This is a genomic window from Erwinia sp. INIA01, assembly GCF_025947915.1.
GTDB lineage: Bacteria > Pseudomonadota > Gammaproteobacteria > Enterobacterales > Enterobacteriaceae > Erwinia > Erwinia coffeiphila.
The window spans coordinates 345849-403519 of record NZ_JAPDNC010000005.1 but is presented as its reverse complement, the minus strand read 5'-3'; the positions used below and the strand labels follow the sequence as shown (position 1 = coordinate 403519).

Sequence of the window (57671 nt, the reverse complement as noted above, 5' to 3'; positions counted from 1 at the left end):
ATGCTGCTTTCCTGCCACCAGTGCGATGCTGGTGGGTTGCCGAATTGCCCACTGGCGTAACTGTTCACCCAGTGGCTGATCGACCCAATAGCCATTTTGTCGATAGTGTTCACGTTCACTGTCACTCCAGGCGCTGTAACGTTGACGTTCTTTCATGATCTTTCTCCTTGCCGAAAAGGATTGCCGACCACTGGCCGGCAATCACATCAAAAGTCCCAGCTAAATTTGGCTATCACCTGACGGCCTGCTCCCCAGAAACAGCCGGTGTTGGTGGAATAGCAGCCTGCGACAACTTTGCGGTCCAGCAGGTTTTGTGCCGTCAGTTGCACTTTGCCACCGCGTAACGAAGGATCGAGCTTGCCGAGTTCATAGCGGATTGAAGCATCCATCAGGCCATAACCCCCGGTGTTAAACTGATCGTTCATGGTGCCGCCCTTGGTGCCGCCGCTGAAACGCCCCCCCACAGCAACGCCTAATCCCTCAACCTCTGTGCCTGCTGGCGCCTGCCAGTCCAGCCATAGCGCACCAAATGTCCGTGGTACGCGCAGTGGGGTTTTGCCTTCGCGGCCTTGAGTGTCCTGGGTGTACTTCACCTGCTGCAGTGTGTAGCTACCGATCACACTTAACTGTTCGGTTAAGGCGCCCCGCGCCTCCAGCTCAAGCCCGCGTGCACGAATTTTTCCGCCCTGAGTCTGGAAAGCGGAATTCGCCGGATCAGTGCTCAGGCTCTTGTCCTGTGTAAGGTTGTACACAGCGGCAGAAAGCAGGGTCGTGGTACCCGGTGGCTGATACTTCACACCAAACTCATAGAGTTCGCCGCGACTGGGTTTAAAGGGTTGTTGATCGCGAGAAAGACCGGCAACCGGCTGGAAAGATTGCGCCCAGGTGAAATAAGGCGAGATGCCATTGTTAAACAGATAATTCAGGCCAACACGTCCCGTGGTGGCCTGATCGTGTTGCTCGTAATTCTGGCCGTAGAGAAAATCTTCATTGATGATTTTGCTCCAGTCGTGGCGGATACCCACTGTGGTACGCCACTGCTGCCAGGCAATCTGGTCCTGCAGATAGACGCCCGTTTGCGTGGATGAAACGCGGCTATCCTGCCATAGCGCGGTTGGGCCAAATTCGGCGACACCATAGTCAGGATGATAAATATCAAGAGATGACACGCTGCCACTACCGTAGTAAGTATGGCCGCGCATATGGTCAACGCCCACACCCGTCAGTAACTCATGACTCAATGCACCCGTATCGAAAAAACCGTGGATCTGATTATCAAAATTGAGTGTGTTGTAATGCTCGTCAGAGACTGCGGTGTTGCGGCTAATGGTGCGCATATCGTCGTTCAGACCTGACATGATCACTGCATCATAATTGGACGTTTCGCCGAAATAGCGACCTTTTAAGACCGTGGACCAGTCTTCGCTGAAATTATGGGTGTAGTTGTAGCCCACGGTTGATTGTTTACGACTAAAGGTGTTGTGGTTTGGCTCACCCGGGTAAGCATCCCGCGGCAGTTTGCCATTTGGGTTGCTGAACACCGTGCCATAGGCAGGCAAAGAAGTGATCACCCCCAAATCCGGGTCGTACTGAAAGCGTGAGTAAAGCGTCAGACTGTTGTTGTCATCAGGATTAAAGGTGATGGAGGGGGCCAGCGCATAGCCTTTGAGTTTCGTGCCCTGCTGCATGCCGTCGGCGAGATGGCCGGTGGCGACGAAGCGATAGAGTACGCTTCCGCTGTCATTCACTGCCCCACCAAAGTCAAAGCCGACCCGTCCGTAATTCTTCGTACCACCTTCAACTTCTACATGACGAATCGTTTCACGCGTCGGCAATTTGCTGGTGAGTGCAATGACACCGCCGGGATTTGATAACCCATACAGCACGGAAGCGGGTCCGCGTAAGACATCGATCTGTTCCAGAAGGAAAGGGTCGACCTGCTGCACACCAAACAGCAGGCCATTGGTATTGCGTAAACCATCCTGAAACACATCAGAATAGCCAGTGTCGCTGTAATTAAACCCACGAATAGTGAACTGATCAAATGCGGTTACGCCGCCCCATTGCTCGGCCGCCACGCCTGGCGTGTAGCGCAGTGCTTCGTTCAGGCTGCGTGAGTTTTGGTCATTCATCTGCTGACGGGTGATCACTGACACTGATTGCGGTGTTTCCACCAGCGGTGTCGTGGTTTTAGTTGCGCTGCTGCTTTCCTTTGCCGAAAGCCTGCTTCCGTGTGACACCTCATCCTGTGCTATCACTGTTATGGTCGAATTATTTTGCTGCGCCCAGGCACTTTGCAGCGCGAGGGTGAGTAATGAAAGTGAAAGGCCCGTTACTGCGCGTTGTGTGATTTTTTTTCCTGCCAAATACGAAGCGGTGCGTTCCATAACAATCCTCTGCCTGAAAATAATAAAAGGTTTTCTTAATGTTTATCTTGAGAATGATTATCAATAGCGTTGATAGCTGTGTAATGATATAACATATGATATGGTCATTAATGAAGCGGAAATTTAATGATTTCGTTAAGGGAGAGGCGGGGATATGAACCAGAGTTTAACCAGAAGAACACTGATAAAAACAATGGGTATTGGCGCGGGTATCGCGCTCAGCAATGGGTTTTTACCGCTGGCATGGGCAGATGAACCCAAGCCGCGGAGAGGTGGAATACTGCGTGCCGCGTTCGCAGGTTCCAGCAGTGATTCAACCGACGTGTTGCGATCCACCAACAGTAATATCGACTATGTACGCGCACGCTTAGTGTGGGATTCATTAGCGGAAGTAGACAATCAACGTATCGTATGGCGCCTGATGGAATCTGCAGATCCTAATCACGATGCGACACGCTGGACCGTAAAACTTCGGCAGGGCGTCACATTCAGTGATGGTCGTCAACTCACCAGCAAAGATGTGATGTTCAGCCTGCGTACCTGGATGAGCCAGCCGGGTAGCCAAAGTGGCTGGCTGAAGCCGCTCGATCTGACGGCATCACGTCTTGAGGATGATCGCACACTGACATTGCAGTTGCACAAACCGGTGGGTTCATTTGATTTATTACTGGCGCAGTCAATCTTTATTTTTCCAGAAAATACGCAGGACTTTACTGCGGCAGTGGGGAGTGGACCTTACACACTCAAATCCTGGTCACAGGATAAAAGTGTGCTGCAGGCGCGTTCAGACTATTGGGATGCGGCAAACGGTGGTCCGTGGCTGGATGAGATTCACCTCTACAGCGTCGGTGACACCACTGCACGCCTCAACGGTTTGAAAGCGGGGCAGTTTGATTATGTGGGGGGGATGGCGCTACTCACCGCGCGATCAGAGCAAGCTAATCCGGCAGTGAAACTGTGGCACTCTCCGAAATCGGAGATGAGCAATCTGGCATTTAGTATGAATCTCAGTAAGGCACCCTTTAATCACGCCGCGGTTGTCGAAGCGCTGAAATATGCGATTGACCGGGAAACGATGGTACGCGCAGTGACCATGGGATTAGGCGAAGTCGCGAATGATGCCCTGGGCGCGGGGCAACCGTGGTTCAATGGGGAATTGCCGACCCGCCATTACGATCCTGAACGTGCCCGTGCGCTGTTGCAGAAGGCAGGCATAGCCTCTGTTGCCGCAAAGATACGCACCAGCGACTACGAATACGGTACGGCCGAAAGCGCTACATTACTGCTACGACAGGTAAAAGGGACGGGATTTGATCTGCAACTGGACCGCGTTCCCGCTGCCGATTACTACAGCGATTTTAATCTGCTGCTGAATACACCATTACAAACCAATCTTTATCGCCCGATGCCGCTGCCCGTTGCGTTGCCATTCTATTATGGCCATGCGGCTCCCTGGTCATTCACCGGCCCGGCTACGCCGCAACTTGACGATCTGATGAATGCGATGCAGGCAGCACGCGGTGATGCGTTGCGCCAGCGTGTTGCTGATGTTCAGTACTACCTGTGGCAGCAGGGCGGTGACGCGATCTTTGCGCGAATTCCGTCTATTGCCGCTTCTGCACCAGGTGTGTTTGGCGTCAAAGCGGCTGGCTTCTTTGACTATCCGCTGCTGCGTGATGCCTGGCTGCGTTCAGCATGAAGTGTCAGGTTTTAATTAAACACCTGCTATGGCGTGCATCGCAGGCGGTTTTCACCTTGTGGCTTCTTTCGGTGATGATCTTTTGTGCCATGTCGCTGGTTAAAGGTGATGCCGCCAGCCAGCGTCTGGCAGGGACGGGGAGTCGCGAGCAGGTGACGGCGTTACGCGCGCAGCTGGGTCTTGATCAGCCTTTAGCTGCACGCTATCTGCAGTGGGCCAGGGGTGTCATGCACGGTGACTGGGGGACCAGCTACTTAAACGGGCGATCCGTAAGTACGCTCATTCGCGAGCGTGGGGGGGGCTCACTGGCATTAGGGGCCAGCGCCAGCGTGTTGCTGGTGGTGATCGCCCTGGGCTTAGGCATCTATTGTGGGCTGCATCCAGGCAGTGTCATCGACAGGGGCATCAGTCTTCTTTCCCTGGGATTCGCGGCGTTACCGGAATTTGTGACGGGCACACTGTTGGTGATGGTGTTTTCGTTAACGCTTCACTGGTTGCCTGCGCTTTCGCTTCTCTCACCGGGCCAGTCGTTGTGGTCGCAGTGGCCACTGTTTATTTTGCCAATAATGACACTGCTCAGTGTCGCGTTAGCGCAGAACATCAAACTGGTCCGCCTTGGTGTTATGCGTGCTTCTCAGTCTCCAGCCTGTGAATGCGCCCGGTTGAATGGAATAGCGGAATACCGCGTGGTATTGCACTGGATCCTGCCCGAAGCATTAGGCCACTGTTTACCGGTCCTGGCACGTTACATCACTTATCTGTTTGCTGGCGCACTGGTTGCAGAAACACTGTTTGGCTGGCCAGGCCTGGCAGCGGCACTTCTTAATGCCACGCTATCGCGCGATACGCCGGTGGTGATGGGCATCTCGATGGTGATGTGTACACTGACGGTGCTACTGAATCTCCTCGCGGATAGTTTGACCGCGCTGCTTAACCCTGCTGCGTTCCGGGGAGGGCGCGATGAGTAAACGGCCATATGCAGGATTCGTCTTCTTCAGCCTGATGGCATTCATCGGTCTTATCGGCCCCTGGCTGGCACCTTATGCGATCGATGAGATACGTGATATGCCCTTTGCTGCGCCAAATTCAGCGGCGTGGATGGGGACAGATTATCTCGGCGCAGACGTCTTCAGCCGCCTGCTCAGCGGTGGTCAACTACTCTTATTGCTGGCCTGCCTGAGCGTATTACTGGCCTGGCTGATTGGCGGACTGATGGGGATGCTTGCTGCGCTGAAAGGACGCTGGATTGAACGGATGTTGTTGGTGCTGGCTGACATCCTGCTCAGTATTCCGGGGCTGCTGTTACTGACACTGGTGGTTACCGTTAGCGGGCGCGGTTATACGGCCGCAGTGGTTGCGGCGATATTGGTGATGGTGCCCGATATTTTCCGTCTGGTTCGTGCCGCGACGTTGCAACAATTACAGCAAGATTACGTCGACATGGCGCGCTGTCGGGGAGAATCACTGGCAGCGATTCTCTGTCGGGAGATCATGCCTAACCTGTTACCCCTGCTCAGTGCAGATATTGGCCTTCGCCTGCTGGCAGCCATTTTTATTTTGGCCACCGCCAGTTTTCTTGGGCTGGCGGCGCAACAACCCTTGGCTGACTGGGGGCTGATGATCATGGAGAACCGTCAGGGGTTATCGTTTCAACCCTGGGCAACCCTCGCGCCGATCTTTGCCATCCTGTTGCTGCTTATTCCTCTGAACCTGAGTCTGGATGGATTGTTTGTTTCTGCGCGTAGAAGATATGCGCCTCCGGTGGCCTCGTTTTCGCACGCACAAAGCATTGCCGATAGTAGGCTAAATATTCAACAGCTTAGCGTTGAACTTCCTGAACAGACGTTGATCAACACCGTTTCGCTGCAGATAAAAAGGGGTGAAATTGCGGCGCTGGTCGGTACTTCAGGCAGTGGTAAAAGCACTTTACTGCGTGCGGCACTGGGGCTCTTTCCCGACACTACAACTGCCATTCGCGGTGAGGTATGGCTCGCAGGGCAGTCGCTCTTTTCAATCAATGCCCGAGCATTGCGAAAGCTTCGTGCCCGGCACGTTGGCTTTGTGCCGCAAGATCCCCGTCTGAGTATGGTACCTTCGCAAACGCTGGGCGCGTATTTACGTTGGATGGCTGCCCGTCGCGGACTCACAGATGCTCAACGCGTTCAGCAGGTGACGTCTCATTTCCGTCAACTGGGGCTGCCCGATGATGCGGCTTTTTTGCGGCGCTATCCACATCAAATCTCTGGCGGACAACTGCAACGCGTGATGGCAGTGGCCGCCATGCTTGGCTATCCTGGCTTGCTACTGATGGATGAGCCGACCAGCGCGCTGGATGGATTGAGTACCCAGGCGGTGATGCACTGGATCGCCTCAACTGCGCGCGCACATCAGATGAGCGTGCTGTTTGTCGCACACGATTTACCACAGGCGAGTCAGATAGCCGACCGGATTCTGGTGATGTCAGAGGGGGAAGTGGTTGAACAACAATCCACTCAGGCATTTTTGCGCACGCCTGATACCCTGGCCGGTCAGCGCCTGCTCAATGCCTGGTTGCCTTGTCCCTCCCCTGAGCAGGAAGCCTCCTCTGCTCAGGTCGTCCTGCGTGCTGAGGCCGTAGAGGCCGCTTATGGCGGACGCACCGCACTGACCTCACTTCAGTTTTCTCTGAGACGCGGTGAGACACTGACCATTGCGGGCCGATCCGGCGGCGGTAAAACCACTCTTATGCGCATTCTGGCTGGTTTACAACCTGATGCCAGCGGCACCTTAAGCCTGCATAACATGCCGCTGCCTCTCAGTATCCATCAACGCAGCCCGTCGCAAAAATGGCAACTGCAATATGTCGCGCAGAATCCCGCCAGCTCCCTGAATGCTTTCTATAGCGTGCGCGCGCTGCTGCGCCGTCCTCTGCGTCTTAGCGATCCCACATTAAGCGCTGAACAGTGTGAACAGAGGGTCATCAGCGTGATGGAGCAGGTCGGGCTTGAGGCCCATTTGCTTGCTCGAAAACCGTCGCAACTCTCCGGCGGTCAGCAGCAGCGTGTGGCACTGGCAAGAGCATTAATTACCCGCCCTGACGTGTTGTTGTGTGATGAGGTGACCAGTGCTTTAGATGGGCCGACGCGTATGGGGCTGGTCCTGCTGTTGCAACAGTTGCAACAGCAGCAGGGTATCGCTCTGTTAATGGTGACTCATGATTTAACCCTTCCTGTACAGTTGGGCGGTTTGCTCATGGTGATCGAGCACGGGCGGGTTGTCGAACAGGGGCGCGTTTCCGAATTGCTTGCACGGCCCACGCATTCAGTGACGTCCCGGCTCATTTCAGCAGCGCAACTCACAGAGGAGACTACGCGTTGACTTCCCCCTGGATACGAACATTAAGCGGATACATTAAGCCTGAGTTACAACTGTTTTGTCTGCCGCATGCGGGCGGCAACGCTGGGCTCTATCGCGGCTGGCGTGAACATCTTCCGCCGGAAATTGAATTGAATGTGATCTGCTATCCCGGTCGTCTGGAGCGTTGGCAGCATCCCATCCCCGCGACGATGCCGGAGCTGGTGGGGGAAGTCTCGCGGGCTATTGCTCCGCATCTTGGCGAGAACTGGGCTATTTTCGGCCACAGTATGGGAGCCGTTGTCGCGCATGAAACGATTCTGGCATTAAAATGCGATGATTTACCTCCACCGCAACTGTTGGCGGTCTCCGCCCGTGAGGCGCCGCAGTTTCATCAGCCCGGCCTTTTACATCAACAGGATGATGAAGCACTGTGCCAAGAGCTACTGCGCCTGGACGGCACCGATCCCGTGTTGTTGACCCTACCCGAGATGCGCGAACTCATTCTGCCCACGATGCGGGCGGATTATGCGTTGATTGAGCAGTGGCAGCTGAGTTCCAGACAGCTGCTGTCATGCCCCATCGCTGCCTTCATGGGCAGCGAAGATCCGGAACTTGATCAAATGCAGGCGGAAGGATGGGCAAGCTGGACAACAGCCAGTTTCACCCTGGACTGTTTTTGCGGTGGACATTTTTACTTCAGGGAACACCCACAGCCACTTCTTTCACGATTACTGGCACGATTAAGTGCGGTTCAGGCACTGTCCTGAGTCTGTTCCGGCTGTGGTTGTACCGGACGAATCAACCACAGTGCCGCCAGACCGGCGAGGGCACTTGCAACGGCGGCAACGCGGAATAAGAGGTTTAATCCATCTACCCATGCCTGCAAGGCCCGTTGCTGCAGTTCGGGCACGGCATTCAGCACATCAAACTGCGCGCTGCTGATGGCCTGAAGGGCTGATGCAGGCTGACTGATACCAGAGGCACTTAACAGGGAGAGCGGCAAAGCTTGCTGGATCACATGGTTGAGTAACAGTCCAAACAACGCGATACCCACAGCAGTACCGAGCGGGAAGAACGTATTTGCAGTGCCCGATGCAACGCCGGCCTGACGCGCAGGAACAACACTAACAGCGAGATCCATCAGATGCGGCATGGTTAATCCAGCACCGATACCCAGCATCAACAGCAGCGGAAGGATCACCAGCCAGTCGCTGTGAATTTGCACATGGCTACTGAGGGTCAGACCGAAAGCCACAATGAACATGCCAATTGCCAGCACTACGCGGACTGGAATCAGTCTTGAAAGCGGACCACTTAATCCGGCGGCGACCACCATCGCCAGTGACTGACTCAAAAGAATCAAACCGGTGTGCCACGCCGAATAGTGCAACAGGCCGCTCAGCCAAAGCGTAATAAACGGCAGCAAGCCAAAACTGAAAATGCGGCCTGCAAAGCTGAGCAGAATTGCCGCCAGGAACGTAGGGATGCGAAACAAACGTAAATGCAGCAGGGCGCGATCACCCCGCTGAGCCTCAATCCATAAAAACAATAAAGCCGAAGCGATCCCGATGAGCAGTGCGTGGCGGACAACGGGAGTGGCATCAGATGAAAAGTTGAGTGCTGCGTAGTTCAGGCTAAACAGGCTGAGAGTGACGAAAACCGCGCCAGCGACATCGACAGGATAACGCGGTGCGGGTACGGGTTTTTCATCAACATGGCGCAGGGTGAGAAAAATGATCAGAAATCCGACGGGGATGTTGATGGCAAACAGCCACGGCCAGCTGGCCCATTGGATGAGTATGCCGCCAATCAGGGGGCCAGTTGCCGCTGACACGGCTCCCCCTGCGGCAAATAATCCCACCGCACTGGTACGAACCCTGGGCGATTCACCCTCACAGGCACTGGTAATCAGTGCCAGCGCAGTCCCCAGTACCATGGCACCGCCAGCGCCCTGGAGTACTCGGGCAACGATCAACGCATTGATGGTAGGTGCCAGTGCGCAGCCCAGTGAGGCCAAAACAAATAATCCATTACCACACAAAAAAATCGGACGCCGACCCAGCCGGTCGGAGATGGCGCCAGCCAGTAATAACAGGGCGGCAAAGCTCAGGGTATATCCATTAATTACCCACTGTAACTGTGCAAGATTGGTAAGGAAACCTTCACCTATTTTTGGTAGTGCAATATTCACGACCGTGATGTCCAGTGTCATGATAGCAGCACTCAATGCGGCCACCAGCGTGGTCCATCTACGATTTTTTGCCTGTTCTTCATTCATTAACATGTCGTTGTTCCTTGTTTTCATCCCGTCATTTACAAATTTTATTAAAAAACCATCGTGATAATGATTATCATTTATATTTATATCGTGTAACGTTATAACATACAAATATTTGCGGCAAAACGTTAAGCCACCGCTGCGATATAAATTTTCTTAATGGCTTTATGATGTAATTGAGAGAAGGACAAGGACTATGGCAAGTACCCTTCAGCACAAAATCTGCACAGATATGGCCCCCTTTCTCCCCGGCATTTTGCCGGATCGACTCGCTAATGACTGCGACCTGATCGGCCTCGGGCTCGACTCACTGGCGATGATGAAACTGGCCGCTATGTGGCGTCGGCAAGGTTACGATGTGTCGTTTGCCCGCTTGATTGAACAGCCACGCCTGGATGCCTGGCTGGCTTTGATGACGAAACAAACACCACCCGCGGAGCGGGAAAAAAAGGCCGTGTTGCCAGGCACACATGAAAACGAACCTTTCCCTCTGGCGCTCATGCAGCATGCATACTGGGTGGGACGCGACAGTGCTCAGCATCTGGGGGGCGTTGCTGCGCATTTCTACCATGAGTTCGATCTACCGCAACTGGATGTTGCACGTCTGGAAAATGCGGTACATCAGTTGCTTGCCCGTCACGGAATGCTAAGGGTGGCCATTCTGGAGGAGGGGCAGCAGCAGGTTCTTGAGCACCCGCAGTGGCCCGGGCTTAGGGAATATGATTTACGCCAGGAGACAGCAGATACCGCCACCTTGCGAATGGAGGCGATTCGCGCCGCGCTGTCACATCGCCAGCTAAATATTGCACAAGGCGAGGTGTTTGATGTGCGTGTGACGCATAAGCCCGCCGCCCTCGGTGGTGGCTGCCGCCTGCATTTTAATCTCGATATGATCGCGGCGGATGCCATGAGCCTGCGCGTTCTGTTGGACGATCTGGCGAGGCTCTATCTGGAGCCGCAACAGCCGCTGCCTGTGCTGGATCTCTCCTATTGCCAGTATCAGCAACTGCGCCACGCCTGGCTGCAGGAACCGCAGCAGCAGGCGCGCTACGCACAAGACAAGCAGTGGTGGCTGGAGCGTTTAGCCGATTTGCCTGGCGCACCGATGTTGCCCAGCGTTGGGTTAAACCCGGACAGTGCGCAGCAGACGGTGGTCCGTCGCCATCGCTGGTTTGATGCCAGGGCCCGTCAACAGCTGGAGGCCAGTGCGCGTGAACATCAACTGACCTCGCCGATGATGATTGCCGCTGCGTTTGCCGAAGTGCTGACCCAGTTCAGTGACGACGAAGATTTCATTCTTAACCTGCCGTTGTTCAACCGTGAACCGCTGCACACCAGCGTACCTGCGCTGGTGGGAGATTTCACTTCGTCAGTGTTGCTGGCGTGGCGGGGCAGCAACCCCGGCAGTTTCCTTGAACGCGCGCAACGCCTGCAACAGCAGTTCCGTCAGGATGCGGCACATGCCTGTTTTTCCGGCGTAGAAGTGCTGCGTGAAGCGGCACGCGTGCGCGGTCAGCAGCAGTTTGCTCCCGTGGTATTTACCAGCGCTTTGGGACTGGGAGAGCTGTTCAGCGAACGCGTCCAGCAGGCCTTTGGGCAGCCCGGCTGGATTGTTTCACAGGGGCCACAGGTGTGGCTGGATGCACAAATTACCGAGTTAAATCAAGGTGTTCTGGTGAACTGGGATGCGCGTGAGTCCCGTTTTCCAGCGGGTATGCTTGATTTGATGTTCAATCAATTTACAGGGCTGATTGAGGCACTCATCGCCAGTGAGCAGGCGTGGCAACAGCCGGTGCAGAGTGCGTTACCCTCAGCACAACAGGTCGTACGCCAGCGGGCGAATGCCACCGATGCCCCTTTACCTGAGAGCGATTTGCACAGCGCTTTCTTTCGTCTGGCACAGCTGCAGCCGGAAGCTCCCGCGTTGTTTGGACCCCATCAGGTGCTCAGTTATGGTGAGTTGGCTGAACGTGCACGCCGCCTGGCGACGCATCTGCTCAATCAGGGCGTGCAGCCAGGGGAACTGGTGGCGATCGCTTTGCCCAAAGGACCGGAGCAGATCATTGCGGTGTTGGGGGTACTTGCCAGCGGTGCTGCGTGGTTACCGCTCAACCACCTGCAACCGGAGCAGCGCATTAAAGCCATCCTGCAAAATGCCGGGGTGAAACAGGTTATTGACCAACTACCGGATGAAGATTCGCGGCTCCCTCTGGCGGAAGTCACTCACAGCGATCCGCAGCATCTGGCTTACGTTATTTACACTTCTGGCTCAACCGGCACGCCGAAAGGGGTGGAGATCAGCCATCTGGCAGCTAAAAACACCATCGACGATCTTAACCGCCGCTATCCACTGGGCGATCGCATGCGCACTCTGGCTGTGTCGGCGCTGAGCTTTGACCTGGCGGTGTACGATATCTTCGCGCCGCTGTCAGTGGGTGGGGCGGTGGTATGCATTGAGGATGAGAGCTGGCGCGACGCGCAGCGCTGGGTGACGTTGATACGGCAGCATCAGGTCAGCGTACTGAACTGTGTGCCCGCCATTGCGGAGATGACGTTCACCAGTGCCGCTGCGGATAACCTGACGTTACCACTCAGGATTGTGCTGCTGGGCGGCGACTGGGTCCCGCTTGATCTGCCGAAGAAGTTACGCATAGTCGCTGAACAGTGTCGCTGTATTGCGCTGGGCGGCACGACTGAAACGGCGATCCACTCGACGGTTCAGGAGATCACCACTGTGCCGGCTGAATGGCGCTCGGTGCCTTACGGATATCCGCTTAACAACGTTCGTTGCCGTGTCGTGGACAGCCTGGGCCGGGATCGCTGTGACTGGGTCAGCGGTGAACTGTGGATTGGCGGCGCAGGCGTTGCGCTGGGCTATCGCCACGATCCCGAGCGTACCGCCGACCGTTTTGTCGTAGAGAACGGTGAACGCTGGTATCGCACCGGCGACTTAGCACGCTATCACCCCAGTGGCTCTCTGGAGTTTCTGGGGCGGCGCGATCATCAGGTGAAAGTGCGGGGCTACCGTATTGAGCTGGGCGAAATTGAATCCGCGCTGATTTCCCACCCAGGCGTGGCACGCGGCATTGTTCTGCTCGATGATGAACAACATCTGGTGGCGGCCTATACCAGCCAGCAGCCGGTGGAGAGTGCGGCGCTGCGTCAGCATCTGCAACGTTATCTGCCGCAGGAAATGGTACCGGAACGACTGGTGGCACTGTCTGAACTTCCGCTCAGCCACAACGGCAAAATTGATCGCAATTTACTGCGACAGTTACTGGCCGACCTTACACCGGAAACTGCCCATACCTACGAGGCTGCCTTGCCAGGTGTAGAACAACAGGTGGCTGCGATCTGGCATAAAACACTCGGTATATTACCGGGTCGTCAGGATAATTTCTTCATGGCAGGCGGTGATTCACTGCTGGCTACCCGTGCCGTGGCAGAACTTCGTCGCCAGGGATTTAGCGATGTTACCCTTTCAAAACTCTTTGCTCATCCGGTATTGGCAGATTTCTGCCAGACATTGCGCGGCAATCAACCGACAACCGCCACGCCTGCCATCGTTCATGATGCTAACGGGCGTTACGACACCTTCCCGCTGACGGATGTGCAGCAGGCTTACCTGTTTGGCCGGGAAAGTGAGTTTGCGCTGGGCGGCATTGGCTGTACGTTCTATCGTGAATTTGAGGTTAATCATCTGGATCTCGCACAACTGGAACGCGCGGTGAACCAGTTGATTGTGCGCCATGACATGCTGCGGGCGGTATTCAGTAACGGCCAGCAGCAGGTTCAAAAAGAGGTGCCGCACTATCAGATCCCGCTGTTCAACCAGCCGTGTGAAGATAACGTTGGTCTGCAACGCGCAGAATATGCCTCACACAGCTTCGATCCGCAGCACTGGCCGCTCTTTAGCGTCAGCGTGGCGCAGCGGGGTGAAGCGTATCGAGTGGCAATTGCTATCGACAACCTGATCCTTGATGCGCTCAGTATCCTGTTGTTCTATCAGGAACTGGACGCGCTCTATCATCAGCGTTCGTTGCCGACTGTCCCCGCTATTCAGTTCCGTGATGCGCTACTGGCACGCCTGCCACAGCAGACGCAACGTGAGGCTGCCTGGGACTGGTGGCGGCCACGTCTCGACCACCTGCCGCTGGCTCCGCAGCTACCGCTGGCCCGGCAACCTGAAGCGATATCGGTACCGAAGTTTACCCGCCGTGAGTACTGGCTGGGTTCGGATCGCTGGCAGCAGCTGATACAAAAAGCCCGCCAACACGGTGTAACACCTTCAGCGGTGATGCTCAACGCATTTGCGACAGTACTGCGGCGCTGGAGCCATCAGCCGGACTTTACCCTCAATTTGACCCTGTTTGATCGTCCTGAAGGCCACGATGATATGACCCGGGTGATGGGTGATTTCACTTCGCTGGTTTTGGTGCCGTGTCGTCATGCCGACGGCGGCTGGCTGGATGAAGTTTGCCAGGTACAACGCGATATGTGGAGCGCGCTGGATCACCGTTCGCTCTCAGCCGTTGAGGTACTCCGTGAACTGGCTCGTCTGCATCAGGCGCCTGAACTGGTGATGCCGGTGGTGTTTACCAGCGCTTTGGGAATTAGTGCAGAACCGGAGCAGGGCATCTTCAGTCAACCCGTTTATGGCCTGTCACAAACGCCGCAGGTCTGGCTGGATCACCAGTTAACCGAGCTGGCAGGCGGTGTCTCGCTGGTCTGGGATGCGGTAGAGGCTCTGTTCCCGGCGGGTATGCTGGATGCGATGTTCACCGCCTATCAGCAGCTCATCCATCATTTATGTGACCATAACTGGCTGCAGTCGCTTCCCGACCTCTTGCCTGTGCCCCAGCGTCAGGTGCGAGAGGCAATCACTGCCGCTGCACATCACCCCTATGTAGCGGAAACATTGCATCACGCTTTTTTCCAGCAGGCCAGTCAGACACCGCAGCAGGTGGCGTTGATTTGGATGCAAGAGCAACAAACCTGTCAGCTTTCTTATGCTGAGCTGGCACAGCAGGCGCTGAAACTGGCGCACTGGTTGCAACTGCAGGGGACGCTGACGGGCGATAGGGTGGCGATTTCACTGCCGAAAGGCCCGCAGCAGGTGATCGCGGTGCTGGGGGTGTTGGCTGCGGGGGCCAGTTGGGTACCGATTGGTATCGATCAGCCACAGGCACGCAAACAGGCGATTTTGCAAAGGGCTGACGTACGGCTGATGCTCGATCAGGACACGCCCTTGACCGGCGATCAGGCTGTGCAGACGGAAGTCGCGGCGTTGGCTCATCCGGTAGCAATATCCCCCCAACAGCTGGCGTATGTCATCTTCACATCTGGCTCGACCGGAGAACCTAAAGGCGTTGAGATGTGCCACGCCGCCAGCCATAACACGGTGCACGATTTGCGCCAGCAACTGGCGATACAGCCGCAAGACCGCATTCTGGCGCTCTCGGCACTCGATTTTGATCTTTCGGTATTTGATCTGTTTGCGCCGTTAGGCTGCGGGGCTGCGCTGGTGATGGTGGATGAGGAGTACCGTCGCGATGCAGCTAACTGGATACACTTAATGCAAACTCATCGGGTCACCCTGTGGAATTCGGTGCCAGCGCTGCTGGAGATGCTGCTGACAGCCGCGCAGAACGTCACGTTGCCTGCGCTGCGGGCGTCGTTGATTTCCGGTGACTGGATCCCCCTGTCGCTGCCAGAGAGATTACAAATGAGCGCCCCGGGATGTCGTTTACTGGCGCTGGGGGGGGCCACCGAAGCCGCTATCTGGTCAAACATTTTCCCGGTGACCACGATCAAACCTGACTGGCGTTCGATCCCATATGGTTACCCGCTACATAATCAGCGCTGGCGTGTGCTTAATGCGGTCAATGCCGATTGTCCTGACTGGGTGGAAGGCGAACTGCTCATCGGCGGTGCAGGTCTGGCTCGCGGCTATCTCGGCGAGCCAGCGCTGACTGAGGCTCGTTTCCCTGTGCTTGATGGTGAGCGCTGGTATCGTACCGGCGACCGCGGCCGCTACTGGCCAGACGGTACGCTGGAGTTCCTGGGTCGACTGGACACGCAAATGAAGCTGCGCGGCCATCGCATTGAGGCCGGTGAGGTTGAACAGGCATTGCAGACGCTTAAAGGCATTGACCAGGCGGTGGTCTCATTGTGGCACGATGGCATCACACAGCGACTTGTAGCTGCCGTCGCCCCCCACACTCCTACCTGTGTCGAGCAGGATGAGGTATTCCATCCTGACAGTACTCAACGCGGTCTGCTGCAGTATGAATCGGCGGTGGCCGAACACATTCTGACGGAGCTCCTGCAACTGCCTGCGGAAGTCGGTGCAGTCTGGCAAGTGAACGCGCTTCAGCCCGATGAAAAGGGCGAGCAGGTGCTGCAGCTGTGGCTGAAATGGCTGGTGTCGCGTGGTGTGGTTCAGCCACAGGATACACACTACATTGCCACCGGAACCGCTGCCGTGATAGCCAGACCTGAAACGGCGCAGATCGTTGCGGCGCGCACCCGTTATGCCAGCTGGCGCGCCATGTTGCGGGGTGAGCAGGACCATGTCGCACTGCTGACCGACAGCGTATTCAGCCCTGCCAGCCTGTCGGCCGCGGATGATGAGACGCGGCAATGGTTGTCACAGCTGGCGCTGCATGTTAACAGCCTGCACCACCAGAACGGCAAGCCGATCAACATCGTGGAACTCAACGGGGCCAGCGGTCAGCACAGTGCTGCGCTGCTGGCGCGCCTGCCGCAGGGCAGCGTGCATTACACCTTGCTGGAATCCTCCCCATTGGCGCTGGAGCAAGCGCGGACTCAACTCGCAAACAGCGGTCATCAGATCGATTTCATGTTGCTGAATGAACTGTATGTGCCGGAAGAACTGCAAAACTCGGCTGACATCGTGCTGGCGGCGAATGCGTTGCACCGCTACATCCAACCCTTACATGGGCTGAAGGCAGCTTCTCAGTTGCTGAGTCCTACAGGAGAGCTGTGGATGATGGAGCGCCAGTGCCTGACACCGGTTGCCATGATCAGCGCCGGGCTGCTGGCGGGAGGATATGGCAATAGCAGAAAAGATCCGCTGCGTACTGGCGCGGTATGGCTGCAACGAGCTCAGGCCAGTGGTTTTACATCCTGTGAGTGCAACCTCAGCGGTCTCGCCGCCACTTTAACTCTACGCCCTTCACATCATCATACGCTGCCCGATAACTGGTCGAGTCAGCTGGCGGAAAAACTGCCCAAAGCCATGGTGCCGGAGCGGTTGGTTCTGCTGACACATCTGCCATTGACCGCAAACGGTAAGGTTGATCGTAAGCGCCTGCAATCACTGTATGACAATCTGCCCAGGTCACAACAACAGCAGGAAACACTCGGTGAAACTGAAGAAAAACTCGCTCAGCTATGGGGAACATTACTTGGCATTACGCCGCACATCGGCCGCCAGCAGGGCTTTTTTGAATTAGGGGGGGATAGTTTGCTGGCCACACGCCTGATTAACCTTATCCGTGATGAATTTGCCGTCGATATCGCGCTGCGAAAAATCTTTAGCGCACCGGGCCTGCAGGCAATGGCTGCCGGGATTGAGGCACAGCAGGCTCAGGCTGCCACCATGGAAGGAGGTGTTCTGTGATTGGTATTTTGGGAGGATTTGGTGCCGTAGGCAGCGAGGTCGCACGTATCCTGCATCAGTGGGGGGAAACTTCGCTGCGCGTGGGAGGGCGTCACCCGCAACCTGTCGCCTGGGCCCAAAGCTGCTATGTGGATGTGAGTGACGAAGAAAGTCTCATGGCTTTCGCCACCGACTGTCGGTTGATCGTGAACTGTGCTGCGCCTTCGGCACGGCTGTCACAACAGGTGGCGAACCGACTGCATGCCGCAGGTATTCCGCTGGTTGACGCAGGAGGAATTGATTGTCCGGCAGCGTTAAAACCTCCGGTTGGACGGCATCCGGGCAGCGCGTTGTTCGCAGCAGGCGCATTGCCAGGCTTGTCCGGCATTCTTCCTGTGTGGCTGGCGCGTACGCTTGACCGCGTCGATGCGTTGCATTGCTGGTTTGGCGTGTTTGATCGTTTCACCCCAGGCGGAGCAGAAGACTATCTTGAGGGTGTGCTGCGCACGCCAGCCTCTCAGCATACCCTGCCGCGGCGACAGTCCAACGTCATCCTGCCTTTCTTTCCACGCCCGGTGCTGCTGCTGCCGTATGAAGATGAGGAGTCGCTCCGGGTCACCGAACAACTGGCGCTTCGTTACAGTCGATGGTATCTCGCGCTTGATGGTGAACACCTGGTCCGCGCGTTAGAAACAGCGCGTGTATTACCACGAGAGGCAGCAATACAGGCGGTGGTGGAGGGGGCGACACTGGATGTGGCGGGTCGACATGCATGGGTTAACTTTTTGATCCAGGTAGATGGCGTGCGTCAGGGCACCAGCACCACGTTAACCTTATTGCTGAGAGCGCCGGGCATTGCTCAGTTAACCGCCGCCTGCGCGGCGGCATGCGCTAAATGGCTGCTGAAGTCACCTGAGCCGGTCGTGGGGCTGGCAGCCGAATGCATCGATACCGAAGCGTTCATGCTGCTGTTCTGCCAGGAGCAAACCGGTATTGATATTGAGTTGTTTGACCGCGGGATTGAGCATTTAAACGAAATGAGCGGAGGTGCGCTATGAACGCGGTCCCGTTAAAGGTGCTGGTGTGTGGCTCCACTTTTGGCCAGTTCTGGTTGGCAGCACTGCAGCGTTATCCACTGCGCTTTAAAGTGGTGGGGCTACTGGCGAGCGGCAGCGCACGTAGCCGTGATTGCGCGCAACGCTATGACATTCCGCTCTACACCGATATCGCCTCATTACCTGAAGACATTGACCTGGCCTGCGTGGTGTTGCGTGCTACCGTGATGGGCGGTGCAGGCAGCGTTCTGGCACAGCAACTGATGGCCAGGCGCATTCATGTCATTCAGGAGCAGCCCGTACATCATGATGAGGTGGTGGCGAACCTGCGCTCAGCGCGTGAATTCGGTGTGCAGTATCGGGTTGGCAACCTCTATCCACATCTGCCGGCGGTGCTGCAGTTCATTCAGTCTGCCCACCGCCTACTGCGGCGGCAAAAGCTTCAGTTTATTGATGCTGCGTGTGCCAGCCAGGTGGCGTTCCCACTGATCGCGATACTGGTGGAAGCCCTTGGTGCACCTCGCCCGTGGCAGTTTCATGCCCAGGCGCAATTACCAGAGGCACCTTTCCAGGTGGTGCAGGGACAGTTGGCCGGAATCCCCTTAACGTTGAGTGTACATAACGAAGTCGATCCGCAGGACCCTGACAACCATTTCCAGCTGTTGCAACAGATCACGCTGGGCTTGCCCGCGGGACGGTTATCGTTGATCGATACACATGGACCCGTGATGTGGTTCCCGCGTTTGCATATCCCTGAGGCGGTAAAACGCGACCGCGATTTTAGCAGCCCGCAATCAGCACATCTGATGGAAGAGACCAGCGCCATTATCGGAGAGGTCCAGCGTGCCAGCTGGCGCACCACACTGGCGGAACACTGGCCAGAAGCCATTACCCAGGATTTACTGGCACTGGCGGAGAGCATCCTGTCTCCTGATGCCCCCCGCTGGAGTCCGCAATCCCTGTTAGCTCAGTGTCAGATGTGGCAGGCGCTGACCAAAACACTCGGCTATCCGCGCCTCAATCCAGACCAGCGGTTTGAACCTCTGGCGCGTACCTTGCTGCCTGTCACCACCGGGCTGGAACGCAAAGCCACCCCACAGTGGGATTTTACCCAGCGGGCAGAGCTGCTGGTGAGTGGCATTACTGCTCAGCAGGTGACGGATTTTGTCGTGCGGATGGATGAAGCTTGCCTGAACGCCATGCTGTTTAGTCTGCAACAGGGAGGCGCGTTGACGCATCCCGATCAGGGTCACGACCTGCCAGGTATTTTGCAACAACTCCAGGTGGCCGAAGCGCATCGCGCCCTGATTGGACGCTGGCTGATGCTGCTGGCCGATGCCGGTCTGGTGATGCAACGAGGCGCGCACTACTTTAGCCGACGAACGATCGGCTATACCGAGCTGCATCACAGCTGGCAGGCGGTGCACAGGGTGTGGGACAACCGCCTGGGCTCTGCCACTTTTATCGATTATCTGTGGCAAAACGCGGAAAAGCTGGGTGAGCTGATGCGCGGCGAACAGAAGGCGGCACTGTTGCTGTTCCCGGAAGGCCGTAACGATATAGCCGATGCGGTCTATCGCCATACCATCACCGCCCGTTATCTCAACACCCTGATTGCCGACTGGGTCCTGAAGCAGCTCAGCCAGCGAACGGCACCGCTAAAAGTCCTGGAGATTGGCGCAGGCACCGGTGCCACCACCGAACGGGTACGGGAACGGCTGCATGAGGTGTATGGGGAAACGCCGCCGCTCAACTGGCTGTTTAGCGATGTCTCACGCTTTTTCCTGGTGAATGCGCAACAGCGCTATAGCCATCTCTCCTGGCTCTCGACTGCACTGATCGATATTGACCGCCCCCTGACCGAACAAAGCGTCGCTGCAGATTCCCAGGATCTGCTGGTAATGGCGGGGGTACTGAACAATGCACAGAACAGCGAGCAAACCATTCGTTGGCTGGCTGAGGTGTTACAACCGGGCGGTGTCATGTTAATCACCGAACCGACGCGGGAACATCTGGAAATTCTCACCTCACAGGCCTTTATGATGCCGCCACCACAGGATGACCGGCAGCGCAGTGAACAGCGTTTTCTCTCACCAGAGCAGTGGCAGGATCTGCTACAGCGCGCCGGGTTGATTTGTGAGGCTTGCCTGCCCGACGAGGGGCATGTGCTCGCACCGCTCGGACAGTGTCTGTTTATCGCGCGGAGGCCAGGCAATGCTTAGGTGCAGCCATATTCTCTGTAAAGTCGATAACATTCGTGCCTGCGTAGCCCAGCTTGAACAGGCTGGGTTCAGCGTGCAGTGGGGGGGCGATCCGGCTCGAGCACACAATGCGCTGGTGTGGTTTGAAGAGGGGCCGTTTCTGGAGTTCTTTGAACTGCCGCGTTGGTTCCGCTGGCTGAGCTATCCCTTTGGCTGGCGCTTCGGTTCCAGCGCCGGTCAGCGTCTTAGAGATTGGGCGCAGGCTGGCGAGGGCTGGTGTGATGTGGCTCTGGAACCTGAACAGTATCAGCCCGAAGCGCCACTTAGCCTGGATAACGTCAGCCAGCATTTGCGTCAGCAGGCGCTGGCAGGTTCGCGCGTCGTAAACGGCAGCCGTAAATCGGTACAGGGTGAAAGGGTGAACTACTGCTTTATGATGCCGCGCGGTAACCATCTGCCGTTTATCGTCTCTCATTACCACCCGCTGCAGCGGCCGGTTTGCGTCCGGCATGCCAATGGCGCACGCGCCGTGGCCCGGGTGGATTTTCATATACCGCTGCCCAGCCACTGCCAGTTGCAACGCCTGTTGCCTGCGGACCGCTGGCTCAATAGTCAGCACGGTGAGCGGCGCTATGTCAGCAGCGTGGTTTTACAGGGGTGGCAGGCACTACCGCAGACATCCGAATTTATTCAGTCGTTATTTAACCCGTCGCAGGAGGCGTAATGCGCGAGCTATTTTCTGCCTTACAGCAGGTGCTGGAAGGGGATTTATTGTTGCCGCAGCATGCGGAATACGAAGTTGCACGCCGGGTACGCAACGCCCGTATTGACTGCCGGCCCACCGCGATTGTGCGCTGTGTCAGCGTGCAGGATATTCAACAGTCACTTCAACTGGCGGAGACTCAGAAATTGCCGGTTGCGCTGCGAGGTGGTGGCGCTCACGTGGCCGGTTACGGCACCTGTCAGGATGGGCTGGTGCTTGATCTGTCCCGCATGAATCAGATCACTATTGACCCGGATAAACGCCTGGCGCACGTCGCCCCTGGGACCACCTGGGGCGAACTGGATGCGGCAACACAGGCGTACGGTCTGGCGGTACCCGGCCCGCGTAATCCCACGATCGGTATCGCCGGGCACACCCTGGGCGGCGGCGTTGGTGACCTGTCGCGCCAGTTTGGCCTGACCAGCGATAACCTGGTGAGCTGCGAGCTGGTTACGTTGTCCGGTGACGTGCTTGAAGTGAACCCACAGCATGATGCTGAACTGTTCTGGGGTTTGCGCGGCGCGGGCGCCAATTTTGGCGTGGTATCGCGTTTTACGTTTCAATTGCATCCCGTTGAGGGCGTTGTGGCCGGCGTGCTCGCGTGGCCCGCACGGGACATTCCTGTTGTGTTGCGCCGGGCACGTAACTGGCTGGCGCAGGCACCGGATCAGGCCTCGTTGATAGCCCTTGTCTGGACGGCACCGCCGCTGCCATTTTTGCCAGAATCACTGCATTTTGAGCGCAGTATCATGCTCATTCCCACCTGGTTTGGTGCGCCAGAGCAGGCGGAACAAGTGCTTGCGCCCCTCAAGGTGGGCGCGTTGTGCGACACGCTGCAACCGATGCGTTACGTCGATTATCAGCGCCTTCTGCCCTCGGCGCCCAACTACCTACAGCAGCATGTTTACAACCGTGGCGAACTGCTGCGTGAACTGGATGATGACACGCTCGAACGACTGCTGGCGCTGTTCCAGCGTGCTGGTCCGAATTTCTCGCTGGTGTTTGGTGCACTTGGCGGTGCCATTGCCCGTGCCCCGGCGGGCGCAACCGCGTTTGCTCATCGAGATGCCAACTGGTTTGTTGAAGTCTGTGCCCAGTGGTACGGCGAACCCGATAACCCAGCGATGCTGGCACCCGCCATTGAGGCCTGGCAACAGCTGCAAGAGGTGAGCTGCGGTCCTTACGCCAACCTGCTGCCTGACCATGAACCGCGTTGGGCGCAGGCCACGTATGGCAGCGGCTGGGCACGCCTGGCGGCACTCAAACAGAGATTCGACCCGACTAATCGCCTGCGTTTTAACGTCAATATTCCGCCCCGGTCATCCCGCGTGATGGCTCAGGGCAAGGAGGATTTAGCATGACTGACCATTCCATCGCCTTTGAACTGCTTCAACGCCTGCGCAACCGTGGCGCACAACTGTGGGAGGAGCAGGGCAAGCTAAACTACCGTGCGCCGCAGGGTGTGATTTCAGCGGATGATTTACACACGCTGAAGGCCCATAAAGCCAATGTGTTAGCCATTCTCGCCGGAGAACAGCAGCAGACCACGCTCATAGCCGATGAGACTGCGCGCTTCGCACCGTTTCCACTAAGCCAGGTGCAGGCGGCGTATCTGGTCGGGCGTAATGATGCCTTTGGCTATGGCGGTGTGGCCTGCCATGTTTATCTGGAGGTGAATTATCCACCGTTGCAACATGCCAGAGTCAGCGCTATCTGGAATGAGCTGGTCGCACGACACGATATGCTGCGCGCGGTATTTGATCGCAGTGGCAGCCAGCGCGTTTTACCCGATGTGCCGGAACTGATCATTGACTGCGCGAGTAGCGGAGCAGAGCAGGGCGAAGCGCTGCTGGACAGCGTGAAGCAGCAGATGGGGCATCGACTGTACCAGCCCGAGCAGTGGCCGCTGTTCAGCCTGAGTCTGTCGCAGTTGCCGGCACGCAGCGTGCTGCATTTGTCGATGGACTTCCTGATTGCCGACTGGGCCAGTATCTGGCTATTGCTGGGCGAGTTTGAAGCGCGTTACCAGCATCCTGACCAGCCGCTGCCTCCGCTAAAGATTCAGTTCCGCGATTATCTGCTGGCGGAGCGCGGCAGGGATGAGTCACCGGCGGCCCAACGCGATCGTGCCTGGTGGCAGCAGCGTATTCCTCAGTTGCCCGCCTCGCCGCGGCTCCCGTTGCTTGATACACAGGAACGACAGCCCGCACGCTTTACACGACGTTTTTTGCAACTGCCGGAGGAACGCTGGGCGGCACTCAAACAGCAGGCGGCGCAGTGCGGTATTACCCCTACAGCGGCGGTGTTAACCGCCTATGCCAGCGTGCTGCAGCGCTGGTCTGCCAGCGAACACTTCTGCCTGAATCTGACGGTACTTAACCGCCAGCCGCTGCATGAGCAGGTGGATCGTCTGGTGGGCGATTTCACCTCGGTCAGCCTGCTGGAGGTCGATCAACGCCGTCCAATGAGCTGGGCGGAGCGTGCCAGCGCCATCAGCCAGCAATTGTATGATGACCTGGATCATCGCCTTTGTTCCGGCGTCGAGGTGATCCGTGAACTGGCTCGCGCCAAAGGGCGCGATTACGCTTTGATGCCTTATGTTTTTACCAGTGCTATCGGCCTGGTGCCTGCCGATGCGGAAAACGCGTTGCAGGGCAAACTGGATGGCCGTGGCATTACCCAGACGCCGCAGGTGTTTATCGACTGTCAGGCGATGGACAGTGCTGCCGGTTTACAGGTCAACTGGGATGTGCGCGACGGGGTATTCCCGTCGGGGATGATCGACGATCTGTTTGCGAGTTTTGAATCATTGCTGAATGCCATGGCGCAAGAAGATGCGATTTGGCAGCAGACCGCGCAGGTTGCACTCCCCGAGTGGCAACGTGAACAACGGTTGCAGGTCAATGATACCCGCGCACCGCTACCCGAAGGCGGGCTGCACCAGCCATTCTTCGCACAGGCTCACCTGACCCCGGATGCGCTGGCGGTGATCGATTCCCAGCAGCAGATGACTTACCGTCAACTGGCGGACGCAGCCTTGCGCATTGCCGGCCATCTGCAACGGCACGGCGTTGCCATCGGCGAACCGGTCGCGATCACGCTGGAAAAAGGCGTAATGCAGGCGGTGGCGGTGTTGGGTGCCATGGCGGCGGGGGCGGTCTGGGTGCCAGTCGATGTCTCACAGCCGGCGGAACGTCGCCGGCAAATTCTGGCAAACGCGGGTATCCAACGGGTGCTGACCCAGCAACAGGTAGTGGAGTGCGGCGTCGGTGGAGAGTGGCGTATTGATGTGGATGCACTGAACGGCAGCGAGCCTCTGCTGGACCCGCACGCCTCGCGCAGTAGCGATGCGGCCTATATCATCTACACCTCTGGTTCCACCGGCCAGCCCAAAGGGGTGGTGATGGGACATCAGGCGGCACGGAATACGGTTGAAGATATCAACCGACGTTTCGCCGTGCGGGCCACCGACCGCGTGCTGGCGCTGGCGCAACTCGGCTTTGATTTGGCGATTTATGATCTGTTCGGGCCGCTGAGCGTGGGTGGCGCGGTAATCTATCCTGAACCGGCGCGCGCCACCGATCCCTCGCACTGGATTGAACGCATCGAATCACAACAAGTGACTCTCTGGAACAGCGTGCCTGCGCTGATGCAGATGCTGGAGAGTGCGCTCCAGCACCAGCAACTGGCGAGTTTGCGACTGGCATTACTCTCAGGTGACTGGATCCCTTTAACGCTGCCGGAATCACTGGCGACGCGTCTGCCACAGCTTCAGCTGGTAGCGCTCGGTGGTGCGACTGAAGCAGCCATCTGGTCTAACTATCACTGCTGGCAGGGCCGTGATGCCACGTGGGGCAGCATCCCTTACGGTCTGCCGCTCAGCAATCAGGGCTTCCGCGTGCTGGATGAAAACATGGCGGATTGCCCTGTGTGGTTGCCTGGCAATCTTTACATCAGCGGTGCAGGGCTGGCGCAAGGCTATCTTAAAGATGCGGAGAAAACTGCGCGCCACTTTATCCATCATCCGCATGATCAACAGCGACTGTACTGGACCGGCGATCGCGCCCGCTATCTGCCGAACGGTGAACTGGAATTTCTTGGCCGCGCGGACAATCAGCTCAAAATCAAAGGGCACCGCATCGAACCCGGGGAAATCGAAGCGGCGCTTAGCGCTTTACCGGGCGTGGAGAGAGCTTGCGTGGTGCCCCATGGCGAAGGTAACCAGCGGCAACTTCTGGCATTAGTCAGCGCGCAGCGTCAACCAGCGAACCCCGTGGATTACGCCCGCCTGACCGAGCTTATTGATACCGCAACCGCAGATCTTGTGCAGGACATCACCGCCACGCAGTTACAACAGGCGATGGCAGCCCTGGATGCTGTGGTGTTACAACAGATGCGTGGCACGCTGCAAGCATATGGTCTTAATGCTGAATTCAGTGAAGCTCAGCTACGAGAAACACCCGTGAATACTCGCTTCTTCTGGCTGGTGCGCCGCTGGCAAGCGATGCTTGCGCAGGCTGGCGCTTTGCCTGATTACAGCTGGCAGCAGGTCGATGCGATGTGGCAGCCTCTGCTCGATGGCCCGGCATTTCTGGCTTACATCCGCAGCAACCTGGAGAATCTCGCCGGGCTGCTCGAAGGGCGTGTTGATGCTCAGAAGCTGCTGTTCCCGCAGGGGCAGCTGACTAACGTGCAGGCGCTGTATCGTGAAAATCTGATGGCGAAGTACCTGAATCAGGCTGTCAGTGCCCTGACGAGCCTGATTGCGCAGCAGCGCGTCCAGCGGCCTTTACGTATCCTCGAAGTTGGCGCAGGCACTGGCGGCACGACGGCGGATGTGCTGGCAGCGTTGGGCGAGCAGGCGATTGAATACCACTTTACTGATGTGGCGGCCTTCTTCCTGCCTGAAGCACGTGCCCGCTACGGCCAACGAGAGGGCATGCATTTTGGCCTGCTGAATATTGACGATGATGTTCGCACGCAGGGCTATTATCCGGAGAGCTTCGATATTGTGCTGGCCGCCGGGGTACTGGAAAACGCCCGTGACCAACGCCGGGCACTGGAAAATATCCAGTTACTGACCGCGCCACAAGGCTGGGTGATCCTGACGGAGCCGACGCGTGAATGTCCGTGGATCATGGCTTCTCAGGCATTCATGATGACGCCACCGGAAGACAGCGAACGTCAGCAGGAGAGCTATCTTGATCAGCATGGCTGGCAGGCGCTGATGCAATCGGTCAGCGGTGATCCGGTGCTGTGCCTGCCTCAGCCAGGTCACGTGCTGCATCAGCAGGGCTTCCATTTGCTGGCACAACAAATCAAACGCGATCGTCTGCCGCTGTATCCGCAAGTGCTACTTGATGCGCTGCAACAGAAATTACCGCGCTATATGATCCCGGCGCAGATTCAGTCGGTTGCAGCGCTGCCGCTAACGGCAAACGGAAAAGTGGATCGTAATACAGTCATCAACTGGTGGGTAGAGGAGACTGCAGAGCATGACACGCCGCCAGGCCTGCAACCGCAGGGGGATGCGCTTGAGCAGTTGCTGTGCCAGCATTGGGCTGAAGCGCTGGGAGTTAAACAGATCGCGCTCGACCAGGATGTGTATAACCAGGGAGCTGACTCGCTGATCATGGCACGCATGGCAGGCAAGCTGCGGCAGGTGCTGGCCGCTGATCCCTGGCAGATGGGAGAGATACCCTTTGATACTTTGCTGCGTCATATGCTGAATGGCCCAACGGTACGCGCGCTGGCGCAGGCTATCCGTTCGCAGCATGCGCCTGATTCGGCTGCCGCAGCGCCTCAGGCCGGGGAAAAACTGCAGTCAGAAATCGAGGGACGGGCTGAGGGCAGCAACGGTATTCTGCTGCCGATGGGGGGCGGGAGCGAAGGCCCGCTGCGGGTGGTGTTCCATGCCGGCCTGGGTACCATGGATTGCTTCCGCCCGATGCTGGCGGAGCTGGAGAAAGATCCGCGTGGGCCGGTCATCGGCATTGTGATTGCCGATACCGCACAATATTGCGCCTTATCCCCACAACAGGCGGTTGAGCGGATGGCAGATGATTACGCACAGCGCCTGCTGGCCACCGGACATAGCCGCTTCCAGCTGATTGGCTACTGTCTGGGCGGGTTGTTTGCGGTAGAAGTGGCGCGTCGCCTCAGCGAGCAGGGCGCAGAAATCGCTGACCTGGTGCTGATCAGCAGCCATCCGGTGTTGTTCGAGGTGCAGGATGATCTGATGATCGAATCGCTGTTTATCCCCAATCTGCACATTACGCTGGCGCAGGCCGGTTTCGGTGAGGTCGATGGCGATGCATTAGTGAAGGGCTTTATGCAGGTGATTGAGCAACATCATGGCCGCATTCCGCAGGGTGCGCTGGCGCAGTTACCCGGCGCGGCGGGCTTGTTTTTCCAACAGATGCAGGCATTACCGATTGAAGAGCGTTTTGCGCGTTATGTCGCGGGTGTTGAACAGTTCACCGGTCAGCAGATGCCCACCGAAATGGCACTGGGCCTGTTCCGCGTGTTCCGCCAGAGTTTCCATGCCGCGCACTTCACCCCCAGCACTTATGTCGGCGATATCCGCTTCCTGTTGCCCAATCAGGGCTCTGGGTTCGCACCGGGTATGGATGACAATACGCTGAACTTCTGGCGTAACGTCTGCCTGGGCGATCTGCAGGTCACTGCGATTGCGGGTAATCACTTCAGTTGCATCGATACGCCTAACGCACAAGCCGTGGCGCAGCGGGTGAATGAGGGGCTGAAATGAAGTTACTGGGCCAGCCTGGCAGGTTAGTGGCAAGCGTGCCGAAGGTGGCGCGCTCACTTAACCTGGCACTTCTTTTTGGCAGCGTGGCGGGCTTGCTCAACGTCAGCGGCATAGCGCTGCTGACATGGGCGGTGACGCCATTACTGTCTGTCCCGATGTTACCACCGTCGTCATTTATCGCCCTCACCGGCAGTGTGCTGCTGTTGGTGCTGGCGTTCTGGTTGCGCTTACAGGCAGAAGCACGGGCCCACGAAGCCAGTTATCAATTAGAGGAAGCGCTGCGCGAGCGACTTGTGGAGCACCTCAGCTGTTTGCCGCTTGGAGTGGTACAGCAATGGGGCAGTGGGCGGTTACGTAAAATACTCCAGGAGGATGTTAAAGCGCTGCACATTGCGGTGGCGGATGCGGTGCCGTTTATCGGTGCCAGTCTGAGTCAACCGCTGGCCGCGCTGCTGGTGCTGGCGCTGGTGCAGTGGCGGCTGGCACTGGTGGCGTTGCTGTTTTTGCCGATTAGCCTCGTGTGTATGGCAATGATGGCGCGTGAAAATCCCCAGCAGCGTAGCCGATACAATGAGGCCAGTGAGTCAGTCAATGCCGGGGTGATTGAGCTGGTGCAGGGTATGGCGGTCATGCGTACCTTTGATAATGGCGCCGCGGGTTGGCGGCGCTTTAACGCGCGGCTGCAACAGTTTACGTCGGCGGTGGAAACCTGGATGGCAGGCAGCAAAGTGCCCTGGAAAATCAATCGCCTGGCAGGTGCCGCGTTACCGACGGCTGCGGTGCTGATGATAGCAGGTTTTGTGCTGTATCAAGCCGGGCAGGTTACCCTGGCGCAGTGGCTGCTGGCGTTGATGTTGGGTACGTTGCCCATCAAAGCGCTCGAACCGTTAGTGCACCTGGCTAACTATCTGAATGACGCTGGCGCGGCCTCAGGTCGCATTGAAGAGGTTCTGCGGGAGGCCGTGCTACCAGAGCCACTACATCCGCAACAACCGCAAGGACACGCACTCAGCCTGAACAAGGTCAGTTTTCACTACCCGGATCAGCCGCAGTCTGCACTCAGCGACGTGTCATTCACGCTCGCAGCGGGAACACGCTGTGCCATTGTCGGGGCTTCCGGTTCGGGAAAATCGACGCTGGCGCGCCTGATCCCGCGTTTTTATGACGTGACAGAGGGTAGCATTACGCTGGGGGGGTGCGATATCCGCCAGATGCGCAGTGATGTGTTGTTGAAGCAGATGGCGCTGGTATTACAGGAGCCGTTTCTTATCAGTGGCACGCTGGAGGAAAATTTACGACTGGCCGCGCCCGAAGCCAGTGATGCAGCGTTGCAGCGCGTCATGGCCGCGACGGGGGTGAGCGAGATCGTTTCGGCGCTACCACAAGGATTAAACACGCAGATCGGTGAGCGAGGGAGCTCGTTATCGGGCGGCCAGCGTCAGCGTGTGAGCCTGGCCCGCGCACTGCTGAGCAATGCGCCCGTGCTGGTGATGGATGAAGCAACCTCTTATCTCGATGCACACAACGAAAGGCATATTCAGCAGGCACTGGCGCAACTCGCGCCGGATCGCATTGTGATCACTATTGCTCATCGTTTGCAGACGGTCATCGACGCGGATGTGATTGTGGTGATGCACAAAGGCAGAGTGGCTGAGCAAGGCCGTCATGCTGACCTGCTGAATCAGGGGGGTTATTACGCGCGGCTGTGGCAGCACTATCAGCTTGCCAGTCAGTGGACGTTAAAGAGCGAGGGAGAAGCATGATGCGCATTTATCACAACATGATCGCGGTGGCAGGGGAGTTCGCTGCGCCATTTCGCCGGACGTTAGCGTGTGCGGTGGCGGCGGCGATGTTGCAGGCCGCGGGCTGGATTATCACACTGCCGCTGTTTTCGCTCGTTTTAACACCGGGCGCACTGCCCGTGCGTGACATCCTGAGCTGGCTGGTGGTGCTTATTGTCTTGCTGCTGCTTGAAGGCATGGTGCGCTGGCGTGAAATGGCTTTTGTCTATGACTACTGGCATCGCGTGACGGAGGCCATGCGTCAGCGGCTGGCACATCGCTTGCGTGCCATGTCGCTGGAGCAGCTGGCCCAGCGAAAAAGCGGCGATCTGGCAACGATCCTTGGCAATAACGTCACCTTTGCGGCAACGGCGCTCTCTTCACTGGCTATGCTGGCGATTCAACTGGCGGTGGTGCCTGCGGTGGTGCTGGTGTTGATCTTCATGCTGGACTGGCGTCTGGGGGCGCTGGTTCTGGCGGGAACAGGACTCATCGTGCCGCTGATACGACGGGCACAGCGTGATGCCAATCAGGACTTTCTGCGCATTGATGAAGTGGATGCGGCAGCCAGCGCTGCCATTGTTGAGTATGTGCAGGGGCAGGCGATGTTACGTGCCAGCAGCCGATCTGGCCTGAACGCGCCTTGTTTACGCGGGGTTTTTGCTCACCAGCATCAGGTGCAGCACCAAAGCGGCAATTCTGCGCGGCTGATTGCCAAAGCACAACTGATCATCCAGCTCACTCTGGTGGCTACCGTCGCGTTGGGGATGGGATTATGCGCAACGCAACAGTTGCCGCTGGCATCACTGCTCTGCCTGACGGTGCTGGTGGCGCAACTGGTCGAGCCTCTGACATTGGGGCTTTCCATGGTGCGCCTGTTTGAACTGGCGGACGCGGCGTTGCAGCGGGTGAATGCGGTGCTCAACGAAGCGGATCTGATCACTGAACTGCCATTCCACCAACCACAGCATTTTGCGATTACGCTGAACAATGTCAGTTTTCACTATCAGCAGCAGGAAAAACCTGCACTCCAGAATGTGACGCTACACATTGCGGAAAAATCCCTGACAGCCTTGGTCGGCCCCTCGGGCGGGGGGAAAACCACGCTAACCCGATTGATGAGCCGCTTTGCCGATCCACAGCAGGGCACTATCACGTTGGGAGGTGCGGAGTTAAAGCATATCCCCCCCGATCAGCTATTAGCACAGGTTTCGGTGGTCTTTCAGGATGTGTGGCTGATGGACGATACGCTGGCGAATAACATTGCGTTAGGTAAACCGCACGCCACGCAGGAGGAGATCGTCAACGCTGCACGTAAAGCGCATATTCACCACGTCATTGAAAGTCTTCCGCAGGGCTATGAGACACGGGCGGGTGAAGCGGGGAGTGCGTTGTCGGGTGGAGAGCGCCAGCGGGTGGCGATTGCGCGTGCCATTCTTAAAGATGCTCCGGTCGTGTTACTGGACGAGCCTACGTCATCGCTGGACAGTGAATCTGAATACCATGTACAGCAAGCGATAGACGCACTGGTGGCGGATAAAACGGTGATGATTGTGGCGCATCGTTTATCCACCATTCGCGCAGCCGACCAAATTGCCTTTATTGAGCAAGGCCGCTGCGTTGAGTGTGGCGATCACGCCAGCTTAATGGCCATAAAGGAGGGGCATTATCGGACATTAATTGAGGCTCAGCATCCTACCCACGACAGATAATCCTTTCTCTTCAGGCACTCACAGTAATATCGAGTGCCTCCATTCCCCCCTGTACTGACAACAAAAAAAACAGAATAGATGACTACGCGTTAATTGTTATGTTATAACATTGCAAATAATTATCATTTCACCTTTTAGGGGGTTTGGGACCTTATGCAAAACAGGGCACGGAAATGGTCATCGCTGAAACCACTCAGCCTGGCCTTGATGGCAATCATGGTGGCATCGCAGGCCAGTGCAGAAGAGACGATGAATGTCGTCGCCGAATCTGCCGACAGCAGTGGATTGGTCGCAACGCACAGTCAGAGCGCAACCAAAAGTGATACGCCATTACTGGAAACACCTCAGTCGATCTCAGTGATTACTCGTCAACAGATGGATATGCAGAACGTTCGCTCTTTAAATGAAGCGCTGCGTTACACACCAGGCGTGGCGGCGGAGCAATGGGGTGGGGTGAGTGCGTTTGACCAGTTCTCAATTCGCGGATTCAATTACGGCTCCACCGGATTTAACGATCAGTTTCTCGACGGATTGCGCATGAACAACGGGATTGTTTATGGCTATCAACAGGTTGACCCCTTCCTGCTGGAGAATATTACCGTGGTGCGTGGCCCGGCTTCTGTGCTGTATGGCCTGGCCAGTCCGGGTGGAATTATCGCGATGCAGAGTAAACTTCCCACTGCGAAGACCATTCGCCATGTTGAGCTGGAAGGGGGGAATCATCAGTATCAGCGCGGCTCTTTCGATTTTGGCGGAAAAGTCAATGATGACGGCACGGTACTTTACCGCGTGGTCGGGACGGTAACTACCAAAGAAGGTCAGGAGCGGGGCACCGAAATGCGGCGCTGGGCGTTAGCGCCTTCCATTACTTTTCAGCCTGACTACTATAACAAGCTCACGATTTATGCGCGTGCGCAAAATGATCCTAAAATGGCAGCCCAGACTTCCCTGCCTGTTGCCGGTACGGCCAAATACAATCCTAACGGTAAATTACCGACAGACGCTTATCCAGGCGAGCCGGATCACAATACCTTTTCGCGTAAGCAGGCCTCTGTTGGCTATAGCGCAGAACACTACTTTAATGATGACTGGGGCGTCACCCTGAATGGTCGCTACAGTCAGATGACATCAAAATATAACGCAGTGATTTTTGCCGGATTGCAGGACGATATGCGTACCATCAACCGATCAATCGCCGCTTCTGATGAGCATTTCAATACCATCAATCTCGACAATCAGCTGCACGGACATTTCACTACGGCGGATATTGATCATCAACTTCTGGTTGGCATGAGCTGGGATCGCTTTACCGGGCACGGCAATTACGCCGCTTCTTATGATGTCCCCACGCTGGATATCTACAACCCGGTTTATGGCCAGGCCATCTACGGCACACCTGAAAACTATCAGGATACGCGGCTGATGAATACACAGACCGGTTTGTATGCTCAGGACCAGTTGAGCTATGAAAAATGGCGCGCCACGGTGGGGGTGCGTCATGACTGGTCAAGCGTGCGTACCACTGACTTAATGGGTTACAGTGCAGATACCAAACAGCGTGATGAAGCCACAACCTGGCGTGCCGGTGTCAATTATCTGTTTGATAACGGTGTTGCCCCGTATTTCACATACGCTCAATCATTCCAGCCGACAAATTCCGTTGATGCTAACGGTAATGCATTTGATCCTTCGCGTGGTGAGCTATACGAGGCTGGGGTGAAGTATCAGCCCAAAGTGCTGCCAGCACTCTTTTCCATTGCCGCGTTTAACCTGACGCAGGATAAAGTACTGACCACCGATCCCAACAACATCAACTACTCGGTACAGGGCGGGAAGATTCGTTCCCGCGGCATCGAGTTAGAAGCGCGTGGCCAGCTGACTGACCAGTTCAGCATCATCGGATCCATGACCTGGCAGAATGTGGAATATACCCAGGACAGCAATCACGATGTCGTTGGGCGCACCCCACTGCGTATACCTACCCGCTTCGGTTCGTTGTGGGTCAATTGGGAAGCGCCGGAGTCCAGCTTTGCTTCCGGGTTTGGTGCAGGTGTTGGGGGACGTTTCAGCAATGGCACCAAAGGCGGAACGATGGAGAACCAGTTCAGCACCGCTGGCTATGGTGTGATGGATGCCGAAGTGCATTACGATCTGGGACATCTGACTCCCAATCTAAAAGGTGGAAAAGTTCAGGTCACCGCCCAAAACCTTACCGATCGTCAGTACGTCACCAGCTGCTTTACCGAATCTCAGGGCTGTTTTTATGGGGCTGAGCGTGCGGTGATAGCGAAGCTAAGTTGGGATTTCTAGTTATAACTTCACCAGACACCTGGCCATTCAGTACCAGGTGTCTGACGCTTACTCATGAGTTTCCGTCGAGATCAACGAGCGAACTGCAACCCGCTGGCAAAAGCGTGCTGAACCTGTTCAACTCATGAATGACATGTCAACCAAGCCTCTGATACTCGATGATCACCGCATGCGTAAGAGGAGCCTTATGGGAGAGATGCTGAGTGGCAAATTGAGCATACAAAACATCAATAGCGTGCCTGTTCATCAGTATGCCAAGTCAGTTCGCCGTCTGTTTGACGCGCAGCATCATTCCTTCTCACTGAAGCCATATCTAATCGTTCCGATATCCATGCTTTCAGAAAACAGCTGACCGGTGGTCGTCCGTCCCTGAAACGCCCGCATGACAGGAAACGGCGTGTGTCATTTCGTTCGGGTTGGGGGCTCTCCCTGAATGTCACATGGGGGTAATGTCGTGGCTGTACGGCGCCAAAACCCCCTGGGTCAACAGCCGCACACCGTCGCCCGCTACGCGCGACCAACCCCTTTAAGACTCGCGTTTTGCCTGTTTTTTCTCGCAAGCTTAAAAAAACGGGAACGCTGCTTTAGAGGGAGGGCACGTCTGGTCGGCAATATTCCCCGTGGGCGGGAAATATAACTTGGCTTGACGGTGTGCGGGGCAAGCCCCCCACAAAAAACGGTACGTGGGCGCGGTACCTGAAAATTAGCAATTCCTCCGGAATTGAATTTTCTTTCCACGCTCCACTTGCTAATTTTACGGCTTAACAATTTCTTTGAAATTGAAGCCAACAATCAGCAAGTCTTAACACCATCGTCTGAAATCTCAGCGCATTATTTTTTTTTTCGTTATAAATCGCAAAGCATGCTCATATTCGCTTCTTTGTGTTTCATTAACGCCTCTACTATCAATTAAATACTGATGTAAATCAAAAATATAACCCCATAATATGGAAGGCTTTGTTGTTCTTCACTTATGCCCTGTACTTATAGCAATAATTTCAGTTTTGCTTTCTGTGCAAAACAATTATGCCTGTTTTGTGTATTCCTCAATGAGTGACTGTTACATAGAGTAAATGTGCCTTCCCAATTGTTTTGAGGATTCTGATATGCACAGCAAGAAAAATGCATTATTAACAGGTGCGACGGGTTTCATTGGTTCATATCTGCTGGCTGATCTTCTGGAGAATAAAGATATCGGGAGGATTTATATTCTTTCCCGGAAAGTGGATAAAAATAATGAAAAGGAAAGATTGTTCACCGCATTTGAAAAATTTTCGGTGCCAGGCCATGAACAATTGGCAGCGGCAACCAATATATCAGTCATTGAAGGCGATATTACGCAGCCCCGCCTGGGTATATCCGATGCAGCTTTTGAAGAACTCTGTTCAGAGGTGGATGTTATTCACCATATTGCGGCACGTGTCAATCACATCCGACCATATGAAGTGCTAAAAGCGCCCAATGTGGACAGTGTCGCAGATATCATCAGCATCGCTCAGAAAGGTCGGGATAAAATCGTTAATTTTGTTTCAACGTTAGGGGCTGCGGCTAAAAAGGATAAGGATGGTCGTTATGTTGAGGCCTTTCCGGGTAATGCCATTTTTAACTCTGACATGGGGTATTTGCTTTCGAAATGGGAATCTGAGCGTCTTCTGGAGAAGTTTCAGGATCAGGGGGGAAAAGTTAATCTTTTCCGGCTCGGTTATATTTCAGGTCACAGCCATACAGGTGCTTCGCTTTTTACCGATAACCAGTTTATGCTGTTTATCAAAAGTTGCATTCAACTGGGTTACGCCCCGGTTCTCCCCAGAATGATTAATTTCACTCCTGTCGATTACACCACAGCCATCATGGCTCAACCCAGGTATATGTCAGAAGGGGGAGATGTTCTCAATCTGTTTAACTATTCCGGACTTATCAGCTGGGAAGACATTGTTTCATGGCTGAACTTACGTGGGTATAAAATTGAGACTACGGAGTTTTATGACTGGCAGAAAAAACTTTTGGCGGATAATGAAAGTAATGCACTGTTCCGTTTTCTTCCACTTTATGGCGTTGACGGCTCTCATGATAAGATCCTCAGGTTTGGCCGTGAAATTAATAAGTTTGATTTCCATAATACGATGGCGGCGACTGAGCGCTTGGCCTATAAATTACCTGCTTTGAGATACGAATTACTGGATACATATTTAAGGTATTTACAGTCAGTTAATTTTTTACCCGTACCTCACGCTGTAAATGCTGCTTAAACAGGCCTGATATTTATGGAAAGAACACAAAGTAGTTATTTTGCACTGGCTTGTCTGTGTGCTTTTGCTGTTGCCAATATTTATTATAATCAGCCCTTGCTTGAACTCTTTGCAAAAGATTTCGCGGTTGATGAAAAACATGCCGGTTCTGTTGCGATGTTTGTACAACTATCTTATGCAGCAGGTCTTGTTTTCTTCGTGCCATTGGGCGACCGGTTTGAACGCAGGAAACTGCTTATTATTTTATTGGGCATTAATGCTGCTGCTTCGGCAGCGGCCTCTTTCACGCAAACGATTGGACAGCTACTTACTGTAAATATTGTCATTGGCATGACATCGGTTGGTGCACAGATTGTCATTCCGATGGTATCCCTGATAGCTCCTGCGGAACAAAGAGGACGTGCAGTTGGAACCGTGATGAGCGGATTAATGGCTGGTGTCCTGTTTGGCAGGATCCTGTCCGGATTTGTTGGCAATTATTTTGGATGGCGGTCGATGTATCTTGTGGCTACTGCTCTGGATCTTTTTTTGCTTATTATGGTTCCCAGGCTTTTACCACACAGTAAAACGGCGGCATCACAGCTCCCCTATCATTTACTGCTGAAATCACTTATCACCTTTTTTATAAAAGAAGGTGATCTCAGACTATCATGTTTTTGTGGGGCAATGATGTTTGGCGGGTTCAGCGCATTATGGGGTGGGCTTGCATTTTTACTTGCGCGACCACCTTACCATTATGGCAGTGATATTGTCGGCAGTTTTGGGTTTGCAGGAATTGCCGGGATTCTTGCCACACCTTATATAGGGAAAATGGCTGACCGTTACAGCCCACGTATTGTTGTATTAGTGGGAAGTGTGATTGCATTACTGGGTTTTATCTCTGTCTTCTTTTCTCCTCATTATCTGTTTGCGTTAATTGTTGCTCTTGTTCTTCTCGATATCGGGGGACGGGCGGGGATTGTGGGAAACCAGCTGAGAGCGCTGGCATTATCCGCAGAAGGAAGGAGTCGTTTAAATACAGTATTTATGTGCTCTTATTTTATCGGTGGTGCTGTCGGAACCCGTGCGGGGGCTGAAATCAGTGTTCGGTACGGATGGACCGGGATCACTGTAATGGGATTTATTCTTTCCTGTTTTGTCCTGTTTCTGAATATAAGACAAGCGAATACGAATAAAAATACTGATGCTCTGGCCTGAGTGAATTTAAGAGGAAATAATATGATGAATGCCTATATTTGTGATGCCGTTCGTACCCCTTTTGGGCGTTATGGTGGAGCCCTTTCCTCTGTTCGGGCCGATGATCTTGCAGCGCTGACGATTTCTGCCCTTTTGGAAAGAAATCCGGTCATCAATTTCAGCAATATTGATGATGTTATTTTAGGTTGCGCGAATCAGGCCGGTGAGGATAACCGGAATGTCGCCCGCATGGCTCTTCTGCTGGCTGGCCTGCCTGCCAGTGTTCCGGGTACAACAATAAACCGGTTATGCGGCTCCAGTCTTGATGCCATAGCGGTAGCGGCGCGGGCAATCAAATCCGGTGAAGTCAATCTTATTATTGCCGGGGGAGTGGAAAATATGAGTCGTGCACCGTATGTTTTAGGTAAGGCAGACAAAGCTTTCTCGCGAAATTTGAACATCGAAGATACAACAATGGGATGGCGATTCATTAATCCTGAAATGAAAGCTCGTTATGGCGTGGATACCATGCCTGAAACGGCTGAGAATGTTGCCCGCCAGTTTGGCATTTCCCGTGAAGAACAGGATTTGTTTGCTCTGACCAGCCAGAGGCGGGTATCAGATGCTTATCGTAACGGGATTTTTAACGATGAGATTATTCCCGTCACCTTACCTCAGAAAAATAAAGAGAATATTATCTTCAATAAGGATGAACATCCACGGGAAACCACGCCAGAGGCATTATCCCGTCTCAGGGGGGTTGTGACAGCAGATGGTACGATCACTGCGGGTAACGCATCAGGGATCAACGATGGCGCGGGAGCGTTATTAATCAGCAGTGAAACCGGGTTGTCCGAATATTCTCTTTCGCCAAAAGCGAGGATTCTGGCATCGGCAGTTGCGGGCGTAGAGCCAAGGATCATGGGAGTTGGCCCGGTTTCAGCCGTCAGGAAAGTTCTTGAACTGGCAGAGCTCACCATCGACCAGATGGATGTGATAGAGATCAATGAAGCGTTTGCAGCTCAGGCGCTGGCAGTGATGAAACAACTGGATATTGACGTTAATGATGAACGGATTAATCCCAACGGCGGAGCAATAGCGCTCGGACATCCGCTGGGGGCAAGCGGTGCAAGGCTTGTTATGACGGCCTGCTATCAACTGCAAAGAACAAAGGGGCGCTATGCACTTTGCACAATGTGTATTGGTGTCGGTCAGGGTATTGCCGTTATCATCGAACGAATTTAGTCACTAAATAACAGCCGTAAGATTATCACGCAAAAAATGTAAAAAAGCAGCCAGTTTGGGTGTCATTCTGGGAAGCGCACGCAAAAAATGGATATCGTCAACTTTCTGCTGCGGGTCATCAAATATATTGACCAGCCTGCCAGCTTTAATATCCTGTCCCACAACCCAGTTGGGCAGAAAGACGATTCCTAATCCTGAAATGGCTGCTTTTAGCAGAGCTTCGAAATCATTACAACGCATATATAAGCGATACTCTCCTCCCTGAGTGTCGATAATACGACTCCATGAAATGGAGTGTGGATCATGATATTTGTCCAGAATATGGTGGCCGGGGAGTTCAGTCGGTCCGCCGGGCACCCCATATTGCTCAATATAACGAGGGCTTGCACAGGCAATCCAGGACTGGTGCGCTATTTTTGTCGCATACAGTGAGCTGTTTTTTAGTTTACCAATGCGAACCGCTGCATCAAGGCGTTCTATTGATGGGATTTCAAGTTGCTCTGTAAGATCCAGAACAAGATCCACATCAGGATAATGAGATTTAAATTCTGGTAGCCAGGGGAAAATATGGAGTTTTGCAAAAGTCGGCAAACAACTGATGCGCAATGTCCCTGTCACTTCTTCATTTAAAGAAACGATTTCATCACGCATATCATTGAGCGCTTCAAGTACCCCCACTGCACGGGTAAACAATGCATCGCCGATTTCTGTTAAATGAATGCCACGGGTGCTTCGTGTGAAGAGGGGGGCTTTCATGACCGCTTCAAGCATATCAATTTTTCGCATGATGGATGACGGGTTTACGCCGTGGCGACGTGCGACCGCTGAAAATGAACCACATCTTGCTATTTCAACAAACAAAGAAAGGTTTTCTGTATAACGGTAAATATCCATTGTTTCTCTTGATATATTTCACCACTCCCCTGGCAGGGATAAGTTTTCGTCTGACCTGAGCCCGGACAGAAACCAGCAACAAATCCACCCCTGGATTATCGGAGGCTGATTTTATCTAGGATGAGCATCGTAACACCAGAGCAGATAATTGTGCCAGAAGCGCGGCCCTGTTTCTCATCTGGCCTGACTGATGTGTCAGGTTCAGCCAGGGAAGCCCCTCCCAAATAGCCCGGAGAGCTGACAGTGGCAAATTCTGTTAACGCGTTCTGCCAATAACAGAAACGGGGGTTGTTCGCAGGTTCAGACAGCAGCGTGAGAATGCGCGGCCATGCTGTACTCACTGAACGGTATGAAACCGGGAAAATGGCCGTGTTTCTACATACCGGTTAAATGTATAATGCCGTACCAGCACAGGCTGATACGGCTTTTCTAATGATCTTATTATGCCCGATGCGTTATGCCGCTTTGTGGCTGTCTTCCTGACCCTGGATATACGGCGGCACATATGCTTCCCGGCAGGTATCCAGATAATCCGACCACCACTGCATCATCGCCTTACGGGCTTCCAGATGTTCGGCCTTATGAATGTAAGCCAGACGCACGGTGTTGCGCTCCTGATGACTCATCTGGCGTTCCACTGCGTCCTGCGACCATAATCCGGACTCCATCAGGGCACTGCATGCTATTGCCCGGAAGCCATGACCGCAAATATCCTTTTTAGTGTCGTATCCCATCAGACGCAGTGCCTTGTTCACCGTGTTTTCGCACATCGGTTTATACGGGTTGTGGTCGCCGGGGAAGACCAGTTCACCATCACCGGAAATCTCCTTTATCTTTTTCAGAATGGCGACGGCCTGTTCTGAAAGTGGCACGATATGCGGTGTCCGCATTTTGGCTCCGCGCCCGGAATAACGCACGCCTGCAATGGCTTCGCGTGTGGCGGGTATCGTCCAGACCCGGTTTCTGAAATCAACCTCTGACCAGCGGGCAAAGCGCAGTTCACTGGAACGGATGAACAGATGCAACGTCAGTTGGACAGCCAACCGGGTCAGGTCCCGCCCCTGGTGATAACCGTCAATCCGTTCAAGCAGTTCAGGCAGCCGCTCCAGTGGCAGGGCGGGATAGTGGCGTCTGACTGGAGGCACCGTCACGCCGTCAAGATTTGCCGCCGGGTTACTGTCGATTAACCCCTGATGAACTGCATGACGCATGATGTTGCAGAGGTGCTGCCGCGTGCGGGACGCGACTTCAAGCAAGCCTTTTTCTTCAATCCCTTTCAGCAGGTCAATGAAATGCCGGGGTTTAAGCTCTGACACTGACAGGTGCCCGATAACCGGAAAGATATGATTGTTCAGGCTGGCGAGCAGGCGGTCAGCGGTGTTCTGCGACCATTTTTTATTACTTTTATGCCATGCCAGTGCCACGGTTTTAAACACTGTCTCCGGTGTTCGTGAACCACGTTCAGTGGCCCGCTGCTTTGCCGGGTTGATATTCAGTGACAGCATTTTACGGATACCTTCACGCTGCTGTCGTGCGTCAGACAGGGAGACAGCAGGATAGGAACCCAGCGCAATGCGGGATTCTTTGCCGTTAATACGGTACTTGAGATACCAGTGACGGGAACCGCCCGGTTTGACCAGAAGATACAGACCGTGGGAATCGGAGACTTTAAAGGGTTTATCAGTGGGCTTGAGAGTGCGGATTTTCGCATCGGTAAGGGACATATGGGGTCACTCCATTATCGAACTAACCTGACCCCAGATTTGACCACCAATTTTTCCCGATGCGGAGGGTAAAATCAAAATGCACCGGGAAGACTTTTCACGCTAACCTGTTGAATAAAAATAACATGAAGATTCGCAAGGATGCATGAAAGCAGGAAATTGGCTCCTCTGACTGGACTCGAACCAGTGACATACGGATTAACAGTCCGCCGTTCTACCGACTGAACTACAGAGGAATCGTGTGAACGAGGCGCATATTAATCATCGTGCCCGGGTGTGTCAACGTGGAAAATCAATAAAATCAGCCAACTGCTGATGTTTGCAGCAAAACGCTGGTTTCGTCGGCATTTATCTCAGCATCCTCCTCATTTTTACACCATTTGCGCCTTCCCGGCGGGCAGCGGGTTACGCTTTGCCAAAGGCTCTAGTATTATCGGCGATGGGTGCGCTGAATCGATCCAACCCCTGGCGGGCCCGCAAACTCGGCGAATTTTTAAAGGATTACGGCAATGAAAGAAAGATTTCCGCAAGGCTTTATGTGGGGTGGCGCAACCGCTGCCAATCAGGTGGAAGGCGCATACGATAAGGACGGCAAAGGTCTGTCGATTGTCGATGCCATTCCCGGCGGCAAGGCGCGTCTGAGCATCGTTTCCTCGCCGGAGTTTGATTTCTCGCTGGATACCGAGCGCTATACCTACCCGAACCATAAAGGCATCGATCACTATCATCGTTTCCGTGAAGATATCGCGCTGTTCGCGGAGATGGGCTTCAAATGCTATCGCTTCTCCATTGCCTGGACGCGCATCTATCCGAACGGGGTAGAGCAGCAGCCGAACGAGGCGGGCCTCAACCACTATCAGCAGGTCATCGACACCTGCATCGCCCACGGCATCGAGCCGGTGATAACCATTTCCCACTATGAGATGCCGCTGCACCTGGCCAACGCGTTCGGCGGCTGGCAGGGGCGCGAGGTGATCGGCCACTTCGAGCGCTTTGCCCGCACGGTGCTGGAGCGCTTTGGCCAGCAGGTGAAGTACTGGATGACCTTTAACGAGATCAACAGCGCCTTCCACTTCCCAATCATGAGCCAGGGTCTGACGGTGAAAACCGGCGCGCTGGAGCCGCAGGCCAGGTTCCAGGCGCTGCATAATCAGTTCGTTGCCAGCAGCCTGGCGGTGAAAATCGCCCATGAAACCAACCCGGAAATCAAAATTGGCTGCATGATCCTCTATGCAACAAGCTATGGCTTCGACTGCAACCCGGTGAACCAGCTGGCGGCGCTGAAAGAGCGTCAGTCTTCCGACTTCTACTGTGCCGACGTGCAGGTGGGCGGTAAATATCCGTACTACGCGAAAAGCCTGTGGCAGTCGCTGGGCGTCAAGCTGGATATCCAGCCGGGCGATCTGCACCTGCTGAAAGCGCACACTGTCGACTACATCGGCTTCAGCTACTACATGTCGCGCACTATCTACGCCACCAACCCGGAAGCCGCAGCGGCGCACGGCAACCTGCTCGGCGGGGCGCGTAACCCGTTCCTGGAAGCCAGCGACTGGGGCTGGGAGATCGACCCAACCGGCCTGCGCATTGCGCTGAACGAGCTGTACGACCGCTACGAGAAGCCGCTGTTTATCGTTGAAAACGGCCTGGGTGCGATAGATAAGCCGGATGAAAATCACTACGTCGCCGATGACTACCGCATTAACTATCTGCGCCAGCACATCAGCGCGATGGCGGAAGCGGTTGAGGATGGGGTCGATCTGATGGGCTACACGCCATGGGGCTGTATCGATCTGGTGAGTATGTCGACAGGGGAGATGAGCAAGCGCTACGGCATGATCTACGTCGATCTGGATGACAACATCAACGGCACCGGCGATCGCTACCGTAAAAAATCCTTCCACTGGTATAAGCAGGTCATCGCCACCAACGGTCAGGATCTCGGCTAAAGACTCAGGATGCCCCGCAGGGGGCAGCCTGTCTTAACGCTTAACGCCGCACCTGGCGCGGGCTGGATCCGAAAGAAGCGCAACGTCTGTGCCTGAGCGCCGCTGCACGGGCACGCTTGCCCGAGCAGGCAGTGACCGGCTCCTCTAGGCCATCACAGCGCGGGCGCGCAGGCTGGACCAGACAAACGCCGCAATAAAGATCAGGCTGAACAGCACCACGATCGTCGGTGCGGGCGCGCTGTCGAGGAAAAACGACAGCCAGGTGCCGAGGAAGCAGACCGCCATCGACAGCAGCACGGCGAAAATCAGCACCGACGAGAAGCGGCGCATCAGCAGCAGAGCAATCGCCCCCGGCGCAATCAGCAGCGCAATCGACAGAATAATCCCCACCGCCGACAGCGTGGCCACGATGGTCATGGCGATCATGCACAGCAGGCCGTAGTGCAGCAGCGAGGTATTAATCCCACAGGCCTTCGCCTGATGCGGATCGAAAGCGTGCAGCAATAAATCCTTCCACTTCACCAGCACAATCAGCGCAATCAGCGCGGCAATCCCGCCGGTTTGCAGCATATCCGACAGCCCAATCCCCAGCATATCGCCGAACAGAATATGATCGAGGTGTACGTCAGATTCGATGGACAGATAAAGGATTAGCCCGAGGGCAAACATCCCCGAGAAAATAATGCCCATCACCGTATCGCGCTTGATGCGGCTGTTCTCCGCCACAAAGCCGGTGGCCAGCGCGCAGAACAGTCCGGCGACGAACGCGCCAATCGCTACAGGAATACCGATGATGTAGGCCAGAACCACGCCGGGAAACACTGCGTGGCTCATCGCATCGCCCATCAGCGACCAGCCTTTCAGCACCATAAAGCAGGAGAGCAGGGCGCAGGGGATCGCCACCAGCAGCGAAATCGCCAGCGCGTTCTGCATAAAATCAAACTCAAACGGGCTGAGCAGCAGTTCGGTCAGGTTCATGGCTGTGCCTCCTGCGTTTGTCGGGCCAGGCGACGGCGCGCCAGCATCCCGTGTTTAGGGGCCCAGATAAACGCCAGCAGGAAGATAACCGTCTGTGCCACCACGATAATGCCGCCGGTCGCACCGTCCAGATAGTAGCTGAGCCAGGCACCGAAAAAGCTGGTGATGCTGCCGATAGCCACCGCAATCATCAGCAGCCGCGGGAAGCGGTCGGTCAGCAGATAGGCGGTCGCCCCCGGCGTCACCACCAGACAGATCACCAGAAACGCGCCGACGGTTTGCAGGGCGGCCACGGTTGAGGCGGAAAGCAGGGTGAAGAACAGCAGCTTCAGCCGGGCAGGGTTCAGGCCAATCGAGCGGGCGTGGTTTTCGTCGAAAAAGGTCACCATCAGGTCTTTCCACTTAATCAGCAGGATCGCCAGCGAGGTGAGGCCGATAATCGCCAGCTGCAGGATATCGCCGGGCGCAATCGCCAGAATATTGCCCATCACGATGGTTTGAATATTCACCGAGGTGGGATTCAGCGACACCATAAACAGCCCAAGGCCGAAGAATGAGGAGAAGATCAGGCCGATAATCGCGTCCTCTTTCAGCCGGGTGCGCTGGTTAAGAAACAGCATTCCGGCCGCCGCCAGCCCGCCGGAAAAGAACGCACCGAGGGCAAACGGCAGGCCGAGCATATAGGCACCCGCCACGCCGGGAACGATTGAGTGCGACAGCGCATCGCCAATCAGCGACCAGCCTTTCAGCATTAAATAGCAGGAGAGAAATGCGCACACGCCGCCGACCAGCGCGGAGACCCACATCGCGTTGAGCATATACTCATAGTGGAACGGTTCCGCCAGCCAGCCCATCAGGGATTCTCCCAGACGATATCGCGCAGCGCGCCGCTGAAGGCATTCTCCAGATTCTCGCGGGTAAAAGTGGTGGCGGTGGTGCCGCAGGCCAGCACCGTGCCTTTAATGATCACCGTGTGGTCGCAGTATTCGCTCACCGACGCCAGATTATGCGTTGAAACCAGCAGCGTTCGCCCCTCATCGCGCAGCTCGTGCAGCAGGCTGATAATCTGCCGTTCGGTATTCACATCCACCCCGGTAAACGGCTCATCCAGCAGGATCACCCGGCCGCGCTGGGCGATGGCGCGGGCCAGAAATACGCGCTTCTTCTGGCCGCCGGAAAGCTCACCAATCTGCCGGTGGCGATAGTTGGACATCCCCACCCGCGCCAGCGCGTCGGCGACGATATCGCGGTCCTGCTGGCGGGCGATGCGCAGCATGCCCATATGACCGTAGCGCCCCATCATCACCACATCTTCTACCAGCACCGGAAACGACCAGTCCACGTCCTCGGCCTGCGGCACGTAGGAGACCATGTTCTGCTTTAGCGCCTGGCTGCCGGGGCGGCCAAGCAGGGTGATGCTGCCGGAAGAGAGCGGCACAAACCCCATAATTGCCTTAAACAGCGTCGATTTGCCGGAGCCGTTAATCCCCACCAGCGCGGCGATGCTGGCGGTGGGAATATCAAGCGTGGTGTTGCGCAGCGCGGTGTGGCCGTTGCGATAGGTCACGGTGACATCGCTCACGTGGATGCCGCCGGGTTGCTGAAGGGCACTGAGTTCGGTCATTTTGCTAACCCCTGCTGGATACCGCGCACGATGGTCTCGCTGGTCACCCGCAGTAAATCCAGATAGGTCGGCACCGGTCCGTCCTGCTGGCTGAGTGAATCCACGTAGAGCACGCCGCCGTAGTGGCTGCCGGTTTCACGCGCAACCTGGCGCGCGGCCTTGTCGGAGATGGTACTTTCGCTGAACACCGCCGGGATCTGATGCTGTTTCACCTGGTCAATCACCCGGCGAACCTGCTGCGGCGTACCCTGCTGATCGGCATTGATCGGCCACAGATACAGCTCTTTCAGGCCGTAGTCGCGGGTCAGATAGGAGAATGCGCCTTCGCTGCTCACCAGCCAGCGCTTGTCTTCCGGGATCTGCGCCAGCGCCTGCTGAACCGGTGCAACGGTAGCGCTGATTTGCTGTTTGTATCGCTCGGCGTTGCGCTGGTAGGTGGCGGCGTTGGCCGGATCGTATTTCACCAGCGCATCGCGAATATTATCGACGTAGATCAGTGCGTTTTTCGCCGACATCCACGCGTGCGGGTTCGGTTTACCGCTGTAAGGGCCTTCGCTGATGCCCATCGGCTCCACGCCAGCGGAGACCACAACTTCCGGCACCCCTTTCAGATGGCGATAGAAGCGGCTGAACCAGCGCTCCAGGTTCAGGCCGTTGGCGAGGATCAGCTGTGCACCCTGCGCGCGTTTGATGTCGCCGGGCGTCGGCTGATATTCATGGATCTCCGCGCCTGGCTTGGTGATCGATGCCACCTCGGCGGCGTCTCCGGCCACGTTCTGCGCCATATCGGCAATCACCGTAAAGGTGGTGATCACGCGGAATTTCTCTGCGGCAGCGGCGGGCGTTAGCGGCAGCGCCGCCAGCAGGGCAACGCAGCACAATCCTTTAAACCAGTTCAGACGAGGCATCAATGTTCTCCTGTAAGAAAGTTACGCAAGGCAATTAGCTGATGCTATGAGTTATAGCACAGGCTATAACTCAGGGAGAACAATTTTCATTCACCATTTCAAAAAATTACAAATGGTGTGGATTACGACTGATTGCGGAGTATCCAACGGCGGCTAACGCCTTCACTTCGAACGGGTATTCCGTAGTGCTGAGACGGGCACAAACGCGGATGTTGCATTTTTAGCAGGGGTTTATTTCCTTTTTGCAACAATCATTTAACTTGATCTTGTCGGGGTATTCCCTATAAGATGCATTTCAAATGCAACTTATAGTTCGCATCAAAACGATATACTGACCTCACCTGCACTGAGTCACCTCAACAGGTTAAACACAAGGAAATTTGCTATGAGCCAGACTCTCAATTCCGACCAGCTGCTGTCCGCCCTCGATAAAGTGATGGTGATTTCCACCACCGATCTGCAGGGCACCATCACCTACGTCAACGACCTGTTCTGTCAGCTGACCGGCTACAGCCGCGAAGAACTGCTGGGGCAGCCGCATAGCATCGTGCGTCATCCGTCAGTACCAAAAGCCACCTATAAGGACATGTGGGACACCATCAAAGCGGGCAATATCTGGACCGGCATCATCCCTAACGTCGGTAAGGGCGGTGGCCTGTACGTGGTGGATACCACCGTGCAACCGCTGTACGACGAGCAGGGCGCTATCTCTTCTTACATCAGCATCCGCCGGGTGATTAACGACCTGATGACCGATTTTGAAGCGGTAGAGTTCTCTAAAGAGCAGTTCGACGAATTCTACGATAACTAAGACATCACTATGGCCGATCTCATCGAACGTATCGTTATTGGCTACGGTTCGGAATCGGGCAATGCCCGGGCGCTGGCACTGCGCCTGGGCGAGCAGCCTTTTCTGCAACCTTTCGCTCCGCAGGTTCTGGAGCTTAACCATCTCTTTCAGGCAGAGCCGCGTTCCGGCGATCTGCTGCTGATCGTCTCCAGCTCGTTTGGCGATGGCGAACCTCCGGCCAACGCGGAACAGTTTATTGACCAGCTGCAACACTATGCGGGGGCTGACGGCCTGCGCTACGCCATATTTGGCCTTGGCGATACCGCCTATCCCAACTTTTGTGGCTTTACCAAAACGCTTGATGCGGCACTGGCCGAGCGCGGGGCGTACGGCGTGATTAACCGCGTGGATGCCGATGCCGCGTTTGACGGCTTTTTCTCTCAGTGGCTGTCGGTGCTGGAAAAAGTGCTGCACGGCGATGAACAGGCGGGGCGCGATCTGCACTTACAGGTGACCGCCTGGAGCGAAGATAACGCCTTTGCTGCACCGATAATCGAACGCCGCCGACTCAGCGCCGAAGCGCCCTGTGCGTGGCATATCCGGCTGAATATTGCCGGCAGCGGCATCCACTATCGCGCCGGGGATACGCTGTATCTCCAGCCGGAAAATGATGCCGATCTGCTGGCCGCGATTAGCACCTGGCTTGGCCGCAGCGATGCTGCCGACGCCCTGCGCCGTCGGGAACTGCGGCAGATAAGCAAAACCACCCTGCGCGAGCTGGCGAAGCTTTCCGGCAGCGATGAGCTGAAGGCACTGCTGAAAATCAGCCAGCGCAAAACGCTGGAGGCGTACCTTTACGGCGCGGACCTGCTCGATGTGCTCGAAGATTTCTGCACGCCGCAGTCGGTGACGCTGGACGCGCTACTGGAGTTGCTGCCCGGCTGCCTGCCGCGCGCTTACTCTATCGCTTCGCGCCCCGATACGGAGATCGTCGATCTCTGCGTACGTGAAGTGTGCTATGAACGCCGCAACCGGGCGCGCAGGGGCGTCGCCACCGGCTGGCTGCTGGGTGACAACGGTGCGATGCAAATATTCAGCCGCGCAAACCCGGGGTTCTGGTTACCGAAGGACGAGCGTGCGCCGCTGCTGCTGATCGGCACCGGCACCGGTATCGCACCGCTGATCGGGCTGCTGCGAGAGCAGGCGATGGAGAGCGCTTCGGCGCGAGAAACCTGCCTGATCTTCGGTGAAAAGCGCCGCGAAGGGGACTTCCTCTACCGGGGCGAACTGGAGTCACTCCGGCAGCAGGGCACGATCGGCCAGCTGATTACCGCCTTCTCGCGCGACGGAGCCGGTAAGTACTACGTGCAGGATGCCATCGCCGATAACGCAGAGCACATCAGCGCGATGCTACAGCGCGGCGCGCACGTTTATCTGTGCGGTAACAAGCAGCATCTGGAAAACGCGGTGGAAAATGCACTGACGACGGTTTGCGGCTTAGCAGGCCAGGCCGAAGAGACGCTGTGGCAGCAGCTTGCACAGCAGGGACGGCTGCATCTGGAGCTTTATTAATCCTGCCAGATTTGCTGCCACTGTTCGCTCCGGTTGCGGTTCTGGAGCGAACATCATCCATTACCGTCGGTCTGCGCAGGCAAACTCTGAGCAATCAGATGATCGGTTCGACGATAGTGCGGCAATCTCCGCCCTTAAATCACCGTAATCTGCAACCGCGCCAGCAGTTGGTTCATCTCATCATCCAGGCTCTCTTCCACAATCAGCGTGCTGGCAATCTCAAGGCCGCCGATCGCAAAGGCCGAAGCGGAATTCAGTTTTTCCGGTGACGCCATCACCACGGTTTCAGCGGCGCGTTCAGAAAGGGCGCGCTTCACGCAGGACTCTTCATAGTTCGCGGTGGTAAATCCGGCAGTGTGATGAATGCCCGTCACGCCCATAAAGAACAGGTCGGCATGAATGCGCTGGATGGATTCGATCATCGCCGCGCCGACCGTGACCAGCGAATGCTTATACAGCTGGCCGCCAATCAGAATCACCTCGGCCAGCGGGTGGTCGACCATACTGACCGCGATACTTGGGCTGTGAGTGACCAGCGTAAACGGCAGCGTTTTGGGGATCAGCCGAACCATCTCCCCGGTGGTGGTGCCCCCGTCAACAATCACAATATTTCCCGGCTGAATCAGGGCTGCCGCTTTCCGGGCGATAACTTTTTTTGCCTGAGTTTGCACGTTTTTGCGCGTTTCAAATGGCGCAATCGCCGTGGAGACCGCTAGCGCACCACCGTGCACTCGCTGAAGCTTCCCCTCGGCTGCCAGCTCCCTGAGATCGCGGCGGATAGAGTCTTCAGAGATGGAAAATCGCTGGCTCAGTTCGCGGGAAATAACCTGCTTTTCATCAGCAAGGATGTCCAGAATAAGCTGTTTTCTCTGGCTGGAGAGCATAATTTTTCCTTCTTGTTTTTTCTTGATCTTGCGCGATTATGCATGTTAGCGTGCCTGCTGTCATCTCTTCTGGGGAAAACCATGCAAACTGAACCGCTAAAAATCCGCAATATACGTGAACAGCTGCTGTCGGATAACTGGTACACGCTGAAAAAATTCACCTTTGAACTGCAGCGCCGCGACGGGCAATGGCAGGAACAGAGCCGCGAAGCCTACGATCGCGGCAACGGCGCGGTCATCCTGCTGTACAACAAAGCGCGCCAAACGGTAGTGCTCACCCGCCAGTTCCGCTTCCCGATTTATATCAACGGCCATTCGGGATTTTTGATCGAGGCCGCCGCCGGGCTGCTGGATAACGCCTCGCCCGAAGAGCGAATTATGGCCGAGGCGGAAGAGGAAACCGGCTACAAAGTGGCTAACGTGGAGAAGGTGTTTGAAGCCTATATGAGCCCCGGTTCGGTGACCGAAAAGCTGTACTTCTTTATCGCTGAATACGCCGATCGCGACCGCAGCACCAGCGGCGGCGGGCTGGTCGAAGAGGGCGAGGATATTGAGGTGCTGGAGTGGCCCTTCGCACAGGCTCTGGCCGCCATTCGCAGCGGGGAAATTCAGGATGCAAAAACCATTATGCTGATTCAGCATCTGGCGCTGAATTCGGTGTTGGCTCAGGGCGGTGACAGGGCTGGGAAACGCTTTCGTGGCCTGAATGTGTAAAAGAGTCATCGGCAAGAAATTAAAGAGTCATTGGAAAGAAGTTTGCGCAGCGCGAAGCGGATGTTATGTTATTTTATAACCGTTCAGATCAAGCTTCAGTTTTTAAACTAAAACCGTTTCACCCAATGCCCGCAGTCGTTAAGACAGCCCGACAGCGCCCGGAATGCTTATTAGAGGTTCAGATGAAAATCAGTAAAATTATTGCGCTCTCTCTGACAATGGCCTCGGCCCAGGCTCTGGCCTTTCAGGCGAAAGAGACTCAAATTTCCGCTCCGTCGCAGGAGCAGTTAAAAACCGCTGAAAATGCGCTTATCGGCAACTTCTATAATCTGCACGGGGTGCGAGGCCAGGCCAGTGCCTTTGCCACCTGCGCCGCTGTCCCGGTCGCCGGATGCGGCTGTCCGTTCTGCACCCAGCTGCGCAGTCGGGCATAAACCGCAAGTTCCGCCGCCGGGGCCTGATCCGGCGGCGGAGCTTTTACCTGTTAATGCGCGTGCTCATGGCTGTGACCGTGTTCATCGTGAGCGTGCCCGCCGCCGTGAACCTTGCCCGAGCCGCCCACCGCTACGATATTAAACGGCTGGCCAGCCACCGCGATCTCGCCGGTTTCTTTAAACGCCACCGCATCCAGCACGTGGATTTTGCTTTTCAGCGGATCGGTCACGAAGATTTTGCTGTCCGCCACGGCAATGCGCGGGCGCGGATCGTTCCAGTGGCCGTCCATTGAGTAGGGCTCGGTGACCTTCACCGACTGGGTAATTTGCCCTTTCAGCACATCAATCTGATTCAGCTTGCCGTCTTCAGTAAACACGTAAGCGAATTTCGGCCGAACCGGATCAACGGCAAAATGCACGCGGCGGGTTGGCAGCTGGATCAGACGGAAGCTGTCCGCTTCGGTCGGGTCAATCAGCACCAGGCGGTCCGGACCGTAGTTGCCGATAAAGTACTGCATGCCCTTGCCGCCAATCAGCGTGGAGGTGCTGCCTTCCGGCAGTGATTTTGCGTAAGGCAGATGCTTAATCACCGGCGCATCGTCATTTTGCGTGATAAGCAGCAGGCCGGTAGCGCAGGAGAGGGCATAGATATTGCCCGAACCGGCAGAACCGTGCAGTCCCGGGCAGGCGGCATCTTCGCCGACTTTATTCCCTTTCAGATCGACCACCCGCGCGCCGACTGGGCGCTTAGTAGCATCTTCAGGATTCGGAATAGAAACCACCGCATAGCCATCATACGGCACCGCTACGCCGTGATGCGCGGCCACAACACTCACTTTGGCCGCATCATTTTTACCCGCCAGTACCGCATGCTCGGTCAGCAGCTGCGCACTGTTTTCACCGTCAAACCACTGCGCAACCTTGCCCTGACGTTCCACGAAGTGGCCGGGCTTTTTGCCGCCCAGCTCAACTTTCAGCAGTTTTGCATCGTCGATGTCGATATCGGCATGATCGCCGTGATCGTGGAAGGCAATGCCGGAAGAAATCGCCGACACTACGTTGGCGCTGCCCTGAATCGCAAATACTACCGCGCCGCTCTCAGTGCGCGACAGGCTGGCCGGGCCCTTGACGTTAAAGGTCGCCAGCTTATCGCCGTCCAGCGCATCAATCACATTAATCACCGGCTTATCGTGATCGGCGACAAACAGCCGCCAGGCGTTAACGTCGTCTTCAGCCTGTGCGGAACCCGCCGCGACACCCAGCAGCAGCGCGGAAATCGCCGCTGATAAAATGCGTTTTTTCATGCTTATCTCCATCTTTAACTATTTCCCAGAATATTGAGTCGGTTACTGTTTCCCGATGGCGGCGGCCGCAAGCGTTGTGGCGTTGTGTTCCATCATGGCGAGATAGGTAGCGGCAGGGCCGTCGGCGGAGGAAAGTGCATCGGAGTAAAGCGTACCGGCAACGTGCAGCCCGGCTTCACTGGCGATCTGCTGTACCAGCCGCGGATTAGAAATGTTCTCAGCGAAAATGGCGGAGGCGCGGTGAGTTTTTATCTCCCGTAAAATTCCGGCTACGTCCGCCGCCGAGGCTTCAGACTCCGTGGATACGCCCTGCGGCGAAAGGAAATGGATGCCGTAAGCCTCTTCGAAATAGCGGAAGGCATGATGCCCGACGACCACGGTGCGCTTCTCCGGCGGCACCTGCTGAATTGCAGCAGTGATTTTGCTGTTCAGCACGCTCAGTTTTTCCGTATAGCGATCGGCGTTCTGCTGATAAAACGCGCAGTTATCCTTATCCGCCGCGCAGAACGCCTCGGTAATATTCTTCACGTAAATTTTCGCATTGGCGACGGACTGCCAGGCGTGCGGATCGAACGGGGCGGCGTGAAACACCGCTTTGCCGTTGTTGAAGTGATAGTGCCCACCTGCCGGATCGCGCAGGATTGTGGCGTCTTTGGTGGTTTCAATAACCGGCGCGATGCTCTCGCTGGAGCGGATCAGCCGGGTCATAAAGCCTTCCAGCTTCAGGCCGTTAATCAGGATCACATCGGCTTTTGCCATCGCGATAGCGTCAGCTGGCGACGGTTCATAGACGTGCGCATCGCCGTTTGGTCCAACAATCGTGCGCAGCGTAATGCGGTCTTCACCAATGCTGTGCGCCATATCGCCAATAATTGAAAAACTGGCGATCACATTGATTTTGGCGTTTGCCTGCGCGGTAGCAAACAGCGACAGCATGGATGCCATCACCAGCGTTAACGCGGGCAGGCGGGACTTCTTCATCACATCACTCTCCTGATTTTATCCCTGGCGAAAAGCCATAAAGGCATACAAAAATTTACATCATGAAACGTTATAACATAACAATTGATGATGCAAACGATTATTAATGCCGAGTTTCAGGTGAGAAAGTGAGTGAACGGCCGCTTTCAGGTGACCCGGTGAAGAGTGTGGGTTTTGAGAAGTGTCAAAGACGAAATATGGGTAAAAAGACAGGTTTCAGTAATCAATGGGTAGCCAACTAACCTGGGGACTATCAGCTCATGCGGAAAGAAATTCACAAGAAAATACAATAATCTACTAATACACTCCTGTCTTAAAACACAGCATACTTCACCACGGTGCTTGAGGCTTTTTGTCTGGTCTCATGCAAATGCGTCGGAGACAAAAAGCAGAAAGCCCCGAAGGTAATTTTTCAATCACCAACGAGGCCTACTGATCGTCCCAACAACGTGAATGTAGCCTCTTACCCGTCGAAAGACAAGGAGAACGGCTATGAGATTGCCACCCGCTGTTATTATCGTGTGTTTGCTAATTATCTGCATCACACTGTTAATATTTACCTGGCTGACGCGCGAAACGCTCTGCGAATTGCGCTGGAAGGAGGCAGATCGGGAGGTTGCTGCATTATTCATGGCTTACGAATCCGGTAAGTAGCGACCCGCGCGGGGGAATGATTCCCCCGCTAACGGGGTTCACGCAGGTTGTGACGGTATCCAAAAGCACTGCTTACGGGGCTATCAGTTAACGCTGATAGCCCCGTCCTTTATGCATGAGCAAAACGTAGGAAGAAGGGCGACTGGCGAGGGGTGTGAAAATCCTTTACTCTTATCGGCCTCAAAGCGGTTTGGAAATCCCTGCAAATTCAGTGGTGTAATCCAAAATGAAGAAGTTTTTTATTTCGCTGTTGTTTTTAGTCTCATGCAATTCCTCTGCCTTAACCCTGAGTAACTGGGAGTTCCAGAAGCCGGGATCGTTTTGCCCACTAATGGGCTACGGTATGTGCCTGATGGATGTGTACGAAGGTGACATCGTGAAGGGCGATGCGGATAAGATAGCGAGCCGGATCGAAAAGCTGGCGAAAATAGACCCCTCAACGCGAACCGGCATGATCCAGATCCAGTCCAACGGCGGCGATGTGGAAGAGGCAATGCGCATCGGCCGACTGCTGCGGAAAAACAAAATCCAGGTGCTGGTGCCGATGAATGCGCACTGCTATTCTTCCTGCGTGCTGCTGCTGGCGGGGGGCGTGGGCCGCTTTGCGGTAGGAGAAATCGGCATCCACTCCTTTTACAGCCTGAGTTCGCAAAAACCCGGTGCGGACTACGATCGTGAAGAACAACTTTATGCGGATACCGAAAAGTCGATCAGAGCCTATCTGAGTGAAATGCGCGTGCCGGGCTACCTGATGGATGCGATGCTACAGGTTCCTTCCTCCAGGCTGGAAATTCTCGATCTGGAAAAGCTAAAAGAATATGGCCTGTTTGGCATCGATCCGGTCTTTAATCAGTATTTAAAAGCTAATAACCTGATCAATTAAATTGAACGCCGGGCTGATATTTTCCCCGGCGATAAGATAAAAAGCAGATGCCGAAACATCTGCTTTGATTGCTCACGAACCGCTTTTAAACGTGCCCTTAACCCCGTGCGGCTCCGAACGCAGATACTGCGGCGGAACGCTGACCTCGCCTTTGAGCGCGGCGGCGGCATGCCACGGCCAGCGCGGGTTATAGAGAATACCGCGCCCCAGCGCGATCAGGTCGGCATCGCCATCGGTCAGCGCGGCTTCGGCCTGATGCGGGTCGGTGATCAGCCCGACGCCAATCACCGGAATAGTGACCTGCTGGCGAATATCGCGCGCAAACGGCAGCTGATAGCCATCCCGTACGGTAATCGCCTGAGCGGTGGACAGCCCGCCGCTGGAAATATGCAGGTAGTCGCAGCGCAGCGCTTCCAGTTCACGGCTGAACACAATCGACTGCTGCACATCCCAGCCGCCGGCCACCCAGTCGGTGGCCGACAGCCGCGCACCCACCGCCACGGATGCCGGAACGGCCTCGCGCACCGCACGGAATACCTCAAGCGGGAAGCGCAGGCGATTTTCCAGCGATCCTCCGTACTCATCTTCGCGCTGGTTGCTGAGCGGCGAGAGGAACTGGTGCAGCAGATAGCCGTGCGCCGCGTGCAGCTCAATCAGCTCGAAGCCCAGCCGCACCGCGCGCTCGGCGCTGTGCACAAACGCCTGCTTGAGTTCGCCAAGTTCTTCTTTACTCAGCGCATGCGGAGGTGCATCGCCCTCGGCAAAGCGGGCCGCCGACGGCGCAACGGTTTGCCATCCTCCCTGTTCCTGACTCAGCTGGTGGCCGCCGTTCCACGGTGCGGCGCAGGAGGCTTTACGCCCGGCGTGGCCCAGTTGGATGCCGAGCCGAATCGGCGAATACGTGCGGATATCGCGCACCACCTCGGCCAGTGCCGCCTCGGTTGAATCATCCCACAGTCCTAAATCGGCGGGAGAGATGCGGCCTGCGGGTTCAACGGCGGTGGCCTCCAGAATCAGCAGCCCGGCCCCGGAAAGCGCTAAATGGCCGAGATGAATGCGGTGCCAGGCGGTGGCATGGCCGTTATCGGCAGAATACTGGCACATCGGCGCAATCACGATGCGGTTGTCCAGCGCCAGCTGGCCGATATGGGCAGGGCTGAATAATTGACTCATAACATCCTCCATTGCAAAAGTTAAAATATACGCCGCTCAGCGCAAAGCGATACCCGACAGCAACGTTGTTTTACGCTTTGCGCAAAGCAACACTCAACAGCGCAGCAGTCAAACCTTCAGTGTTTTGGCACGCCCGATAGCGTCGGGTATGCCCTCAACGCGAAGCCACACCCAGCAGCACCGCCGTTTCACCCGCCACAGTAAAGCCTTGCTGTTCGGTTAGCTGCCGCTGCTGGCGGCGGCGCTCGCCCGGCAGGCGCAGATCGGCATCGCCGTGTAGATGCGTCACCAGGCTGGCGATGCGCTCGGCAAAAGGCGTGGCGGTGCTGAACGCCGGATCGATAACGATAATCGTCTGCCCGGCGTTGGAACTGGCCGCGCCGGGATACTGCGCTGAGCGATCCTCAAAGCCGAAGCGACCGCCGGTCAGCGCGGCGGCCATCACTTCCACCATCAGCGCAATGCCGGAACCCTTATGGCCGCCGTACGGCAGCAGCGTGCCGCCGTGCAGCACCGCCGCCGGATCGGTGGTTGGCTGGCCGGATTGATCCAGCCCCGTGCCTTCCGGCAGCGGCACGCCGCGCAGTGCATGCTGCTTGACCTCGCCCAGCGACATCGTGCTGGAGGCCTGATCCCAGCCCAGCACGCCGCCTTTACCATCGGGGAAGGCAAAGGCCATAGCATTGGTACCGACCAGCGGCCCCGGTGAACCGTACACCGCCAGGCGCGGGCGCGAATTGACAAAGTTTAGTGCAACATAGCCGCGTTCGGCATACTCCTCAATATCGGTCCACAGCGCGCCGATATGGTGGGCGTTGCGAATGCTTAACAGAGCGATACCGTAACGGGACAGCCGTTCGAGCACTGCCCGCTGCGCCAGCTGTGCGGCTGCCTGGGTAAAGCCATTGCCGCCGTCCGCCTGCACAAACGGCGACGGCTGCGCGTCAATCACCGGCTGTGCATCGGCCGTAATCCATCCCGCCCGTATCGAGGCCAGATAGTCCGGCAGGCGCATCAGGCCGTGGCTCAGCGTGCCGTCGCGCTCGGCAATGGCAATACGCTGAGCCAGTATCCCGGCGATGGTGGAAGGAATACCTGCGGCGGCCAGTACCGCCTGTATACGTTCATGCAGCTGTTCAAAAGAGAGAGTAATGCTCATCGGGCGCTCCTTTTATTCGTCGGTAAAGCGGCGCAGGCTGAACGGCGACCGCGCGGCAGAATCATCAGCACTGGCGATCAGATCGCTCACCCATCGCGCGGTCGCTGGCGCGCCGGACATGCCGTAATGGCCGTGTCCGAAGGCGCAAATCAGGTTCACGGCGGCGGGATGGCGATCGATATAAGGCAGCGAGTCCGGCGTTGACGGGCGATGCCCGTACCACTGCGACAGGCGTACCCGGGGATAGCGCGGAAAGCGCTGGCGAAAGTAGCGCTCCAGCCGGTCATAGCAGTCTCGGCGGGCGGGGCTGCCCGGATGGGCGTATTCAGCAAAGCCGCTGACCCGAATGCCGCCGGACATTTCCGTTATCACGCACTTATGGCTGGCATCGTGCAGTACGCAGGGTGTGAAACCGTCCTGCGGCGAGTCGGCAAACAGCGGGCGGCTGCGTTCCAGCATAATGT

At 55.9% G+C, this 57671-nt stretch carries 37 protein-coding genes, 1 tRNA gene and 1 pseudogene (2 of these 39 cut by a window edge); 23 read left to right on the top strand and 16 right to left on the bottom strand.

From position 1 onward, the window contains the following. Both OMR58_RS11810 and OMR58_RS11805 read right to left on the bottom strand, forming a co-directional pair. Positions 1-72: pseudogene (locus OMR58_RS11810) on the bottom strand ((2,3-dihydroxybenzoyl)adenylate synthase); its annotated part reaches 1437 nt to the left of the window's first position; the annotation flags it as partial. Between the two features lie 134 nt (positions 73-206). After that, complete coding sequence (locus OMR58_RS11805) at positions 207-2387, bottom strand: TonB-dependent siderophore receptor (RefSeq protein ID WP_264546015.1); 2181 nt, start codon at positions 2385-2387, stop codon at positions 207-209. Between the two features lie 154 nt (positions 2388-2541). On the opposite strand from OMR58_RS11805, the gene OMR58_RS11800 reads away from it, so the two are divergent. The 4 genes from OMR58_RS11800 to OMR58_RS11785 are packed head-to-tail and all read left to right on the top strand — an operon-like array spanning position 2542 to position 8189. Next, positions 2542-4086: an ABC transporter substrate-binding protein gene (locus OMR58_RS11800; RefSeq protein WP_264546014.1), complete on the top strand. Its 1545-nt coding sequence runs from the start codon at positions 2542-2544 to the stop codon at positions 4084-4086. Then, positions 4083-5054 carry an ABC transporter permease gene (locus tag OMR58_RS11795; RefSeq protein WP_264546013.1) on the top strand — a complete coding sequence of 324 codons (972 nt, stop codon included), beginning with the start codon at positions 4083-4085 and terminating at the stop codon, positions 5052-5054. Before OMR58_RS11800 ends, OMR58_RS11795 begins: the two co-directional genes overlap by 4 nt. Then, on the top strand, positions 5047-7443 hold the full coding sequence (locus OMR58_RS11790; protein WP_264546012.1) for an ABC transporter ATP-binding protein/permease: 2397 nt from the start codon (positions 5047-5049) through the stop codon (positions 7441-7443). The genes OMR58_RS11795 and OMR58_RS11790 overlap by 8 nt, the downstream gene beginning before the upstream one ends. Then, a complete protein-coding gene (locus tag OMR58_RS11785; RefSeq protein WP_064170440.1) occupies positions 7440-8189 on the top strand; it encodes a thioesterase II family protein in 750 nt (249 codons plus the stop codon). The genes OMR58_RS11790 and OMR58_RS11785 overlap by 4 nt, the downstream gene beginning before the upstream one ends. On the opposite strand, the gene OMR58_RS11780 is transcribed toward OMR58_RS11785, so the two are convergent. Next, entirely contained in the window at positions 8174-9706 is a 1533-nt protein-coding gene (locus OMR58_RS11780; protein ID WP_264546011.1) for an MFS transporter, read from the bottom strand. The two genes, OMR58_RS11785 and OMR58_RS11780, sit on opposite strands and share 16 nt — an antisense overlap. Before the next feature lie 190 nt (positions 9707-9896). Between OMR58_RS11780 and OMR58_RS11775 the strand changes: the two genes are divergently transcribed. The 12 genes from OMR58_RS11775 (at position 9897) to pcaF (ending at position 38585) form a co-directional block, all read left to right on the top strand. Beyond that, entirely contained in the window at positions 9897-17345 is a 7449-nt protein-coding gene (locus tag OMR58_RS11775) for a non-ribosomal peptide synthetase (RefSeq protein WP_264546010.1), read from the top strand. Continuing rightward, the gene (locus tag OMR58_RS11770) at positions 17342-18382 is read left to right on the top strand and encodes a hypothetical protein (RefSeq protein WP_264546009.1); all 1041 of its coding nucleotides are present in this window, start codon (positions 17342-17344) and stop codon (positions 18380-18382) included. Before OMR58_RS11775 ends, OMR58_RS11770 begins: the two co-directional genes overlap by 4 nt. Further along, a complete protein-coding gene (locus OMR58_RS11765; RefSeq protein WP_264546008.1) occupies positions 18379-20601 on the top strand; it encodes a bifunctional Gfo/Idh/MocA family oxidoreductase/class I SAM-dependent methyltransferase in 2223 nt (740 codons plus the stop codon). The genes OMR58_RS11770 and OMR58_RS11765 overlap by 4 nt, the downstream gene beginning before the upstream one ends. Next, the gene (locus tag OMR58_RS11760) at positions 20594-21304 is read left to right on the top strand and encodes a VOC family protein (protein WP_064170437.1); all 711 of its coding nucleotides are present in this window, start codon (positions 20594-20596) and stop codon (positions 21302-21304) included. Before OMR58_RS11765 ends, OMR58_RS11760 begins: the two co-directional genes overlap by 8 nt. Next, positions 21304-22704, top strand: a complete 1401-nt coding sequence (locus OMR58_RS11755; RefSeq protein WP_264546007.1) for an FAD-binding oxidoreductase — start codon at positions 21304-21306, stop codon at positions 22702-22704. The genes OMR58_RS11760 and OMR58_RS11755 overlap by 1 nt, the downstream gene beginning before the upstream one ends. Beyond that, positions 22701-28112, top strand: a complete 5412-nt coding sequence (locus OMR58_RS11750; protein ID WP_264546006.1) for a non-ribosomal peptide synthetase — start codon at positions 22701-22703, stop codon at positions 28110-28112. The genes OMR58_RS11755 and OMR58_RS11750 overlap by 4 nt, the downstream gene beginning before the upstream one ends. Next, complete coding sequence (locus OMR58_RS11745) at positions 28109-29875, top strand: ABC transporter ATP-binding protein (RefSeq protein ID WP_264546005.1); 1767 nt, start codon at positions 28109-28111, stop codon at positions 29873-29875. The genes OMR58_RS11750 and OMR58_RS11745 overlap by 4 nt, the downstream gene beginning before the upstream one ends. Further along, positions 29872-31605, top strand: coding sequence for an ABC transporter ATP-binding protein (locus OMR58_RS11740; protein WP_264546004.1), 1734 nt, complete (start codon positions 29872-29874; stop codon positions 31603-31605). Before OMR58_RS11745 ends, OMR58_RS11740 begins: the two co-directional genes overlap by 4 nt. Positions 31606-31758: 153 nt before the next feature. Continuing rightward, the gene (locus tag OMR58_RS11735; protein WP_264546003.1) at positions 31759-33915 is read left to right on the top strand and encodes a TonB-dependent siderophore receptor; all 2157 of its coding nucleotides are present in this window, start codon (positions 31759-31761) and stop codon (positions 33913-33915) included. 1106 nt (positions 33916-35021) lie between these two features. Beyond that, a complete protein-coding gene (locus tag OMR58_RS11730; RefSeq protein ID WP_264546002.1) occupies positions 35022-36164 on the top strand; it encodes a thioester reductase domain-containing protein in 1143 nt (380 codons plus the stop codon). Positions 36165-36179: 15 nt separating this feature from the next. Beyond that, entirely contained in the window at positions 36180-37361 is a 1182-nt protein-coding gene (locus OMR58_RS11725) for an MFS transporter (protein WP_264546001.1), read from the top strand. Positions 37362-37382: 21 nt separating this feature from the next. Continuing rightward, the gene (gene pcaF, locus OMR58_RS11720) at positions 37383-38585 is read left to right on the top strand and encodes a 3-oxoadipyl-CoA thiolase (protein WP_197803208.1); all 1203 of its coding nucleotides are present in this window, start codon (positions 37383-37385) and stop codon (positions 38583-38585) included. 3 nt (positions 38586-38588) lie between these two features. Here pcaF and OMR58_RS11715 read toward each other — a convergent pair whose 3' ends face one another. From OMR58_RS11715 to OMR58_RS11705, 3 genes are all read right to left on the bottom strand, one after another. Further along, positions 38589-39479 carry a LysR family transcriptional regulator gene (locus tag OMR58_RS11715; RefSeq protein ID WP_264546000.1) on the bottom strand — a complete coding sequence of 297 codons (891 nt, stop codon included), beginning with the start codon at positions 39477-39479 and terminating at the stop codon, positions 38589-38591. Between the two features lie 455 nt (positions 39480-39934). Beyond that, positions 39935-41203, bottom strand: a complete 1269-nt coding sequence (locus OMR58_RS11710; protein ID WP_197803212.1) for a tyrosine-type recombinase/integrase — start codon at positions 41201-41203, stop codon at positions 39935-39937. A 160-nt stretch (positions 41204-41363) separates the two neighbouring features. Continuing rightward, a tRNA-Asn gene (locus tag OMR58_RS11705) sits at positions 41364-41439 on the bottom strand. Between the two features lie 273 nt (positions 41440-41712). Between OMR58_RS11705 and OMR58_RS11700 the strand changes: the two genes are divergently transcribed. After that, positions 41713-43149, top strand: coding sequence for a glycoside hydrolase family 1 protein (locus OMR58_RS11700; protein WP_264545999.1), 1437 nt, complete (start codon positions 41713-41715; stop codon positions 43147-43149). Between the two features lie 144 nt (positions 43150-43293). On the opposite strand, the gene OMR58_RS11695 is transcribed toward OMR58_RS11700, so the two are convergent. From OMR58_RS11695 to OMR58_RS11680, 4 genes are read right to left on the bottom strand one after another with little or no spacing between them, the layout of a single operon-like run. Further along, entirely contained in the window at positions 43294-44127 is an 834-nt protein-coding gene (locus OMR58_RS11695; protein WP_264545998.1) for a metal ABC transporter permease, read from the bottom strand. After that, positions 44124-44981, bottom strand: a complete 858-nt coding sequence (sitC, locus tag OMR58_RS11690; RefSeq protein WP_123333036.1) for an iron/manganese ABC transporter permease subunit SitC — start codon at positions 44979-44981, stop codon at positions 44124-44126. The genes OMR58_RS11695 and sitC overlap by 4 nt, the downstream gene beginning before the upstream one ends. Further along, positions 44981-45751, bottom strand: a complete 771-nt coding sequence (locus OMR58_RS11685; RefSeq protein WP_264545997.1) for a manganese/iron ABC transporter ATP-binding protein — start codon at positions 45749-45751, stop codon at positions 44981-44983. Before OMR58_RS11685 ends, sitC begins: the two co-directional genes overlap by 1 nt. Next, positions 45748-46659, bottom strand: coding sequence for a metal ABC transporter substrate-binding protein (locus tag OMR58_RS11680; protein WP_264545996.1), 912 nt, complete (start codon positions 46657-46659; stop codon positions 45748-45750). Before OMR58_RS11680 ends, OMR58_RS11685 begins: the two co-directional genes overlap by 4 nt. 385 nt (positions 46660-47044) lie before the next feature. On the opposite strand from OMR58_RS11680, the gene OMR58_RS11675 reads away from it, so the two are divergent. Next, complete coding sequence (locus OMR58_RS11675) at positions 47045-47470, top strand: PAS domain-containing protein (RefSeq protein ID WP_105592681.1); 426 nt, start codon at positions 47045-47047, stop codon at positions 47468-47470. Positions 47471-47479: 9 nt separating this feature from the next. Beyond that, entirely contained in the window at positions 47480-49021 is a 1542-nt protein-coding gene (locus tag OMR58_RS11670; protein WP_264545995.1) for a sulfite reductase flavoprotein subunit alpha, read from the top strand. Positions 49022-49155: 134 nt separating this feature from the next. Here the strand turns inward: OMR58_RS11670 and OMR58_RS11665 are convergent, their stop codons facing one another. Next, positions 49156-49905, bottom strand: a complete 750-nt coding sequence (locus OMR58_RS11665) for a DeoR/GlpR family DNA-binding transcription regulator (RefSeq protein ID WP_264545994.1) — start codon at positions 49903-49905, stop codon at positions 49156-49158. An 81-nt stretch (positions 49906-49986) separates the two neighbouring features. Between OMR58_RS11665 and OMR58_RS11660 the strand changes: the two genes are divergently transcribed. After that, positions 49987-50619, top strand: a complete 633-nt coding sequence (locus OMR58_RS11660) for an NUDIX domain-containing protein (RefSeq protein WP_264545993.1) — start codon at positions 49987-49989, stop codon at positions 50617-50619. Positions 50620-50801: 182 nt separating this feature from the next. Continuing rightward, complete coding sequence (locus OMR58_RS11655) at positions 50802-51053, top strand: hypothetical protein (protein WP_264545992.1); 252 nt, start codon at positions 50802-50804, stop codon at positions 51051-51053. Positions 51054-51103: 50 nt separating this feature from the next. On the opposite strand, the gene aztD is transcribed toward OMR58_RS11655, so the two are convergent. Further along, positions 51104-52357 carry a zinc metallochaperone AztD gene (aztD, locus tag OMR58_RS11650; RefSeq protein WP_264545991.1) on the bottom strand — a complete coding sequence of 418 codons (1254 nt, stop codon included), beginning with the start codon at positions 52355-52357 and terminating at the stop codon, positions 51104-51106. 42 nt (positions 52358-52399) lie between these two features. Beyond that, positions 52400-53338, bottom strand: a complete 939-nt coding sequence (gene aztC / locus OMR58_RS11645) for a zinc ABC transporter substrate-binding protein AztC (protein ID WP_264546054.1) — start codon at positions 53336-53338, stop codon at positions 52400-52402. A gap of 492 nt (positions 53339-53830) precedes the next feature. Here aztC and OMR58_RS11640 point away from each other — a divergent pair, with 492 nt between their 5' ends. Together OMR58_RS11640 and OMR58_RS11635 are read left to right on the top strand one after the other, a co-directional pair. Then, positions 53831-53992, top strand: coding sequence for a type I toxin-antitoxin system Hok family toxin (locus OMR58_RS11640; RefSeq protein WP_200560719.1), 162 nt, complete (start codon positions 53831-53833; stop codon positions 53990-53992). Between the two features lie 226 nt (positions 53993-54218). After that, positions 54219-54875, top strand: coding sequence for a hypothetical protein (locus OMR58_RS11635; protein WP_264545990.1), 657 nt, complete (start codon positions 54219-54221; stop codon positions 54873-54875). A gap of 72 nt (positions 54876-54947) precedes the next feature. Here the strand turns inward: OMR58_RS11635 and OMR58_RS11630 are convergent, their stop codons facing one another. From OMR58_RS11630 to OMR58_RS11620, 3 genes are all read right to left on the bottom strand, one after another. Continuing rightward, entirely contained in the window at positions 54948-56048 is a 1101-nt protein-coding gene (locus OMR58_RS11630) for an NADH:flavin oxidoreductase/NADH oxidase (RefSeq protein ID WP_264545989.1), read from the bottom strand. Between the two features lie 154 nt (positions 56049-56202). After that, positions 56203-57207 (bottom strand): Ldh family oxidoreductase, encoded by a 1005-nt coding sequence (locus OMR58_RS11625; protein ID WP_264545988.1) that lies wholly within the window; start codon positions 57205-57207, stop codon positions 56203-56205. Positions 57208-57219: 12 nt separating this feature from the next. Beyond that, on the bottom strand, positions 57220-57671 hold the final stretch of the coding sequence (locus OMR58_RS11620; RefSeq protein WP_264545987.1) for an NAD(P)/FAD-dependent oxidoreductase. Its footprint extends 826 nt past the window's final position; the window shows 452 of its 1278 coding nt (coding positions 827-1278); its start codon lies beyond the right edge, outside the window — the gene reads right to left on this strand; it ends in the stop codon at positions 57220-57222.

What these genes read in the sequence shown, in the direction of transcription:
- OMR58_RS11670 (WP_264545995.1), top strand. Translation starts at nt 47,480, where the DNA reads ATGGCCGATCTCATCGAACGTATCGTTATTGGCTACGGTTCGGAATCG.
- pcaF (WP_197803208.1), top strand. Translation starts at nt 37,383, where the DNA reads ATGATGAATGCCTATATTTGTGATGCCGTTCGTACCCCTTTTGGGCGT.
- OMR58_RS11655 (WP_264545992.1), top strand. Translation starts at nt 50,802, where the DNA reads ATGAAAATCAGTAAAATTATTGCGCTCTCTCTGACAATGGCCTCGGCC.
- OMR58_RS11795 (WP_264546013.1), top strand. Translation starts at nt 4,083, where the DNA reads ATGAAGTGTCAGGTTTTAATTAAACACCTGCTATGGCGTGCATCGCAG.
- OMR58_RS11745 (WP_264546005.1), top strand. Translation starts at nt 28,109, where the DNA reads ATGAAGTTACTGGGCCAGCCTGGCAGGTTAGTGGCAAGCGTGCCGAAG.
- OMR58_RS11635 (WP_264545990.1), top strand. Translation starts at nt 54,219, where the DNA reads ATGAAGAAGTTTTTTATTTCGCTGTTGTTTTTAGTCTCATGCAATTCC.
- OMR58_RS11710 (WP_197803212.1), bottom strand. Translation starts at nt 41,203, where the DNA reads ATGTCCCTTACCGATGCGAAAATCCGCACTCTCAAGCCCACTGATAAA.
- OMR58_RS11625 (WP_264545988.1), bottom strand. Translation starts at nt 57,207, where the DNA reads ATGAGCATTACTCTCTCTTTTGAACAGCTGCATGAACGTATACAGGCG.
- OMR58_RS11640 (WP_200560719.1), top strand. Translation starts at nt 53,831, where the DNA reads ATGAGATTGCCACCCGCTGTTATTATCGTGTGTTTGCTAATTATCTGC.
- OMR58_RS11700 (WP_264545999.1), top strand. Translation starts at nt 41,713, where the DNA reads ATGAAAGAAAGATTTCCGCAAGGCTTTATGTGGGGTGGCGCAACCGCT.
- sitC (WP_123333036.1), bottom strand. Translation starts at nt 44,981, where the DNA reads ATGGGCTGGCTGGCGGAACCGTTCCACTATGAGTATATGCTCAACGCG.
- OMR58_RS11765 (WP_264546008.1), top strand. Translation starts at nt 18,379, where the DNA reads ATGAACGCGGTCCCGTTAAAGGTGCTGGTGTGTGGCTCCACTTTTGGC.
- OMR58_RS11790 (WP_264546012.1), top strand. Translation starts at nt 5,047, where the DNA reads ATGAGTAAACGGCCATATGCAGGATTCGTCTTCTTCAGCCTGATGGCA.
- OMR58_RS11660 (WP_264545993.1), top strand. Translation starts at nt 49,987, where the DNA reads ATGCAAACTGAACCGCTAAAAATCCGCAATATACGTGAACAGCTGCTG.
- OMR58_RS11695 (WP_264545998.1), bottom strand. Translation starts at nt 44,127, where the DNA reads ATGAACCTGACCGAACTGCTGCTCAGCCCGTTTGAGTTTGATTTTATG.
- OMR58_RS11665 (WP_264545994.1), bottom strand. Translation starts at nt 49,905, where the DNA reads ATGCTCTCCAGCCAGAGAAAACAGCTTATTCTGGACATCCTTGCTGAT.
- OMR58_RS11630 (WP_264545989.1), bottom strand. Translation starts at nt 56,048, where the DNA reads ATGAGTCAATTATTCAGCCCTGCCCATATCGGCCAGCTGGCGCTGGAC.
- OMR58_RS11715 (WP_264546000.1), bottom strand. Translation starts at nt 39,479, where the DNA reads ATGGATATTTACCGTTATACAGAAAACCTTTCTTTGTTTGTTGAAATA.
- OMR58_RS11780 (WP_264546011.1), bottom strand. Translation starts at nt 9,706, where the DNA reads ATGTTAATGAATGAAGAACAGGCAAAAAATCGTAGATGGACCACGCTG.
- OMR58_RS11735 (WP_264546003.1), top strand. Translation starts at nt 31,759, where the DNA reads ATGCAAAACAGGGCACGGAAATGGTCATCGCTGAAACCACTCAGCCTG.
- OMR58_RS11805 (WP_264546015.1), bottom strand. Translation starts at nt 2,387, where the DNA reads ATGGAACGCACCGCTTCGTATTTGGCAGGAAAAAAAATCACACAACGC.
- OMR58_RS11750 (WP_264546006.1), top strand. Translation starts at nt 22,701, where the DNA reads ATGACTGACCATTCCATCGCCTTTGAACTGCTTCAACGCCTGCGCAAC.
- aztD (WP_264545991.1), bottom strand. Translation starts at nt 52,357, where the DNA reads ATGAAAAAACGCATTTTATCAGCGGCGATTTCCGCGCTGCTGCTGGGT.
- OMR58_RS11760 (WP_064170437.1), top strand. Translation starts at nt 20,594, where the DNA reads ATGCTTAGGTGCAGCCATATTCTCTGTAAAGTCGATAACATTCGTGCC.
- aztC (WP_264546054.1), bottom strand. Translation starts at nt 53,338, where the DNA reads ATGAAGAAGTCCCGCCTGCCCGCGTTAACGCTGGTGATGGCATCCATG.
- OMR58_RS11800 (WP_264546014.1), top strand. Translation starts at nt 2,542, where the DNA reads ATGAACCAGAGTTTAACCAGAAGAACACTGATAAAAACAATGGGTATT.
- OMR58_RS11740 (WP_264546004.1), top strand. Translation starts at nt 29,872, where the DNA reads ATGATGCGCATTTATCACAACATGATCGCGGTGGCAGGGGAGTTCGCT.
- OMR58_RS11725 (WP_264546001.1), top strand. Translation starts at nt 36,180, where the DNA reads ATGGAAAGAACACAAAGTAGTTATTTTGCACTGGCTTGTCTGTGTGCT.
- OMR58_RS11730 (WP_264546002.1), top strand. Translation starts at nt 35,022, where the DNA reads ATGCACAGCAAGAAAAATGCATTATTAACAGGTGCGACGGGTTTCATT.
- OMR58_RS11755 (WP_264546007.1), top strand. Translation starts at nt 21,304, where the DNA reads ATGCGCGAGCTATTTTCTGCCTTACAGCAGGTGCTGGAAGGGGATTTA.
- OMR58_RS11675 (WP_105592681.1), top strand. Translation starts at nt 47,045, where the DNA reads ATGAGCCAGACTCTCAATTCCGACCAGCTGCTGTCCGCCCTCGATAAA.
- OMR58_RS11775 (WP_264546010.1), top strand. Translation starts at nt 9,897, where the DNA reads ATGGCAAGTACCCTTCAGCACAAAATCTGCACAGATATGGCCCCCTTT.
- OMR58_RS11680 (WP_264545996.1), bottom strand. Translation starts at nt 46,659, where the DNA reads ATGCCTCGTCTGAACTGGTTTAAAGGATTGTGCTGCGTTGCCCTGCTG.
- OMR58_RS11685 (WP_264545997.1), bottom strand. Translation starts at nt 45,751, where the DNA reads ATGACCGAACTCAGTGCCCTTCAGCAACCCGGCGGCATCCACGTGAGC.